The sequence below is a fragment of the Vibrio sp. Y20_XG_PY13 genome (assembly GCF_024181925.1).
In the GTDB taxonomy this organism is placed as follows: Bacteria; Pseudomonadota; Gammaproteobacteria; order Enterobacterales; family Vibrionaceae; genus Vibrio; species Vibrio parahaemolyticus.
In genome coordinates, this window is record NZ_JAMZAL010000007.1 from 1 (window position 1) to 56,914 (window position 56,914).

At 45.6% G+C, this 56,914-nt stretch carries 51 protein-coding genes and 23 tRNA genes (1 of these 74 cut by a window edge); 41 read left to right on the forward strand and 33 right to left on the reverse strand.

What is annotated here, in order from left to right; genetic code table 11:
• The 15 genes from NL646_RS16345 to NL646_RS16415 all read right to left on the reverse strand — a co-directional run.
• Positions 1 to 548, reverse strand: a 548-nt coding sequence (locus tag NL646_RS16345) for a hypothetical protein (RefSeq protein ID WP_029807284.1), incomplete at its 3' end; no start/stop codon positions are given.
• A gap of 671 nt (positions 549 to 1,219) precedes the next feature.
• A complete protein-coding gene (locus NL646_RS16350) occupies positions 1,220 to 2,374 on the reverse strand; it encodes a flagellin (protein ID WP_005462278.1) in 1,155 nt (384 codons plus the stop codon).
• A 445-nt stretch (positions 2,375 to 2,819) separates the two neighbouring features.
• Positions 2,820 to 4,013, reverse strand: a complete 1,194-nt coding sequence (gene flgL / locus NL646_RS16355; RefSeq protein ID WP_253664454.1) for a flagellar hook-associated protein FlgL — start codon at positions 4,011 to 4,013, stop codon at positions 2,820 to 2,822.
• 13 nt (positions 4,014 to 4,026) lie between these two features.
• The gene (flgK, locus tag NL646_RS16360) at positions 4,027 to 5,967 is read right to left on the reverse strand and encodes a flagellar hook-associated protein FlgK (RefSeq protein WP_005482264.1); all 1,941 of its coding nucleotides are present in this window, start codon (positions 5,965 to 5,967) and stop codon (positions 4,027 to 4,029) included.
• Positions 5,968 to 6,128: 161 nt separating this feature from the next.
• Positions 6,129 to 7,055: a flagellar assembly peptidoglycan hydrolase FlgJ gene (gene flgJ / locus NL646_RS16365; RefSeq protein WP_140222524.1), complete on the reverse strand. Its 927-nt coding sequence runs from the start codon at positions 7,053 to 7,055 to the stop codon at positions 6,129 to 6,131.
• 16 nt (positions 7,056 to 7,071) lie between these two features.
• Positions 7,072 to 8,163 (reverse strand): flagellar basal body P-ring protein FlgI, encoded by a 1,092-nt coding sequence (locus tag NL646_RS16370; RefSeq protein WP_253664455.1) that lies wholly within the window; start codon positions 8,161 to 8,163, stop codon positions 7,072 to 7,074.
• A 44-nt stretch (positions 8,164 to 8,207) separates the two neighbouring features.
• Positions 8,208 to 8,987, reverse strand: coding sequence for a flagellar basal body L-ring protein FlgH (gene flgH / locus NL646_RS16375; protein WP_005462288.1), 780 nt, complete (start codon positions 8,985 to 8,987; stop codon positions 8,208 to 8,210).
• Between the two features lie 30 nt (positions 8,988 to 9,017).
• Entirely contained in the window at positions 9,018 to 9,806 is a 789-nt protein-coding gene (flgG, locus tag NL646_RS16380; protein ID WP_005382032.1) for a flagellar basal-body rod protein FlgG, read from the reverse strand.
• An 18-nt stretch (positions 9,807 to 9,824) separates the two neighbouring features.
• Entirely contained in the window at positions 9,825 to 10,574 is a 750-nt protein-coding gene (locus tag NL646_RS16385; protein ID WP_005462290.1) for a flagellar basal body rod protein FlgF, read from the reverse strand.
• 293 nt (positions 10,575 to 10,867) lie between these two features.
• Positions 10,868 to 12,181 (reverse strand): flagellar hook protein FlgE, encoded by a 1,314-nt coding sequence (gene flgE, locus NL646_RS16390; protein ID WP_005462291.1) that lies wholly within the window; start codon positions 12,179 to 12,181, stop codon positions 10,868 to 10,870.
• Between the two features lie 31 nt (positions 12,182 to 12,212).
• The gene (gene flgD, locus NL646_RS16395; protein WP_005462292.1) at positions 12,213 to 12,920 is read right to left on the reverse strand and encodes a flagellar hook assembly protein FlgD; all 708 of its coding nucleotides are present in this window, start codon (positions 12,918 to 12,920) and stop codon (positions 12,213 to 12,215) included.
• A gap of 17 nt (positions 12,921 to 12,937) precedes the next feature.
• Positions 12,938 to 13,351: a flagellar basal body rod protein FlgC gene (gene flgC / locus NL646_RS16400; protein ID WP_005462293.1), complete on the reverse strand. Its 414-nt coding sequence runs from the start codon at positions 13,349 to 13,351 to the stop codon at positions 12,938 to 12,940.
• 5 nt (positions 13,352 to 13,356) lie between these two features.
• Positions 13,357 to 13,752 (reverse strand): flagellar basal body rod protein FlgB, encoded by a 396-nt coding sequence (flgB, locus tag NL646_RS16405; protein WP_005462294.1) that lies wholly within the window; start codon positions 13,750 to 13,752, stop codon positions 13,357 to 13,359.
• Positions 13,753 to 14,064: 312 nt separating this feature from the next.
• Entirely contained in the window at positions 14,065 to 14,892 is an 828-nt protein-coding gene (locus NL646_RS16410) for a protein-glutamate O-methyltransferase (RefSeq protein ID WP_005462295.1), read from the reverse strand.
• Between the two features lie 11 nt (positions 14,893 to 14,903).
• Entirely contained in the window at positions 14,904 to 15,830 is a 927-nt protein-coding gene (locus NL646_RS16415) for a chemotaxis protein CheV (RefSeq protein ID WP_005462297.1), read from the reverse strand.
• Positions 15,831 to 15,906: 76 nt separating this feature from the next.
• Between NL646_RS16415 and flgA the strand changes: the two genes are divergently transcribed.
• From flgA to NL646_RS16430, 3 genes are all read left to right on the forward strand, one after another.
• Positions 15,907 to 16,653, forward strand: coding sequence for a flagellar basal body P-ring formation chaperone FlgA (gene flgA, locus NL646_RS16420; RefSeq protein WP_005486752.1), 747 nt, complete (start codon positions 15,907 to 15,909; stop codon positions 16,651 to 16,653).
• A 127-nt stretch (positions 16,654 to 16,780) separates the two neighbouring features.
• On the forward strand, positions 16,781 to 17,098 hold the full coding sequence (gene flgM, locus NL646_RS16425) for a flagellar biosynthesis anti-sigma factor FlgM (RefSeq protein WP_005453996.1): 318 nt from the start codon (positions 16,781 to 16,783) through the stop codon (positions 17,096 to 17,098).
• 26 nt (positions 17,099 to 17,124) lie between these two features.
• Entirely contained in the window at positions 17,125 to 17,550 is a 426-nt protein-coding gene (locus NL646_RS16430) for a flagella synthesis protein FlgN (RefSeq protein ID WP_005454011.1), read from the forward strand.
• Positions 17,551 to 17,667: 117 nt separating this feature from the next.
• On the opposite strand, the gene flgP is transcribed toward NL646_RS16430, so the two are convergent.
• Both flgP and NL646_RS16440 read right to left on the reverse strand, forming a co-directional pair.
• A complete protein-coding gene (gene flgP / locus NL646_RS16435; protein WP_253664456.1) occupies positions 17,668 to 18,099 on the reverse strand; it encodes a flagellar assembly lipoprotein FlgP in 432 nt (143 codons plus the stop codon).
• A gap of 9 nt (positions 18,100 to 18,108) precedes the next feature.
• Complete coding sequence (locus NL646_RS16440; protein WP_005382013.1) at positions 18,109 to 18,747, reverse strand: FlgO family outer membrane protein; 639 nt, start codon at positions 18,745 to 18,747, stop codon at positions 18,109 to 18,111.
• A gap of 170 nt (positions 18,748 to 18,917) precedes the next feature.
• Between NL646_RS16440 and NL646_RS16445 the strand changes: the two genes are divergently transcribed.
• From NL646_RS16445 to NL646_RS16455, 3 genes are all read left to right on the forward strand, one after another.
• Positions 18,918 to 20,051, forward strand: a complete 1,134-nt coding sequence (locus NL646_RS16445) for a flagellar assembly protein FlgT (RefSeq protein WP_005496141.1) — start codon at positions 18,918 to 18,920, stop codon at positions 20,049 to 20,051.
• Between the two features lie 179 nt (positions 20,052 to 20,230).
• Positions 20,231 to 20,307, forward strand: a tRNA-Arg gene (locus NL646_RS16450).
• 269 nt (positions 20,308 to 20,576) lie between these two features.
• Positions 20,577 to 21,083, forward strand: coding sequence for a hypothetical protein (locus NL646_RS16455; protein ID WP_005482262.1), 507 nt, complete (start codon positions 20,577 to 20,579; stop codon positions 21,081 to 21,083).
• A gap of 244 nt (positions 21,084 to 21,327) precedes the next feature.
• On the opposite strand, the gene NL646_RS16460 is transcribed toward NL646_RS16455, so the two are convergent.
• The 4 genes from NL646_RS16460 to chiP all read right to left on the reverse strand — a co-directional run bounded on the left by NL646_RS16460 (position 21,328) and on the right by chiP (position 26,349).
• The gene (locus NL646_RS16460; RefSeq protein ID WP_253664457.1) at positions 21,328 to 22,269 is read right to left on the reverse strand and encodes an OmpA family protein; all 942 of its coding nucleotides are present in this window, start codon (positions 22,267 to 22,269) and stop codon (positions 21,328 to 21,330) included.
• A gap of 636 nt (positions 22,270 to 22,905) precedes the next feature.
• On the reverse strand, positions 22,906 to 24,330 hold the full coding sequence (gene gltX / locus NL646_RS16465; protein WP_005482241.1) for a glutamate--tRNA ligase: 1,425 nt from the start codon (positions 24,328 to 24,330) through the stop codon (positions 22,906 to 22,908).
• 178 nt (positions 24,331 to 24,508) lie between these two features.
• Positions 24,509 to 25,105 (reverse strand): DUF2057 domain-containing protein, encoded by a 597-nt coding sequence (locus tag NL646_RS16470; protein ID WP_005453993.1) that lies wholly within the window; start codon positions 25,103 to 25,105, stop codon positions 24,509 to 24,511.
• Positions 25,106 to 25,227: 122 nt separating this feature from the next.
• Positions 25,228 to 26,349, reverse strand: coding sequence for a chitoporin (gene chiP, locus NL646_RS16475; protein WP_005454008.1), 1,122 nt, complete (start codon positions 26,347 to 26,349; stop codon positions 25,228 to 25,230).
• Between the two features lie 475 nt (positions 26,350 to 26,824).
• On the opposite strand from chiP, the gene NL646_RS16480 reads away from it, so the two are divergent.
• On the forward strand, positions 26,825 to 29,560 hold the full coding sequence (locus NL646_RS16480) for a heavy metal translocating P-type ATPase (RefSeq protein WP_253664458.1): 2,736 nt from the start codon (positions 26,825 to 26,827) through the stop codon (positions 29,558 to 29,560).
• Positions 29,561 to 29,581: 21 nt separating this feature from the next.
• Positions 29,582 to 30,031, forward strand: coding sequence for a DUF411 domain-containing protein (locus NL646_RS16485; RefSeq protein WP_005454003.1), 450 nt, complete (start codon positions 29,582 to 29,584; stop codon positions 30,029 to 30,031).
• A gap of 64 nt (positions 30,032 to 30,095) precedes the next feature.
• On the opposite strand, the gene NL646_RS16490 is transcribed toward NL646_RS16485, so the two are convergent.
• On the reverse strand, positions 30,096 to 30,788 hold the full coding sequence (locus tag NL646_RS16490) for an oligogalacturonate-specific porin KdgM family protein (protein WP_005453980.1): 693 nt from the start codon (positions 30,786 to 30,788) through the stop codon (positions 30,096 to 30,098).
• Positions 30,789 to 31,224: 436 nt separating this feature from the next.
• Positions 31,225 to 33,876 (reverse strand): beta-N-acetylhexosaminidase, encoded by a 2,652-nt coding sequence (locus NL646_RS16495; RefSeq protein WP_253664459.1) that lies wholly within the window; start codon positions 33,874 to 33,876, stop codon positions 31,225 to 31,227.
• Between the two features lie 560 nt (positions 33,877 to 34,436).
• On the opposite strand from NL646_RS16495, the gene NL646_RS16500 reads away from it, so the two are divergent.
• On the forward strand, positions 34,437 to 35,309 hold the full coding sequence (locus NL646_RS16500) for a TraB/GumN family protein (protein WP_253664460.1): 873 nt from the start codon (positions 34,437 to 34,439) through the stop codon (positions 35,307 to 35,309).
• 305 nt (positions 35,310 to 35,614) lie between these two features.
• On the opposite strand, the gene NL646_RS16505 is transcribed toward NL646_RS16500, so the two are convergent.
• Positions 35,615 to 35,691 (reverse strand) — tRNA-Pro (locus NL646_RS16505).
• Between the two features lie 259 nt (positions 35,692 to 35,950).
• Here NL646_RS16505 and NL646_RS16510 point away from each other — a divergent pair.
• The 3 genes from NL646_RS16510 (at position 35,951) to rluF (ending at position 38,019) form a co-directional block, all read left to right on the forward strand.
• Entirely contained in the window at positions 35,951 to 36,091 is a 141-nt protein-coding gene (locus tag NL646_RS16510) for a DUF3149 domain-containing protein (protein ID WP_005489851.1), read from the forward strand.
• Positions 36,092 to 36,222: 131 nt separating this feature from the next.
• Entirely contained in the window at positions 36,223 to 36,804 is a 582-nt protein-coding gene (smrA, locus tag NL646_RS16515) for a DNA endonuclease SmrA (protein ID WP_253664461.1), read from the forward strand.
• 99 nt (positions 36,805 to 36,903) lie between these two features.
• The gene (gene rluF / locus NL646_RS16520; RefSeq protein WP_005496155.1) at positions 36,904 to 38,019 is read left to right on the forward strand and encodes a 23S rRNA pseudouridine(2604) synthase RluF; all 1,116 of its coding nucleotides are present in this window, start codon (positions 36,904 to 36,906) and stop codon (positions 38,017 to 38,019) included.
• Between the two features lie 56 nt (positions 38,020 to 38,075).
• On the opposite strand, the gene ybaK is transcribed toward rluF, so the two are convergent.
• The 8 genes from ybaK to hemA all read right to left on the reverse strand — a co-directional run bounded on the left by ybaK (position 38,076) and on the right by hemA (position 45,945).
• On the reverse strand, positions 38,076 to 38,549 hold the full coding sequence (gene ybaK, locus NL646_RS16525) for a Cys-tRNA(Pro) deacylase (protein WP_005481362.1): 474 nt from the start codon (positions 38,547 to 38,549) through the stop codon (positions 38,076 to 38,078).
• 108 nt (positions 38,550 to 38,657) lie between these two features.
• A complete protein-coding gene (gene ushA, locus NL646_RS16530) occupies positions 38,658 to 40,340 on the reverse strand; it encodes a bifunctional UDP-sugar hydrolase/5'-nucleotidase UshA (protein ID WP_253664462.1) in 1,683 nt (560 codons plus the stop codon).
• Positions 40,341 to 40,563: 223 nt separating this feature from the next.
• Positions 40,564 to 41,415, reverse strand: a complete 852-nt coding sequence (kdsA, locus tag NL646_RS16535) for a 3-deoxy-8-phosphooctulonate synthase (RefSeq protein WP_005457350.1) — start codon at positions 41,413 to 41,415, stop codon at positions 40,564 to 40,566.
• A 54-nt stretch (positions 41,416 to 41,469) separates the two neighbouring features.
• The gene (locus tag NL646_RS16540) at positions 41,470 to 42,279 is read right to left on the reverse strand and encodes a SirB1 family protein (RefSeq protein ID WP_005481357.1); all 810 of its coding nucleotides are present in this window, start codon (positions 42,277 to 42,279) and stop codon (positions 41,470 to 41,472) included.
• A 5-nt stretch (positions 42,280 to 42,284) separates the two neighbouring features.
• Complete coding sequence (locus NL646_RS16545; RefSeq protein ID WP_005468486.1) at positions 42,285 to 42,668, reverse strand: SirB2 family protein; 384 nt, start codon at positions 42,666 to 42,668, stop codon at positions 42,285 to 42,287.
• A 41-nt stretch (positions 42,669 to 42,709) separates the two neighbouring features.
• Positions 42,710 to 43,567, reverse strand: coding sequence for a peptide chain release factor N(5)-glutamine methyltransferase (prmC, locus tag NL646_RS16550; RefSeq protein WP_025795290.1), 858 nt, complete (start codon positions 43,565 to 43,567; stop codon positions 42,710 to 42,712).
• 3 nt (positions 43,568 to 43,570) lie between these two features.
• Positions 43,571 to 44,659 (reverse strand): peptide chain release factor 1, encoded by a 1,089-nt coding sequence (gene prfA / locus NL646_RS16555; protein ID WP_005456867.1) that lies wholly within the window; start codon positions 44,657 to 44,659, stop codon positions 43,571 to 43,573.
• Positions 44,660 to 44,688: 29 nt separating this feature from the next.
• Positions 44,689 to 45,945 (reverse strand): glutamyl-tRNA reductase, encoded by a 1,257-nt coding sequence (hemA, locus tag NL646_RS16560; protein WP_203533849.1) that lies wholly within the window; start codon positions 45,943 to 45,945, stop codon positions 44,689 to 44,691.
• A gap of 134 nt (positions 45,946 to 46,079) precedes the next feature.
• Here hemA and lolB point away from each other — a divergent pair, with 134 nt between their 5' ends.
• From lolB to NL646_RS16695, 27 genes are all read left to right on the forward strand, one after another.
• On the forward strand, positions 46,080 to 46,718 hold the full coding sequence (gene lolB / locus NL646_RS16565) for a lipoprotein insertase outer membrane protein LolB (RefSeq protein ID WP_015296355.1): 639 nt from the start codon (positions 46,080 to 46,082) through the stop codon (positions 46,716 to 46,718).
• Positions 46,715 to 47,587: a 4-(cytidine 5'-diphospho)-2-C-methyl-D-erythritol kinase gene (ispE, locus tag NL646_RS16570; protein ID WP_253664463.1), complete on the forward strand. Its 873-nt coding sequence runs from the start codon at positions 46,715 to 46,717 to the stop codon at positions 47,585 to 47,587. The genes lolB and ispE overlap by 4 nt, the downstream gene beginning before the upstream one ends.
• A gap of 28 nt (positions 47,588 to 47,615) precedes the next feature.
• Complete coding sequence (locus NL646_RS16575; RefSeq protein ID WP_005496171.1) at positions 47,616 to 48,560, forward strand: ribose-phosphate pyrophosphokinase; 945 nt, start codon at positions 47,616 to 47,618, stop codon at positions 48,558 to 48,560.
• A gap of 151 nt (positions 48,561 to 48,711) precedes the next feature.
• Complete coding sequence (gene pth / locus NL646_RS16580; RefSeq protein ID WP_005496173.1) at positions 48,712 to 49,302, forward strand: aminoacyl-tRNA hydrolase; 591 nt, start codon at positions 48,712 to 48,714, stop codon at positions 49,300 to 49,302.
• A gap of 10 nt (positions 49,303 to 49,312) precedes the next feature.
• Positions 49,313 to 50,404 carry a redox-regulated ATPase YchF gene (gene ychF / locus NL646_RS16585; protein ID WP_005496175.1) on the forward strand — a complete coding sequence of 364 codons (1,092 nt, stop codon included), beginning with the start codon at positions 49,313 to 49,315 and terminating at the stop codon, positions 50,402 to 50,404.
• A 4-nt stretch (positions 50,405 to 50,408) separates the two neighbouring features.
• Positions 50,409 to 50,669 carry a hypothetical protein gene (locus tag NL646_RS16590; protein ID WP_011105709.1) on the forward strand — a complete coding sequence of 87 codons (261 nt, stop codon included), beginning with the start codon at positions 50,409 to 50,411 and terminating at the stop codon, positions 50,667 to 50,669.
• Positions 50,670 to 50,688: 19 nt separating this feature from the next.
• Positions 50,689 to 50,765: transfer RNA gene (locus NL646_RS16595), tRNA-Met, on the forward strand.
• Positions 50,766 to 50,805: 40 nt separating this feature from the next.
• Positions 50,806 to 50,890, forward strand: a tRNA-Leu gene (locus NL646_RS16600).
• Between the two features lie 31 nt (positions 50,891 to 50,921).
• Positions 50,922 to 50,996 (forward strand) — tRNA-Gln (locus NL646_RS16605).
• Between the two features lie 77 nt (positions 50,997 to 51,073).
• A tRNA-Met gene (locus tag NL646_RS16610) sits at positions 51,074 to 51,150 on the forward strand.
• 77 nt (positions 51,151 to 51,227) lie between these two features.
• A tRNA-Leu gene (locus NL646_RS16615) sits at positions 51,228 to 51,312 on the forward strand.
• A gap of 30 nt (positions 51,313 to 51,342) precedes the next feature.
• Positions 51,343 to 51,427: transfer RNA gene (locus NL646_RS16620), tRNA-Leu, on the forward strand.
• A gap of 48 nt (positions 51,428 to 51,475) precedes the next feature.
• Positions 51,476 to 51,550, forward strand: a tRNA-Gln gene (locus tag NL646_RS16625).
• 35 nt (positions 51,551 to 51,585) lie between these two features.
• A tRNA-Leu gene (locus NL646_RS16630) sits at positions 51,586 to 51,670 on the forward strand.
• Positions 51,671 to 51,699: 29 nt separating this feature from the next.
• Positions 51,700 to 51,774 (forward strand) — tRNA-Gln (locus NL646_RS16635).
• 52 nt (positions 51,775 to 51,826) lie between these two features.
• A tRNA-Leu gene (locus tag NL646_RS16640) sits at positions 51,827 to 51,911 on the forward strand.
• A 29-nt stretch (positions 51,912 to 51,940) separates the two neighbouring features.
• A tRNA-Gln gene (locus tag NL646_RS16645) sits at positions 51,941 to 52,015 on the forward strand.
• A gap of 52 nt (positions 52,016 to 52,067) precedes the next feature.
• Positions 52,068 to 52,152: transfer RNA gene (locus NL646_RS16650), tRNA-Leu, on the forward strand.
• A gap of 24 nt (positions 52,153 to 52,176) precedes the next feature.
• A tRNA-Met gene (locus tag NL646_RS16655) sits at positions 52,177 to 52,253 on the forward strand.
• Between the two features lie 53 nt (positions 52,254 to 52,306).
• Positions 52,307 to 52,391: transfer RNA gene (locus NL646_RS16660), tRNA-Leu, on the forward strand.
• A 29-nt stretch (positions 52,392 to 52,420) separates the two neighbouring features.
• A tRNA-Gln gene (locus NL646_RS16665) sits at positions 52,421 to 52,495 on the forward strand.
• Positions 52,496 to 52,547: 52 nt separating this feature from the next.
• A tRNA-Leu gene (locus NL646_RS16670) sits at positions 52,548 to 52,632 on the forward strand.
• 24 nt (positions 52,633 to 52,656) lie between these two features.
• Positions 52,657 to 52,733, forward strand: a tRNA-Met gene (locus NL646_RS16675).
• Positions 52,734 to 52,780: 47 nt separating this feature from the next.
• Positions 52,781 to 52,865 (forward strand) — tRNA-Leu (locus tag NL646_RS16680).
• A gap of 29 nt (positions 52,866 to 52,894) precedes the next feature.
• Positions 52,895 to 52,979, forward strand: a tRNA-Leu gene (locus tag NL646_RS16685).
• A 47-nt stretch (positions 52,980 to 53,026) separates the two neighbouring features.
• Positions 53,027 to 53,101, forward strand: a tRNA-Gln gene (locus tag NL646_RS16690).
• Positions 53,102 to 53,155: 54 nt separating this feature from the next.
• Positions 53,156 to 53,240: transfer RNA gene (locus NL646_RS16695), tRNA-Leu, on the forward strand.
• Positions 53,241 to 53,379: 139 nt separating this feature from the next.
• Here NL646_RS16695 and NL646_RS16700 read toward each other — a convergent pair.
• The gene (locus NL646_RS16700; protein WP_140267831.1) at positions 53,380 to 54,555 is read right to left on the reverse strand and encodes a 2-octaprenyl-3-methyl-6-methoxy-1,4-benzoquinol hydroxylase; all 1,176 of its coding nucleotides are present in this window, start codon (positions 54,553 to 54,555) and stop codon (positions 53,380 to 53,382) included.
• 258 nt (positions 54,556 to 54,813) lie between these two features.
• Between NL646_RS16700 and miaB the strand changes: the two genes are divergently transcribed.
• Both miaB and NL646_RS16710 read left to right on the forward strand, forming a co-directional pair.
• Positions 54,814 to 56,238, forward strand: coding sequence for a tRNA (N6-isopentenyl adenosine(37)-C2)-methylthiotransferase MiaB (miaB, locus tag NL646_RS16705; protein ID WP_005496209.1), 1,425 nt, complete (start codon positions 54,814 to 54,816; stop codon positions 56,236 to 56,238).
• 73 nt (positions 56,239 to 56,311) lie between these two features.
• On the forward strand, positions 56,312 to 56,914 hold the 5' portion of the coding sequence (locus tag NL646_RS16710) for a PhoH family protein (protein ID WP_005483495.1). 495 nt of this gene lie beyond the right edge of the window; only the first 603 of its 1,098 coding nucleotides appear in the window; its start codon is at positions 56,312 to 56,314; its stop codon lies beyond the right edge, outside the window.

A 56,914-nucleotide genomic window follows, 5' to 3' on the forward strand; every position in this document is an offset into this window, starting at 1 on the left:
CCTTTACCGCTTTCAGCTTGGTAGCTCACACCGCCCATCATTTTGTTGTCTGAGCGCATGTCTTTAAGCTCAAGCATTACTGCTTCACCGTTATCAGCACCGATTTGGAACGATTTCGCACCATGTGTGCCGTTTAGTAGCTTGTTACCACCAAAAGAGGTGGTTTCTGCGATACGGTTTAGTTCGTCGTTTAGTGCTGTCACTTCTTCTTGAATCGCAACGCGCTCTGCTTTCGAGTTTGAGCCGTTTGCTGATTGTAGAGACAGGTCACGCATACGTTGTAGGATGTTGGTGGTCTCGTTCATTGCACCTTCAGCAGTTTGTGCAATAGAGATACCGTCGTTCGCGTTGCGAACAGCCACATCCAGGCCACGGCTTTGTACGTTCAAACGGTTCGAGATTTGTAGACCCGCAGCGTCATCTTTTGCGCTGTTGATTTTGAAACCCGAAGACAAACGCTCCATTGAGGTTTGTTGTGCTGAGTTTGCGTTGTTTAGGTAACGCTGAGCGGTCATCGCTGATACGTTAGTGTTTACATTCACTGCCATGGTGATTTCTCCAATTGATTTTCCGATGTAGCGGTTTCCGACGTCTCGGAAAACCAAGTAGTTCTCTCAAAGTTACTTCTATTAACGACACCAAATTCAGAAGCTTTAGAAAAAAAATTAAAAAAATAACATTGCGAGATTTGGCTAAAAAAATTGAAGAAAAGTCAGAAAAAGTGCTCAAGTTTCTACAAATTGAGCCGAGAGGGCCAAATTGTACAGAAAAGCATCAAAAATAAGAGATAAGGAAATGAATAGAGAACATAAAAGAAGGAAAATGCAGAAAAGAAAAAGCCCCTTTTCCTTTGAGAGAACTGGGGCTAGGTTGGTCGCCAGAGCCTATGTGGAGATCAAGAGAAATGAACACATTTCCGGCATACCGGGTGCAACTCTACATTGAAAATGATTGGCAGGTGAGAGATGAGAGAGCCATTCATTCTGTTATAAAGTTGCTTGCCAAAAGCCCGCATTCCCATCCACGTCTGAATGTATTGAATACAGGCTAGAGGATACCAATCGTAGTAAATAACTGCCCACCCTAGCTTGCTAAAATGCTCGATAACTACGTTAAAGTTTTTGACTGTAGAATGACTACTTATCGAAAAACTTTGCCTCGTTCTCAAGCATTGAATCTACGCCATTTATGAACTCTTATTCACTGTAATTGGTATAAACTACTGCAATAGTGACATTGCAGAGTTTGGCAACTGTTTCGCTTGAGCAAGAATCGAAGTACCTGCTTGTTGCAAAATTTGTGCTTTGGTCATTTGCGTTGTTTCTTTCGCAAAGTCCGTGTCTTTAATTCGGCTGTTCGACGCGTCAACGTTTTCTTGGATATTTGCCAAGTTGTTGATGCTGTGGCTCAGACGGTTTTGTTTCGCACCAAGATCCGCACGTTGTGAATCCACGTATTTCAGTGCAGAGTCCAGTACAGAAATCGCGTTCTGAGAGCCTTGAACCGTTGTCATATCAATATCTTGTACTGATGTTCTTACTGGCTCATCACTTAGGCCTAGCTCAGAAGCAAGACCACCAGAGATCGAGATGTCACCCTGAACGTTTGGATGAGCAACAAAAATTTGCAGCTTGCCATCTTCGCTTACAGACGCGTTGATCATGTCTGATTGACCATTGATGTACGTTGCTAGCTCTTCAATGTCATCACCCGCTTTCGCGTTGATGTTGATTTCTAGGTCATCAACATTACCATCTTCGTCTTCACCCATGCCAGGAAGCGTGATTTTTAGATCGGCTTTAGTTGGATCAACACCCCAATCTTTACCTTTTCCTACTTCAGAGAAGAATGTCACACCGCCCATACGAGTGTCATCTGCACGAATACTGGTTAGACCCATGATCATCGCTTCACCAGAGCTCGCACCGATTTGGAATGCCGCTTCACCGAATGAGCCGTTCAATAGACGACGGCCACCGAATGATGTGGTTTCTGCGATACGGTTCAGTTCGTCAACCAACGCCATTGATTCTTCGTTGATTGCCTGACGCTCAGCTGGAGAGTTAGTACCGTTTGATGACTGGATAGCCAAGTCACGCATACGCTGCATCACTGACGTTGCTTCGTTCATCGCACCTTCAGCCGTTTGAGCGATAGAGATACCATCGTTCGCGTTACGCATTGCCACATCAAGACCACGAGACTGTGCCGTTAGACGGTTGGAGATCTGTAGACCTGCTGCATCGTCTTTTGCACTGTTAATTTTGTGACCTGATGATAGACGCTCCATCGAGGTATTCAGCTCGTTGGTCGCTTTATTTAAGTAACGCTGCGCGGTCATCGCGGAGACGTTAGTACTAACTGTTACAGCCATTTTGCTCTCCTTTTGAGTTCGCAAGCTTTTGCGAAGCGGCCAGCTTTACTCTCATTTGGATAAGCACTGACCGTAAAAATTACTTGCTAAATCTGCCTTTAACGCAGGGTTTAGAATCTCGAAATCTGTTCTGACATTATTCAATACAATTTGTGTGCCAACTTATTTAAGATTTCGATTCCAAATTAAAATAGATAAATAAACAATAAGTTAGATAACACACTCGCTGTTTTCGACCTCTTTCTCTATGCGATGAAGATATTTTCACACCAAGAGAAGCTTGCCGCTCACATTGCCACTGGTGCCTTTGCCGCATTCGGTAAAAACATGCCGCTCACTCACCTCAGCTCAGCTAAACGACTTTTGATATTTCTCGCACTTAAGGCTTGGCACATAAGGCATCAAAATCTCTCGTTGTCGTTATTCGCCGCTGGCCGTCAAATCATTAAATGTAGTTAAACAATGTCAGGTCTTTTGTTTTGCCAAAAGCTTGTTGCGAGGCCTGCAATGCACGCGAGTTCTCACTGAACTCGATCACGGCTTTGGAGTAATCCAAATCCTCAAAATTGCTCTTTGCTTTTGCCAAAGACAAGTTAAAGTCTTCGTGGTTTTGCTCTTGAATATCAAGCGTGCTCAGCCTTGCACCCACGTCGGTTCGAGCTTTGTTCAAATGGATGAATGCGGCTTGAAATTCCTCAGTCATTTGGTGCAACTTCGCGGTCGCTGATGTATCGGAGACGGATTTATCCGACCAAGACATCGCTTCCTTAAAGGTATCGAAAATACTGAAGGACTCACGTTTTTCGATGCCGATGCTGTCTCCAGGGGTAATTTGCCCTTTCACATGCACTTTAAGTCCTTTGTACTCGATGCCTTTTTCTGGCGAAAATTCGTCAGCGTCCACCACTTTGCCGTTTCGCTCCAATTGGTAGCCAAACTTACCGTTATTCATATCGACAAACGTCACGCGATAAGAAGCGGTGTCCTTCGCATCCACATTGATTGCTTTGCTTAGCAGTAAGTCAGAGCCGCTTTGTAAATCGTAACTAGGCTGGTAATCACCAAACGGGTTTGGGATTTCCATGAACAGTTTGCTACCAGGATCGTTCATCGGCATATCCAGCATGCTGGACACTTTCATTTTGCGTTGGTAATCATCACCAGCGTATTGCACGCTGCCATCTTTATCACGATAAAATGGCTGGCTTTTCGGCTTTGTCCCCGCAAACACGTAGTTGCCCGATTCATCTTGCGCATTCACTAAGTTAAGGAAGTTATTTGCAATTTCTTCCAACTCGCGTTTTTTCGCTTGTCGGTCTTCGGCAGAGAACGCACCGTTGATCATTTCCATTGTGAGACGTTTCGATTCATCAGCGAAACTTTCTGCGTTCGCGATGTTCACTTCGTGGTTTTCTAAACGGTTACGCACCAACACAATCGAGCTTAAATATTGCTTTAACTGCTCTTGCTGCTGGCCAATATTCTGAATGTAATGCGCGGCCAGCGGATCATCACTTGGTTTAAGCAGCTTCTTACCTGAGGCAAGTTGCTCTTGGTTGTGATGGATCTTGTTCTCTTGGCGACGCAAGTCATTTTGTACGGACTGATAGTTATGGAAACTAGAAATTCGGGTTAACACTTATCTCTTCTCCTTACCTCAGTTGCAAAATGGTGTTGAAGGTGTCATTTGCCGCCTGCATCACGCGTGATGAAGCCATGTAAGCTTGTTGAAACTTCATCATGTTGGCGGCCTCTTCATCGAGGTTCACACCCGCAATCGATGCTACACGTTCTTGTGCGGCTTCATGCTCTAAACGCGCAACCGATGCTAAGCGGTTAGCCGTTGCCGATTTCAAACCCACTTCAGTATTAAGATTGTGGTAAACGTCAATCAAGGTGCTCGATTTACCATCCATCATTTTGTTGGTTTGTAATTGCTGCATCTTTCTCAAGTTGCCGTTACCACCTTCTGACGGCACCAAGTTGGCCGTAAATTTGTCGTTCAGCAGTGCGCCTTCTGTCAGTTCAAAGATGGTTGCATCGCCATTTTTGTATAGCGGATGACTTTTCGGCACTGAGATTTCAATCAGCGGATCATCTTTGTCTAACGGATAAGAGTATTTATCGGACAGTAAGTTACCTTTGTTATCGGTAATCTTTAGCCACGCTTTGTCGTGCTTTTCATCGGGCGGCTGAACCGTCACTTCAAACTCTTTTACATCACCCGCTTCACGAATATTGAATTTCGCACTGCCTTGAGCAAACGTCGTAGACGCTTCATAACTTTGTGCGGCAATGGATTTAGCATCATTGGTTTCCATCTTGATGATGGCAGCACCACTGCGAGTAGGACGCAGCAGCACTCGTTCGCCAGCGGCAAGGCCTTCGCCGATTTGCACTCTCATGCCATCCAATACGAAGGTAGAATCCGACTGGTCTATATCTATCTGAACTTGCTCGCCTTTCGGTGTTGTCACGCTGTAGCGATCACCGTCGAAGCGCAGCGCATATTCGCCACCTTTCAACGCCGAAATATCATCGACATAAACGGCAACATCCGCTTTCGAGTTTGGTGCGGTAAAGACTCGTGATTTAGCCACCAGCTCAGAATTCACATCGGTGAAAACGTCTTTACCGATTTTGCCGTTGAGATCCAAACCTTGCGATTGCAGTTGGTTGACCTTGTAAGAGAATCCGGTAGCTAAGCGCCCCATTTCATCCAGCAGCTGCGGAATGTGTTTGTCACGCATGTCGAGTAGCGCGCCGATTTTGCCGTCCATGTCGTCGGCCTTAATCGCTTTAATACCATCGCCTTCGACCATCGCTAGACGTCGTTGGTGCACGTCTGGGTAGCCATCAATCATTTTTAATTGGCTTGCCTCTGTGCCCGACACCAGGGTATGACCATTGCCGATGTGCACGTTGAAACCTTCAGCGTTTTTACGTGGGGTCACGGTGACCTTAGTGTATTCCGACAGCTCGGTAATCAGCTTTTCATGCTGATCCATCAAATCGTTATGTGGACCAGGAGTGCGCATCATCAAGCGGTGAATGTCACGAATTTCTAGCGCCAGTTGGTTAATGCGCTCAATGCCCATGTCCAATTTTTTATTGGTTACGTCTGACTGCAGTCGCACCGTTTCGTGAAAGTCGTTTAATGTGTCTGAAAAGATTTTTGCCTTTTCCAACACAACTTTACGCGCACCTAAATCGTTTGGTGTGTCTGCCATGGTTTTCACAGCATCAAACCACTCGTTGAGGTTTTCTGGGATCTTCTTCGATGCAACAGAGCTCAACATGCTAGAAAGCATGTCTAAGTTATCTTGGGTATCCGTTTTATTCGCATTGCTTGTAGAGGACAGGTTGAGTTCATTAACGGCAAATTGGTCCCACGAGCGGCGAACATTTTCCACATGCACGCCCATGCCGTAGGTCGAACCACCAAACATGCGTGGATCGTTGGTACCCTGAATCACTGACTGACGGCTGTAACCTTCTGTATTAACATTAGAAATGTTATGACCAGTAGTATTTAACTGCCTCTGAGCAGTAAGCACACTTTGAGTACCTACATTCAGAAGATCTGACGCCATACCTGCCCCCAAAAACGAAATAAGATCGGTAAATACCGATCACCTAGACAAGTAAAAGCAAAAGATGTGCCAAGTGGAATTTGGAGTAGTAAATTCAGGTAAAATAAAGGCTTGCACGATGGCAAGCCTCAATGAATCGCGTACGCGGCAACCCCAAAAGGTTACATACTTTCGATTTTCTGCTTCACTTGCAGAACTTTGTCGGCGTAGGTTGGATCCGTCGCATAACCTGCTCGATGAATACCGCGAATAAAGGATTCAGAATCTCCACGTTGCTGCAATGCCGTCTCGTAACGTGGGTTGTCATTCAAGAAACGGACGTAGTCGTTGAAACTATCTTGATAGTTCGAGTAAGAACGAAACGCTGCCGTCTCTTTCACTGGCGTATTGTCATGAAATTCCAATGTTTGCGTGGTGACTTTGTCACCTTGCCAGCTTCTGTCTGCTTTGATGTTGAACAAGTTGTTACTGCTACCACGAGCATTTTGCACCACTTTTTGTCCCCAGCCAGTTTCCAGAGCTGCTTGAGCAAGAAGCAATGATGGTTCTACACCCAACGCTTTCGCCGCCTTTTCAGCGTACGGCTTCATGGAGTTCACAAAAGATTCTGGCGAATCAAACTTAGCGGGAGTATGGCTGGTACGGGAAAGTTCGCCGGACTCAATCAAACGCTTTTCAATTTCACGCGCTTTTTTAGGGTCCACGCGACGATATTCTACCGCGCTGTTTGCCGCATTGCGCATTGCCGTTTCGCTCTTATCATTGCCTTGGCCAGCCGTCAGCTGTGCCACAATCATATCTGCCAAGCCCATAGAGCCATTTGCGCTCAATTCACTCGCCATCTGCTCATCAAGCATCTGGCGGTAAAATTTCTCATTTTGGCTATTCATGATGTTCGACTCGAAGCCTTCGTTCGCTTCGCGCATCGACTTCAGCATCATGGATGTAAAGATAGACTCAAACTGACGAGCAGCCGCATGCAGTGCTTCTTGCTCGCCATCTTTGCCCTCTTTCACCGCTTTCTGACGCAGGCTATCGAGTGAGCTAATGTCGTGAATAAAACCGATATCGTTAGGATTCTTCATCATCGCAACCTCCTAACCATTAAATGATGATCAACTGGCCTTCGATGGCACCAGCTTGTTTCAATGCTTGTAAGATAGCCATCAAATCAGAAGGTGCTGCGCCCACTTCATTCACCGCACGTACGAGGTCATCCAGCGTCAAACCCGGCTCGAATTTGAACATCTTGCCTTTTTCTTCCGTCACTTCGATATCTGAATCGGGCACCACGACCGTTTGGCCGCCAGAGAAGCTGTTTGGTTGGCTAACGTTTAGATTTTCTTTGATGGCGACAGTCATGCCACCATGCGTCACTGCCGCAGGCTTAAGACGCACGTGTTTGCCAACGACAATAGTGCCAGTACGGGAGTTAACAATGATCTTCGCCGCGCCATCAGCTGGGTCAAACTCTAGGTTTTCAATCGCGGACAAAAACGCCACACGCTGGCTGACATCACGCGGGGCAGGCACGCGTACCGACGTCGCATCGACTGCACTAGCCATTTGTGGGCCAAGGAAGTTGTTTACCGCATCCGCCATGCGTTGTGCGGTCGTGAAATCAGATTCAAGCAAGTTGAAAGTAATGTAATCACCACGACCGAATGGGTTTGGAATTTCGCGCTCTACCGTCGCACCACTAGAGATAAGACCAACAGTTGGGTTGTTACCAACAATTTTTGAACCGTCAGCGCCTTCAGCACTGAAACCGCTCACCACTAAGTTACCTTGTGCAACCGCATAAACTTGACCGTCTAGACCTTTAAGGAACGTTTGTAGAAGCGTACCACCACGTAGGCTTTTCGCACTGCCGATTGACGATACAGTCACGTCCACTTGTTGACCCGGCTTAGAAAATGGCGGCAACTCTGCCGTGACCATAACCGCGGCAACGTTCTTGATTTTTGGCTTAGTACCCGGCGGCAGCTGAATGCCGAAATTTTGCAGCATGGCCGCAAAACTTTGCTCAGTAAATGGGTTCGCTTCGCCCGTGCCTGGTAAGCCTGAAACCAAACCATAACCCACGAGTTGGTTGCTTCGCACGCCTGCCACTTGCGCGACGTCTTTGATTCGTGCGGCTTGGGCGGCGGTAGAAAACAGAGCAACGCTCATCAGTAATAAAACGATTCTTTTCATGCTTACTTAATCTCTTGCAGTCAATTTGCCGTCAGTGCGGCGTCTTATAGCGCTACATTAAAGAATCGTGCCAAGAAACCAGGCTCTTGCATATCTTGCGACAGACCAGTTCCTGAGTATTGAATTCTTGCGTTAGACACGCGATTTGACGCAATTGTGTTGTCGAAGTTGATGTCATCAGGACGAATTGTGCCGCTTAAGCGAATGTACTCGTCACCCGTATTTAGCGTCATCCACTTCTCACCACGGATCACGAGGTTGCCGTTTGCCAGCACTTCGATCACTTCGACCGTAATGTAACCACTGATGCTGTTACTCTGCTTCGCAGAAGAGTCACCAGCAAAGGTGTTGGTGTTGTTTAAGTCATACGAGAAGTTGTACTTGCCGCCTACTTTCAGCTCTTCACCGCCCACTTGTAACGGATCCATTTGCGCTTCGTTGGTTTTCGACAAATCCGCGTTAGCGCTCTTCGTCGCACTGGTGGTTTCATCTAACGTGACTGTGATGATGTCGCCAATGCCGCGAGGTTTAGAGTCGTCATACAAATCGGTAATGTGCTCTGGGCTAAACAGAGAACCCGTCGCCGCAGCATAATGCTCAGGCTTTTGTTTTGGATGGATTGGAGCCCACGCTGGATCACCAGCAACCGGATCATTTCTGCCACGCAGTGTATCAACGATGCCGCTACTCTCGTCTTTCGACTTATCGCCTTCAACCGCATCCACAACGGTAGTCGCTTGCGTCACTTCATCCGTTTCGATGGGTTCTAACATCGCACAGCCAGACATGGTTGTGATCAGCGCAAGTAAACAGATTCGTTTCATTATGAGCTCCTTAATGGCTAACTTTCGCCGTTACAACTGCTGGTTAACGAAGCTCATCATCTTATCGACAGATGAGATCACTTTAGAGTTCATTTCATACACGCGCTGAGCTTCGATCATGTTGACCAATTCTTCTGTCACGTTTACGTTGGAGGCTTCTAGCATGGATTGGCGAATTTCACCTAAACCGTCCAAACCCGGAACACCTTCTTGCGGGTCGCCACTTGCGCCTGTTGGCAAGTAAAGGTTCTGACCGATTGGCTCTAGGCCACCTGGGTTAACAAAGTCTGTAATAGTCAACTGTCCAACGACTTGGTTGTCTTGCTGACCACGTACGCGCACAGATACTTCACCGTCCGTACCGACAGTGATAGAAATCGCATCTTCAGGAATCACAATTTCAGGTTCTACTGGATAACCAGAACCAGATGTCACCAGCGTGCCTTCACCATTTAGCGTGAACTGGCCGTTACGGGTGTAACCGATGTTGCCGTCAGGCAGAGTCACTTGGAAGAAACCATCGCCTTCCACCATCATGTCCAATGCGTTGGTGGTGGTTTGCGCATTACCGTGCGTGTGCACTTTTTGCGTTGCAACCACTTTAGAACCAGCACCAAGCATCAAGCCACTTGGCAGCTCGGTGTTTTGAGAAGACTGACCGCCCGGCTGGTTGATGTTTTGATAGAACAAATCTTCAAAGACCGCACGGCTTTTTTTGTAGCCCACGGTCGAGGCGTTCGCCAAGTTGTTCGAAATCGTAGCGATGTTGGTTTGTTGGGCGTCTAGACCTGTTTTACTTACCCATAGTGCTGGATGCATAGTGAACCTCTAACTCTGTTAACTCATACGAAGCAATGAATCTGAAGATTTGTCCATCTCTTCAGCGGTGCTCATCATTTTGACCTGCATTTCGAATTGACGTTGAAGGTCAATCAGCGCGGTCATTTCACCTACGGCATTCACGTTACTACCTTCAATCGCACCAGTTTGGATGCTGATAGTGCCGTCTGCTTCGTAAGGCTGGTTTGGAGTTTTATGGCGAAATAAGCCATTGGTGTCTTTAAATAAGCTTTGATCGTCAGTTTTCACAAGCTTGATACGATCAACGATTTGTAATTCTTCAGCCGGCGCACCTTGTGGAAGTACAGAGATGGTGCCATCACGACCGATTTCGATTTTGGAGAGTGGGATTGGCAGAGTGATTGGCGCATCGTTCTCACCCAAAACGGCATGACCGCTTGCGTTGGTTAGCATGCCATTTTGGTCAATTTTGAGGTTACCGTTACGGGTCAAACCTTCTTTTCCGGTATGATCCAATACAGAAATCCAACCGCTGCCTTCGACGGTAATGTCCAAATCGCGACCAGTCGTGATCACGCTGCCTTGAGCAAAATTATGTCCCGGACGCTCTGTCATGCTAAACACGCGTGACGGTAAACCATCGCCATACGCTTGCATTGAGCGAGCCTGTGCTAAATCCGCACGAAAACCCGTCGTGCTGACGTTAGCCAAGTTGTTAGCGCGCAATTGCAAAGCCTGCATATTTTGCTTGGCGCCACTCATTGCGAGAAACAGTGCGCGATCCATAATCTACTCCAAAAAAGTCTCTGTACTTCGGAGTAAAAGCAATAGTTATGCCAAGATAAAAATAGGCTTATTTATCAAAAACTTGAATGAAATTAAAGGCAATCAAGAAGGATGTTCAATTAAGGAAAACTGCAAAGGGAGGCAAGATTTTGATCCATATGGCGGCAACAGCGGCAAACCAGAGATCAAAGCATGCTTAGCCTGAACTGAGGTGTTTTCAGGCTAAGCATCAGATGAATGTCATGATGTTATCAAGCCAAGCGGCGAAAGCACGCCTAACTTGATAATGCAGATTATCGAATCTGCAGGATATTTTGTTGTAGCTGGTTATGTACTTCTAGCGAACGTGAGTTTGCTTGGAAGTTACGCTGAGCAGAGATCAGATCCACCAGCTCCTGAGTCATATCAATGTTTGACTGTTCCAGCATACCGTTGTTGATAGTACCGAAAGAGCCTTTGTTTGATTCACCCCAAATCTTGTCACCAGAGAACTGAGTTGAATCCCATTGCGTACCGCCCTTCTTATCCAGACCTTGCTCGTTAGGAACACGAACTAGCGCCACACGACCCAATGTTACGTTTTCACCGTTTGAGTAAGTACCCAATACGCTGCCGTTTTCATCAAAGTCAACTTTGGTTAGGAAACCCGTTGTCGCACCATCTTCATCAAACTTAGTCAGCTCAAATGGGGCGGCAAATTGTGTCGCAGCACCCAGACCAAAGTTAAGCGTCTGAGCAGGATCTGCACCATTCATATCAAGCGGAGTGGTGTTTGTTGCAGGATCACCCAATGCAACAGAAGTAATCGGGTTACCGCTGTTTAGGCTTGCCAACGTACCATCGTTGTTGAACTTCATGGTGTGGCCAATATGACCTGTTGGTGTTTGCGCATCACCACCAGCAACGTTTAACGGCTTCTCACCACTCTTGTCTGTTACTGTGTAGTAAGTGTTCCACGTGTTTGGCTGAGTCTGATCTTTCAAGTAGTACGTTGTTAACTTGTAAGATTGACCCATCGAGTCATAAATGGTCGAAGAGGTTGAACGGTTGTATGTATCTGGGTCTGAAAAATCAAACTGAGTTGGATCTTTCAAATCACCGTTAGCAGGTAAGTTCACGCCCACTTCAATGTTCGCTGTTTGTTTTGGCTTACCAAATTCCGCAGGAATATTGATTGGTTGTGGCTCGTAAGATGAAACCTCACCAGACTCTGGGTTTACTTGATAACCAAGTAGGAACTCATCGTTCGCGGTTACCATGTAGTTTTCTTTGTTCAAATGGAATGCACCGTTACGTGTCATTTCATTTTGTTGTGGGATAAGACGATCTTTCGCTACTGCGAAGAAGCCAGTACCCGATACACGCAAATCCATTGGGTTGTTGGTGTAAATGCTTGAGCCTTCGTGGAACTGTTGTGCCACTTGGCTTGCTTGTGCACCGCCACCCGGAGTGGTTTTAGCGTTAGTAAACAAAGAGTTTGAGTAAACATCAGCAAATTCCGCACGAGACTCTTTAAAGCCGTACGTGTTGGCGTTCGCAATGTTGTTACTGGTTGTATTTAAATCCAGTTGAGCCGCGGACAAACCGCTTAAAGATACATATGACATTCCAAAATCTCCTAATCTAGCGTGTTATGGATTACGCTTTGCCGACTTCCAGTACTTCTGCAAGTCGAACTGGTGATTCAAAACCAGCCAGATTGAGTAATACGTTTCCGTCACCTTTACCCAGCAATACGCTGTTTACGTTGGCATAAGTAGACACTGGGAACTCTTGTGACTCCCCATCCACTAAGCCAGACGCTTTCACTTTGTATTTGCCAGCAGGCAATGGATTACCGCTTTCATCATTACCATCCCAAAGTACGCGTGTGTCGCCGGCTGGTTTCGCACCTACCTCAAAAGTACGAACCAATTGGCCGGCTTCGTCTTCTACACGAACAAACAAATTGTCGAGAGATTTCGAAAGCTTAACCATTGCCGCCATAGGCGCATCGTCTTGCTTCACACCCGCCGCACCTGGGACCAATACGTCGCGCCCTACCAAAGAGGAAGCTTGCAACGCTTGGTTCGATGTCATTGACGAGTTCAAACTCTCAAACTGAGTGTTCATCTTGCCAATGCCATCTACGGTCGCAAATGACGCCATTTGCGCAATCATCTGGTCATTACTTACCGGCTTAAAAGGGTCCTGTTGAGACAATTGCTTCGTGAGCAACGATAAGAAGTCTTCCTGTTTTAGGTCCTGCTTACCTGTGCTCCCTTCCGCTTTTTTGTTCTCTTGAAGACTTTTAAGCTGGTCGATATAGGACAAGCCGCTTTGACCAACGTTGTTAATTCCGGCCATACGCTACCTCCTTATCCTTATTGACCCATCTGCAGCGTACGCAGCAGCATTTGTTTACTAGAATCAGCAACCTGCACATTCGTTTGGTATGCGCGAGAAGCCGAAATCATGTTTGCCATTTCTTCCATTACATTGACGTTTGGCTTGTAGATGTAGCCTTCGTCGTTTGCAAGAGGATGATCAGGGTTGTACTCCGCACTAAGCGGCTTATCACTTTCTACAATTCCCAGAACTTTCACTGGCACAGTATCACCGCCACGCATGGCGTTACTTAACTCAGCACCAAATACAGCATGACGCGCTTTGTAGGTGTCTTTCGCAGAGCTGCTGACACTGTCGGCATTCGCCAAGTTGCTCGAGGTAGTATTCAGACGAACAGACTCAGCGCTCATTGCGGAACCTGTCACATTGAAAACGTTAAATAAGCTCATCTAAATTAATCCCCTTTGATTGCCTTGGTTAAGTTCTTGAATTTACCGCCTAGAAAGTCGAGTGATGCTTGGTGTCTGATTTGGTTTTGCATAAACAAGTTACGCTCTAAATCCAAATCAACGGTGTTGCCATCCCCCGTGTCTGGTTGCGTAGGAAGACGATACAGTTTGTCCCCCATCAACGTTGTAGTGGCAGGAATATGCCGACCATCTGTTCGGCTAAGACCAATGCTTGCCCCAGATGTTGCCGCTTGTAACTCCTTGGCAAAGTCTAGACCTCTTGCTTTGTAACCAGGCGTGTTTGCTTGCGCGATGTTGGTGGAAATCACCTCTGCATTGCGCTCACGTACGCCCACCGTGTGCTGGTGGATGCCTAGTGCCTTGTCAAAAGATATAGCCATGTTTGCCTCTACAATTAAGAACTGACCGTTATTAATAACTAAATAGCAATTAGCGTGCCAAAAACCGGAAACGCTAAAGCACCTATCAGCTATTGACGTTTTAGATTGCAATAAGCAAGCCAAAGTAACTGGAATGTCGTATCACTTCGCTTACTTGAATAAAGATACACCCTGCAGAGGGAACAGGGCAAAGTCCGACAACAGATTAGCGAGGGGAAACTCGAAAGCTCATCTCATGTAGACAAAAGAAAGAATGCAGAAAAAAAAAAGCCTGACACGAGGTCAGGCTTTGTTTTCAAATAAGAGATACCGCTATTTAAGCTTGTAAATGATACCTGGATTACAGCGCACCATTTCAAATTTATCAGTCAGACCGGTTAACGACTCTGACGCACCCAGTAATAGGTAACCACCAGGGTTTAAACTACTCGCCATTTGGTTAAGCACTTTAGATTTCATCTCTGGAGAGAAGTAAATCAGCACGTTACGACAGAAAATGATGTCGAATTTACCCATCAGTGCGTAGCTATCCATCAAGTTTTGAGGACGGAAGTTCACCAAACGTTTAACGTTGTCTTTCACTTTCATACGGCCATCGCCTGCATCTTCAAAGAAAGTGCGGCGACGCTCAGGCGAAAGGCCACGACCTAAAGCAAGGTTGTCATACACACCTGCACGACACATTTCGAGCATGCTTGCAGAAATGTCCGTCGCCGTGATGGAAACACTTGGCAGCAAACCTGGCTTACGCTGTTGCGTTTCCAGAATTGTCATCGCGATTGAATAAGGTTCTTGACCAGATGAACTGGCCGCAGACCAAATTTTAATTGGACGTTTATTTGCCGCAACTTCTGGCAATAGTTTGTCAGCTAAAACCGTGAACGGATAAGTATCTCGAAACCACAATGTTTCGTTAGTCGTCATCGCATCCACAGCAGCAATACGCAGTTCACGATTGCGGCCAGCAACAACATCGCGTAGCAAATCAGACAACGACGCAAGCTTGAACTTAGTCACTAGAGGACTCAGTCGGCTGCGCACGAGGTATTGTTTGCTATCGCCTAATACGATGCCACATTGCGATTCTAGAAAACGGCTAAAGTCACGATACTCTTGATCACTGATTGTAATAGCAGTCATTAATGTCTCTTTTATTGTGTTAATGCAGATTTAACCGCGTTACCCAATTCGTCTGGGTTAAATTTCGCAATGAAGGTGTTTGCACCTACGCGCTCAACCATGGCTTGGTTGAAAACGCCACTTAATGAGGAATGAAGGATAACATAAAGATCTTTCAAATCTGCATTTCTGCGGATTTCAGCCGTTAATGTGTAGCCATCCATTTCGGGCATTTCGATATCAGAAATCACCAAAGAAATCTGATCGTAAATGCTGCCTTCTTGAGCCATTTCAAGCAACTTATTGTACGCTTCTTTGCCATCTTTGACAGATACGACCTCGAAACCAATCGAAGTAATCGCGCGCTCAACTTGCTTACGTGCAACCGTTGAGTCATCAGCAATCAGAATACGACGTACGATAGGCTTTTCTTGCTCCGCTTGTGCGATTTCTTCACCGATGGTTGAATCCATGGTTTCATCAACTGGCGCGATTTCAGCCAGGATTTTTTCCACGTCTAGGATTTCAACAAGTTCGTTATCGATATTCGTCACAGCAGTTAGGTAGTGCGCTTTACCTGCGCCATCTGGCGGCGGCAAAATCGCTTCCCAGTGCATGTTGATAATACGCTCAACCGATGATACCAAAAATGCTTGGATCGTACGGTTAAATTCAGCGATAACAACAAAACATTTATCAATATCGGTGGTTGGGCGGCCACCAATTGCCAGGCTCAAATCAATTACTGACACGGTATGGCCACGGATATGAGCAATACCTTTTACCAGAGGGTGTAGATTTGGCATAGAAGTCAGCTTAGGGCACTGAAGTACTTCTTTTACTTTGAATACGTTGATGCCGTAACGCTGTCGCCCCATCAGTCGAAAGGTCAATAATTCCAATCGGTTCTGACCGACGAGTTGCGTACGCTGATTCACCGAGTCAAGAATCCCCGTCATATGCTCATCTCCATCTCAAACTTTTTGTTTTTAAATGATACTCTACCACTGGCAAGCATGATACCAGGGAGACAGTATGGCGTATTTCACTATAACTTCGACAACATTGACTATGACAATATGTAGAGCGCTATTTACAAAGTACGCTAAGTCTATCGGCATTTTGCTCAGTATGTTTAGTTTTTTTGTTCATTCGGCAACAGATAATCAGATAGAACAAATAAAATTGGCAGCAGAACAACATATTCTTGCCACGGTAGAGCAGCCAGCCGGAGGTGAATTGACTGTGAATGCGGCAGACATTGACTCTCGAATCAAGGCAACAGACTGCCCTGAACCACTCGACACTTCGGCCTCTTCCACCAGCAGCACCCGCAGCAATATCAATGTGTTGGTAGAATGCCCTGCCGATGACTGGAAAGTGTATGTCCCTGTTCGTGTCTCCTCTTCAGTACCAATGATCGTCGCAACTCGACAACTTGGCCGAGGTGAGATCATCAGCGCATCCGATGTCACGACATCCATGATTGAGCTTCAACGCTTTCGCAAAGATGGCTTTTCTAGCTTCGAACAAGTGGTCGGTGCAAAGTTAAAACGTAGCGTTCGCCTTGGTGATGTGGTTGAGCGCAATGATGTTTGCGTGGTTTGCCGTAATGAAAAAGTGACAATAAAGGCCGTAAAATCAGGCATGACGATCACAACACAAGGCACAGCATTGCAAGATGGAGCCACGGGCGATCAAGTAAGAGTGAAAAATGACAAGTCACAACGTATAATAGAGGGCATAGTGACTGACATTGCGGAAATTACCGTCACCTTTTAACCTTTATTTAGGTAGCACAACCGCATTGTGAAAATTGATCAATAAAAATGCAAAAAATGATTAAAGTTATCGTTTGGTTGGTCGATAGTCTGGATACCAGTATTACGATACAAGGCAAAGGTTAAACATGGCAGGTATAGATAATATACGTTCAGGGCAAATGATGTCGACGACCAGTCGCGCGCCTGCACGTAACGATTCAAGTGCGACATCAAGCGCAACTGAATCGAAAAAAGCGCCAGCTCAACAAGACGCTGTATCGCTAAGCCAACAAAGTAAAGCCGTCAGCAAACTCCAAAAGGATATGGCAGCTTCTCCGGCTTACGACAGTGCGAAAGTAGCGGCAATCAAAGAAGCAATCGCAAACGGTTCATACCGCGTTGACCCAGAAAAACTGGCCGACAATATGATCAAGTTTGAAAACGAATTGCAAGGCAAAAGCTAACTGACTTAGGCCCAAGGTAAGTATTTATGGCAGCATTAGTCGATCTCGTAAACTTTCAACTAGAAAATGCTAAGGCACTTTCTACTGTTTTACGTCAGGAAACACAGGCGATTACTGCGCGTGTCTCTTCTGAAATCGAAAGCATCGCCAAACAAAAAATGACACTCATTGATCAGCTAAGAACCACTGATCAGCGAATTGCCTCTCACCCGCATGTCAATCAACTTACCGAAGATGAGCACCTAAGTCAGGTTGTAGCCCAAATCCAATCCATCGTGCTGGACTGTCAACAGGTCAATCGCGTGAATGGAGAATCCCTCAGCCGTGCTCAATTGAGTTTTAACAAGCTCAATAACATGCTTCAACACACTCACGGCAAGATCGGTATGACCTACAATGCCGGCGGCAAAACCCACACCATTTCAACGCTAGGCACCAATATTAAAGCCTAACGCTCTAGCCTCTCCTTCCTCATTAGGCAAAACCATCAAATCGAACCCATAAAAAAGCGACCAATTGTTGCCAATCAGCCGCTCGAAAAGATTATCTGTTTATTTAGTGAAGTGGTTTTAGAACAAGGTTTGCTGACGCTTCTCAGGCACTTGTTGAACTTCACCGTAATCGCGTAGCTTATCCATCTTACCGATATCCAAACGTAACTCTGTTACGTAACTGTCTTCAACTAAGTAACTGCGCACGACCTCTGCACCGCGAATCACGCCATCGACCGCGCCACTCGTGCTTTCAATGCCAAGACGCTGATCTTCAAGTTCGGCACGACCGCTTACTCGCATGCCGTAAACTTGCTCTGCTAACTCACGATACGCATCAATTTTTGATGCTCGCATCGCGCGCACACGTTTTTCTTCTACCGTGCGGCCAGTTTGTTCGCTTACGCTTGCATAACCTACCGCCACTAAAATTTCATCTTGGCGCATCTGTTGTAATGGCTGACATCCCACAAGCACCAAGGTGGCAATAATAAATAATAACTTCTTCATGGTTCTATCCTATGGGCGGAGAATCACAGTGTATGGCTGGCGAATAGTTGGGTCTGAACGAATCAACACGCCATCTTGGGTACGGATGCTATTTAGCGTATCCAAATCACGGCCGATTCGGTCTGCAGGCAAGAACCCTTGCGCTGTGGCAACCACAACACGGCTTTGCATACCAACAACGCGAGCATTAACCAATACGCCACCTTCTTGACGAAGCATGGTTCCCGTTAACACATACTGAATTTGCTGCTCTTGCGCCAAATCTTGCCAATCGCGGCTTAAGGCAAAGTCTCCTTGCTGCGTCACTTGGATAGATCCTGTCGTTTTAAAATCGACGACTTTAAAACCGCGACGTTGGAACTGATGGATAAACCCTTCAGATACAGAGTTGCCCAACCAGTTGGTCGCATCCATGTTTTGCAGGTCAACAAACGATGTGATAGCAATTGGTGTACGTGCAGAAACGGCAACGTTAGATACCATCAAATCTTCTGTCATGCTTTCAATAAAGAAGTCCATCGTATGACGCGGACTGTCCATCAACATGAACTGGCTGCCTGAATACGGTTCTTTACCATTATAAATCGGTGAGTACGCGCACGATGTCAAAAGCGTCATCATCGATGCGGCGACAAGCCACTTTTTCATGGTTTGATTCTCCAGATAATCTTGGGTGGCACTGTTCTTTCACAATTCCTTACTGAGTAAAGGTAATATTGGAACAGTCTTTGCTTTTCTTTGTTTGTCTAACTAAGAAAACGCCACCAAACTTCACTGAAATTGATATAGCAATATTTATACCCGAACGGTCATACCCAATGAAAAAAATATTATTTAGCCTACTTTCAATCACTTTCGTTATGCTTCTGCCATTTCGTGCAGTGGCGTCTTGGTACGAAGTGACAGGCGTTGCCACGATCGTTTCTTCTGAAGATGCGGCAAGGCTCCATGCGTTGGAAGACGCTCTATTCAAAGCCGTCAACTTTTCGGGCGCAGACATTGGCAGCATCAGTAATTTGATGCCGCTATTGGAAGAAAACCGCAAAGAATATCAGTTTACTAACCATGAGGTGCGCTACATTCTCGTGGAATCTGAGCGCAAACGCGGTGGTAAAATGGAAATGAAGATCCGAGTGGACATTTATCCATCGGCAACGGGTTGCCACACGGATCAATACAAAAAGACTATTTTGGTCGGTAACATTGACGTTGCCTCTCCCCAACAAGCAGTCATGGGGCAAATCTACCAAGTGGGTGACGATTTCAGCAAAGTCGTTAATCGCCAATTGGATCAAACCTCACGCAGCTTCGTTTCTGTTGGCACGACAGACTACTCAATCAGCAGCAATTATCCAGCTCGCACTCAAATGATTGCGCAGGACAACGGCGCACAATACATTATTGGCGGCGTGATTACTGACTTAACGGCAACGATTGAATCTCAACTCTTAAAAGACGACATCATTAACCGTCAGTTTGCTTTAGAGATGAAAGTCTTCGATGGCAAGACGGGCCATGAAGTCTTCAACAAAGCCTACCGCGAAGTCGCGCGTTGGCCATTCGCCAAAACCAGCCAAGTGGACACTCGCAGCGCACGTTTCTGGGCATCGACCTATGGCGAAATGATGCTACGCGTCAGCCGCAACATCATGTTAGACCTCGAGTCCGAACTGTCTTGCAAGATTACCCTACCGGAAGTGGTGGCCGTTTTTGGCAACACCGTCACGATGGATCTGGGCCGCATGCACGGCGTAAAAGAAGGTGACAAACTGCAACTGTGGCACACGGCATCATTCATCGATCAAAAGGGTTTACCACGTAATAAAGTGTCGCAAAGCGAGATCACTTTGACGGTCTCCCGCATCTATGAGCAAGAAGCAGAATTGACGATTGATCAGCCGAATTTGGCGTCCAGCGTTCAAATTGGCGATGTAATGAACAAGATCTTATAAAAGGTCACATTAAGCCTTGAGATATGCTTACTTTTGAATATCATAGACAACGCATCTTATTTGATTATGCCTGTCTAAGTAGCTAACAAGTTAGCACTAGGGTTAAAGAAATCAGCAGCATGGCTGTGAATTTGTTTAACCTGTAGCAATAACCCAATAGTTACTGTGATTGGTATTACGCCCTCATGGCACAGCTGGATAGCGCAGTCCCCTCCTAAGGGACAGGTCGTAGGTTCGAATCCTACTGGGGGCGCCATATCATAGCCTTAGCTCACCGTTGAGCTAAGGCTTTTTTATACGCGTTTATCGGGCTCATTTCCCGCATACAACGTTCTCTTCCCGATAATCCAAACGCCCACCTGCAGCATATTGCCGCTTCTGGTCAAACCTCATGCGGGTTGAAAACACTCGCCGTCGCCCTTAATTACTTCACAGTTACTATTTACAGTTTTGTATTTTATTACTTTAATTATTTATGAGTTTTGCTTACCCTCTCGACTATTAATAAAAATATTAGTTAGCACTATGTCTAAGAGCAATTTAATTACTAACACTGGACACCGCTTTATTTCGAAAGGCAAGACTGCCTTTAAGATCCACATTCATACTCCTGACGATACTGTTTTGCATCGCTCAGTGGGTTTTGTTCGTATTGGAGAGAAAAAGGGCTTGAAGAAAGCCATCAAACTAAGAAATGAGTTGGGTAGAGAAATGTGGGGCAAGTTTTGGCGACGTCTATTAAAAGACCCGTATTTAATGACGCGTCTGCCGCACAGCGTTGAGCCTAAAATCGTTCATAAGCCTAACCCTACCCTAGAGAACCCAGACAACCGAGACACTTGTTACATTGCGAAATGGCGCGAGTTTAACGATAAGGGTGAATACAAATACAAGACGGTAGTACGTTCGATTAACAAATACGGCAAACTTGCCGCTTACATGCAAACGAAAAAGGCACTACTAGAAGCCCACAAAGAGAACTTAGAAATCCTCACTTTTATGGGCCGACTCAACAGCATCGATCTGAAGTAATCCACTCTCGTACTTACACAACTTAAAAGCGCTTCAGACAAATTTCGCTTCACTGCTAAAAATGATTTCGAGAGTTGAACCTCTATCGAACGCAAAAAGAGAACCCGTCATCAACCGGTTCTCTTTTTTTGTGTCCACCATTCACAAATTAAGCGATACAAAATGAACAGATAAAAAAAGCCCCGAAGAGCGAACTCTTCGGGGCATTCAGCTTTAGGCTGCTATTCTACGGTCGGATAGGAGCTTATTGCTGAACTTGGTATTCGAACTCAGGTACAACGATTTCTACACGACGGTTTTGTTGACGACCTTCACGAGTATCGTTTGATGCGATTGGGTTGTTTTCACCTTCACCGCGAGCTTGGATGCGTGATGCATCGATGCCTTTTTCAACTAGCGCGTTTGCTACAGACTCAGCACGTTTCTCAGAAACTTTTTGGTTGTATGCTGCAGCGCCTGAAGTATCTGTGTAACCAACTACTTCAACCTTCGCTTGTGGGTGCTCGTTTAGGAAAGCAACTAGGTTGTCTAGTTTAGAAGCGCTTTCTGGTTTAAGTGTTGTGCTGTTTAGGTCAAAGCTACCAGTACCGATAGTTTGAGTTTCGAAAGTTTTAGTAACCACTACTGGCTCAACAACTTCTTCTACAACTACTTCTTCAACTACTACTGGCTCATCGTTGCCGCCGAATTTGAAAGAAACACCTAGAGTTGCAGAGTTACCAGCTGCTTTGCTTACGTTGTTGCTAATGTCAGTAATTGTTTGGTATTCCGCACGTGCTGTAACGTTTTGGCTTAGGTTGAATTCAACACCAGCTGCGCCTAGGTAAGAGTAATCATCTTTACCGTCGAACATTACGTAAGCACCACCAACTTTACCGTAAAGTGCGATGTCTTGAGTGATTGGTAGGCTGAATTTAGGAGCAAGAGTGATTGCTTCTACGTGGCCACCGAAAGAAGTTTGATCGAAATCACCAACGTTGTCGAAACCAGCTTCTAGTGCAATGTAGTCATTGAATTCGTAACCAACGAAAGCACCAAGAGTTGAGCCATCTTTGTCACAAGATTGACCTGCTACACAAGCATCTTCCAACCAAGATTTACCCATTTTACCGCCCACGTATACTTCTGCTTGAGCTGCTGAAGCCATAAGTAAAGACGCTGAAATTACCGCTGCTAGTTTTTTCATTATTGATTCCTCTAAAGAAGTACTTTTTTTAATTCGATGACGAAATGCGCCGCCTAATAACACTGACGTTGTATTTCAATTCTTTTTATTCATTCCTTGAGTGGATACCGAAGCAACTTCCGCTTTATGCACATGCAAAAAATTTATGGAAAGTCACTTGGGTATATTTCCAGTGCAGTGATGCATATCGTTATCGAGTTCTCACTGACGGGTTGAACTATAACGCTAAGAAATCACGAGACAAATCCCAAAACTGTCAATTTCGTGTCATCAAAAAGTTCTACATTATGTGATCTTTAGCACTCAAAGACCCACCCCACCAACTACGCAAACGTTTGCGTCACTTTTTAAAACCAGATAGCTAAAGCAAGTTTATTTCTCAACATTGAGACAATAATTAGGGAGCTTTAGGATTTATAAATATAAATCAGAGAGATATTTTGAATGCGAACGGTTAATTTTTATTCATATTAGGCATGTATGGATTACAAAAACTTATCCATTTTTGAACAACTAAAAAGCAAAACGAGCAGTTTATATCCTTAGCAAAATTAAGCTTTATAGTGCTGTGAACCTTCAGATACAAAAAAGCCGCGACAAATATCGCGGCTTAGAATGACTATTTATTCAGTCTAATTATGCGTTTGCTTCACGCTCAGCAATGAACTCTAGCGCCATTTTGATGCGAGCAACACAACGTTCTTTACCGATCAACGCCATTACAGCATCAACAGAAGGTGATTGACCGCCGCCTGTCACTGCAACACGAAGTGGCATACCGATTTTACCCATGCCAATTTCAAGCTCTGCACATACGTCAGCGATCATTTGGTGTAGGTTTTCTGTCGTCCACTCTGTGATCGCTTCCACTTTCGCAAGTGCTACTTCTAGAGGTTCTTTCGCTACGCCACGTAGGTGCTTCTTCGCTGCGCCCGCTTCAAACTCAGAGAAATCTTCGTAGAAGTAACGAATTTGCTCAGCAAGCTCAACAAGAGTATGACAACGCTCACCGACTAGCTTGATCACGTCAGTGATCGCAGGGCCGTTTGTTACGTCCAGTTTTTGCTGATCTAGATGCCATTGTAGATGCTCTGCAACGTACGCAGGATCTGAGTTCTTGATGTAGTGGTTGTTCAACCATTGCAGTTTATCCGTGTTGAAAGCAGACGCTGACTTAGATACTGCGTTTAGGCTGAACAAGTTGATCATCTCTTCTTGAGAGAAGATTTCTTGGTCGCCATGAGACCAACCTAGACGCACTAAGTAGTTGTTTAGTGCCGCAGGCAGGTAACCCATATCACGGTATTGCATTACTGATACTGCACCATGACGCTTAGACAGTTTCGCACCGTCATCACCTAAGATCATTGCACAGTGTGCAAACGTTGGTACTGGCGCACCCAATGCTTCGTAGATGTTGATTTGACGAGGCGTGTTGTTGATGTGGTCTTCGCCACGAACGACGTGAGTGATACCCATGTCCCAGTCATCCACTACTACACAGAAGTTGTAAGTAGGTGAACCGTCAGTACGACGAATGATTAGGTCATCCATTTGATCGTTGCGGATTTCGATACGGCCACGAATTTGGTCTTCGAATACTACGCTACCCTCTTTTGGGTTACGGAAACGGATAACACATGGGTCACCGTCTTTTGCCGCTTCGTTTGCCGCTTTGATTTTTGGATGGTTTGCATCGTAACGAGGCATTTCTTTGTTTGCTTCTTGCTCTGCACGGATTTCATCTAGCAGCTCTTTAGACGCGTAACACTTGTACGCTTTGTCTTCAGCAAGAAGCTTATCAACCATTTCGTTGTAACGATCAAAACGTTGAGTTTGGTAGTAAGGACCTTCATCCCACTCCAAGCCTAGCCATTCCATGCCTTCTAGAATCGCATCAACGGCTTCCTGAGAGTTACGTTCAAGGTCTGTATCTTCGATACGTAGAACGAATTCGCCACCTTGGTTTTTAGCGTATAGCCAAGAGTAAAGTGCAGTACGCGCACCACCAACGTGTAGATAGCCAGTTGGGCTAGGAGCAAAACGAGTTTTAACCGTCATTTGAGTTCCTTAGGGGTAATGAGCAACGAGAGGGCTCTCGTTGTGATGTCAAGGATAAAAGTGGCGACATTTTACCACCGTAAGTCAATTCTACAATCGGTTTGACACCAGAAATACAAACAGGGCAGCACCAATATAGGTACTGCCCTCTTATTTATTGTTTAAGCGCGAGACGAAGTTACTTCAGGTTACGCATCGCCCATTGCATGAACTCTTGTTGCTCTTCACGGCTGAGTTCATTGAACGACTCTTTCAATGTTTTCGTCACCGCCGGAGATTGCGCGATGCTGCTCTTAGTCGCTTGTTTGTTCATTGCGTTGTTGTAGTCGGCCACTTCTCGCTCGTAATCACGAAAACCTTGCAAACCACCTTTACGGAGCTGAACCATAGAGAAATCCACTTCTTTTCCGTTTTTATCCTTTAGTACCACTTTCGGATCGAGTTCGAAGGCTTTCGCTTCTTCAATGGTTCGGAAGGTTTTGTAAGTCAGAGAAAGTTCAGCATCTTTTTCTGCATCAAACTCTAATAAAAGAGGCTGCGAATCAAACTTACGGCGCTTTCCATCTTCAAACACAATTTGACCAACAGTCACCGCTAACTGGTTTTCACCGTCTTTTAGCTCGATACTGTTGTTGTCAGAGATCCACTCAGGGTAAACGAACTCACCATTAATAACGCGAGGCACTAATTCCTTTTGCAGAGTCAACTGAGCAGCGAAGGCAGGCGCAGAAAGGATTGCGCAAATTCCAAGAAGTGTCGTTGTTTTTTTCATCATGGTTTCTCACTTTATACCAATTTAGATAAGCCACTGAAACTTACAGGCCAGTCATTTCAATGGCTTATATGAATAAGTATCAAGACAAAAAGGGCGTTTCCGCCCTTTAAGCTGCTTCTTTATTAGAAGTAGTATTCAACACCTACAGAGAACTCATCGTAGTCAGCTGACTTCCAACGCGCTTCTGCTGGTTTATCTAGTTGAGACGCACCGTCACCGAAGTCTAGAGTACGAGCACGTACGTAAAGCACTGCAGATGGGTCTACGAAGTACATAACTTGTGCAGATAGTACATCGTCTGCTGTATCGTTAATTGTCTTACCGTCACGTTCTAGGTCGAAGTTCGCTGCGTAACCTAGCTTGTACTGCCAGTCACCTGTTGTGTACATCAGACCTGCAGACATTGCATCTTGCTTCTCGTTCACGCCGTTGCTTGCGTCCGCTTCCATGTATTTGTATTGAGCGAAGAACGAAATACCGTTATCAAACCAACCTTGAACACCAACTAGGTACGTGTTGTTTTCCCAAGTTTGACCTTCAGATTCAATGTTACGGTTACCTTCGTAAGCAGCATCCAATTGTAGTGGACCTAACTTGTAGTGAGCCGCGATGCCGCCCCAGTAATCATCACCAGCACCTAGACCCGCTTTATCACCAGCGCCCGCTGCGATATCTAGAGAGAACTTGTCTGCGTACATTGGAGAGTCCCAACGAATGGTGTTTGATTGACGGTCTTGGTACTTAGCACCACCGATTGCACCACCCCAGTCGTAAACATCGCCTAGACCTGGGTTAGATGCTGGCCAGTCAACCAACTCGTACATAGGTGTCAAAACACGACCTAGACGAACTTGACCCCAAGAAGCACTTTCAAAACCGACGAATGTGTCACGCTCACCAAGACCAGCACCCTCGCCACCAAAGCTAGGGTCTACGTAACCACCTTCGATTTGCCAAATAAAGGTAGGACCGAAGTTAGCAAATTGTTTTTTACCACGGAAACCGATACGAGATTCGTTGTTTAGCTGCATGCCGCCTAGGTCGTCATCCGTTGCTTTGCTGCCAGAATCGTAATCGCGGTACGCGGCCTGCATCGCGATGATCCCGTAAACTTCATAAGAGAAAGAATCTTTTGTTAGGTACTCTTTCGCAGCATCGCTGTTTGCGCCATCAGCAAGAGCTGCACCACTGAACATCATGCCTGTGATTGCCGTAGCAAGTAGGCTTTTCTTTAGGTAAGACATTTTTAACCCCTATATTTTTAGTTTTTTCCATTTTCAAATTCGCTAACTAGGACATTGCAGGAACTTGAAACAATGTTTGGACGGGGCAAATATGACAAACTTTTTTCGCAGTAAAAAACTTTCCCAGCAGCAATCTGAGCAAGTTCAAAATGAGAAGATCAAAAACAATATCAATCCTTATTTTTCAATTGCTTATATAGATAAATAAAAACATAAAAACGTCAAAAATGAGTTTTTACGCTGTTCTGACATAAGAAAAGCTTCAAATTCGTGAGCGACTTCATTCATGTTTTAGGAGTTTTAACGGAACTTTATATTCAGAGAGAAAAAACCTTGAGATCACTCGCAACACAACAGAGGAAGAAACGGAGCTTTACTGACAGTTTTGACGAAATTGTTTCGCCAATGAAATGCTTGACCTTCCCCTTGATGTAAGGTTTAAGCTCTCTACATCGCTATTGTTCAGGACAAGTTTATGAACAAGTTCGTTGTACCGTTAACGGGGCTCAACTGCATGGGTTGTGCAAGGAAAGTAGAGAAAGCGTTACACGCTAATCACGATGTTGAAATCATCAATTTGTCTCCGACCTCTGTAGAATTAAAGACGGATGCGTCTTTATCTGACGTAGTCGCCTCAATTGAATCCCTTGGTTACCAGGCTGGCACCCATTATGAGCTCCAACTATCGGGGCTAAGCTGCGGTGGCTGCGTGAAAAAACTCTCTTCTTTATTAGAGTCCAATCAAGATGTTGTCTCTTTCGAAGCTTCGACAACGCACTTACGCATTCATACTCTGCTGACACAAAAGCAAGTCATCGATTTGGTGGCAAGCTTAGGCTATAGCGCAAGTTCCGAAGTGATCACAGAAGCAAATACAGAAACAAATGTATCAGCTCCGCAAAAGGCAGAAACGCTAGCTCAAGTTGAGCAGCAACATCACGGTGAGCCTGAAGTTAAAATTGAAGAGCTACCACCAGCAGGCGCGACACAATTACAAATGCTGATTCAAGGGATGACGTGTGCCAGCTGTGTTGCCTCTGTTGAAAAAGCGCTGACTCAAGTCCAAGGCGTTGAAAAAGCGCAAGTCAACCTGGCTGAGCAAAGTGCGTTGGTCTTTGTCGATAACGATTCTGACGACTTGCACGCCGATATTTTAGAATCGGTTAAACAAGCCGGGTATCAGGGTGAAATTCTACAAGACGCCGCAACCCAGCAAGAAAAACAAGCGCAGCAACAACGTCAGCAGCAAAAACGCTTCAAACTGGATGCTATTGCTGGCCTTGTCGTCGGTGCCCCTTTAATGATTTGGGGCGTTGCTGGCGGCAATATGATGATTCGCAACACCAACGACCAATTGGCTTGGGGCGCGATCGGTATCGTATGTTTGCTCCTTCTTGCCACGGCGGGTAAACACTTCTTCAGTAACGCTTGGTTAGCAGCCACTCACAAACGCGCCACAATGGATACCTTGGTTGCACTCGGTACGGGTGCGGCATGGTTTTACTCTATGTTGGTAGTGATTTTTCCTGACTGGTTCCCAATGGCTTCTCGTCATGTCTATTTTGAAGCCAGCGCGATGATCATTGGTTTGATTTCACTTGGTCACTATATAGAAGCTAAAGCTAAGGCGAACACAACGCGTTCCTTACAAGCGTTGATTAACTTACAACCTCAGCAAGCTACGGTAATCACGGAACAAGGCGACCAACAAATAACGGTTGAGCAAATCACGTTAGGCATGAAACTGCGTATCAAACCAGGCGAGAAAGTGCCTGTTGATGGCGTTGTGATTCAAGGTGAATCGTACATTGATGAATCTATGCTCACTGGTGAACCTGTTCCTGTATTAAAAGCGCAAGAGGCTCAAGTCTCCGCAGGTACTTTGAACACAGATGGAGCCTTAATCATTGAGGCAACGGGCATTGGCGCAAATACCATGCTGGCTCGTATCATCCGCATGGTGCGCACAGCGCAAAGCAGTAAGCCTGCCATCGCGAAATTGGCAGACCAGATTTCATCGGTGTTTGTCCCTGTCGTTGTTGGTATAGCAATACTGGCCGCGATCGTTTGGTTTGCCGTTGGCCCAGAGCCAAAAGCGAGTTATATGCTTGTGGTCACCACAACGGTACTGATCATCGCCTGCCCTTGCGCTCTAGGCTTAGCAACCCCACTTTCTGTCACGGTGGGAGTGGGTAAAGCCGCAGAACTCGGCATTTTGATCAAAGACGCCGATGCCCTGCAATTGGCAAGCAAAGTCGACACGGTTGTATTCGACAAAACGGGCACACTTACCCAAGGAAAACCGAGCGTTCAGCAAGTGTTTACTCACACCACCAGCCAAGAAGAACTATTGGCTTTAGCGTATGCGGCAGAGCGTCAGTCTGAGCACCCACTGGCAAAAGCGGTGTGTGATTATGCCAAACAACACAACGCAAAAGACGTCTTATTAGACAAGTTTGAGAACGTTCGCGGACGCGGCATTTTGGCGACGTATCAAGATAAACCGCTGCTTATTGGTTCGCTACAGTTCATGCAAACAGAAAACGTTGAGACCAGCGCATTAAAACCTGCCATCGATGAATGCGCAAAAAATGCGTGGACTCCGGTAGCTGTGGCATTGAACGGCGAACTGATCGGTCTGATTGCCATTGCCGACCCAATCAAATCAGATGCGAAACAAGCGCTCTCTGCATTAAAATCGCAAGGCATCAAAACGGTAATGCTGACGGGTGATAACCAACACGTTGCCAATGCTATCGGCCAAGAACTTGGTATTGATGAAGTGATCGCCCAAGTAATGCCAGATGAAAAAGCTCAGCACATTGAGCAACTTCAATCTCAAGGACATGTCGTGGCAATGGTGGGGGATGGCATTAACGACGCCCCTGCTCTCGCGTTAGCCAACCTTGGTATTGCCATGGGTAGCGGCAGTGATGTCGCCATTGAAAGTTCGCAAATGACCATCCTGAACACGTCACCAATGGCGGTAGTACATGCGATTGAACTGTCTCGCGCTACACTTAAAAATATGAAGCAAAACCTATTTGGTGCCTTTGTTTACAACTCGTTGGGTATTCCAGTTGCCGCTGGCGTGCTTTACCCAGCGTTTGGATTTTTGCTCAGTCCTGTTGTCGCAGGAGCGGCAATGGCACTGTCTTCAATTACTGTCGTTAGTAATGCAAATCGACTACGACTGTTTTCAGTAAAATAACCACTTCTTTTTGAGGGTATTATGAAGTTGAAACTATTGACCTTTGCAATGCTTGCGACCGTGTCCGCCAACGTATTGGCAGCCGATGTCATTAACCACAAATCGCCATACTGTGGCTGTTGTGGAGAATGGACAAAACACATGGAAGAGAACGGCTTTACGGTCGAAGAAAAATTGCACGATGACATGAACGCCATCAAACGCGATCTAGGCATCAAGAACGAACAGCTTTACTCTTGCCACACGGCAGAGATCAACGGCTATGTATTCGAAGGTCACATTCCAGCCGAAGACATTAAAGCATTCTTAGAAAATCCACCACGTAACGCGAAAGGTTTAACTGTACCAGGTATGCCAATGGGCTCTCCGGGTATGGAATATGGCGACAAAAAAGACAGCTACACGGTCTACGCCTTTAACGAAAAAGGCCAAGTTTTCGAATACCGCCGCCACGAAGGTAACGACAAGTAATAAGAAAGCCCAGCAAACCAATTGCTGGGCTTTTTCTTAATGGACAGTTAAGACAAATATAAAATTAGAAGCCGTAAGAAGCACCAAATACAAAAGCGTTATTCACTAGGCTGTCACCACTCGCGTTTTCTGCGCCATGAGCTTGAGAGCGTAATTCAAAGTAAGGCTGAACACCTTTACGCGTCCATGTCGCACGGAACTCGTGATCCATAGTTTCTGCTTCAATCATGTAAACGTTGTTGTAGCTCAGCGTCACATCTTCATTCATCACGTAACCGATGCGGTTATCCATGCGGTAATCTGTATCCGCATCTGCGTCTGTAGCGTCGATGTGAGCACGAGTACGGTTACTTAATGAGATGCCGTTATCGAAGTTGTAGCCGATCTTAACCAGTGGACGATATTGCACGTTCTCACCGGCAGAAAACAGGTGTTGGTAACCCGCCGCAACCCATAGATGATCGGTAATGTTGAATGACTGCTCACCACCCACGGTAATTGCAGGAGTCGTATTGCCTGCACCGCCATTTTCAGTTTCCAACTTACCCAGTTGAATACCATCAAACTCAGTGTAAACCGTAAAGCCACCAAATTGGTTATCAAAAGTATGACCAGCTTCAAGGGTAGACGTCACGTCAGAGCCATGAATTCGACCATCATCGTGGAATTGAACGTTACCCGTTACGTAAGAAGAACCAGCAAAAGCGCTAGAAGCGAAAGCGAGTGAAAGAGCACTCAGTGCAAAGATGTTTTTCATAATTACTGCCTTTAATTATTCACGTTATGCGATGGTTCCATGGGCTTCTTTTCCCGATCATCGCAAGCCTTGGAATGTGCCTCCGTGGCGGTGGCCATACTGAAATAATTAATTCGCAATGGAAAATAAATCCGTTTAAAAAGTGATCTCGTTCAAACCCGACTCTATATCCACAATAAAAACACTGGTAATTACAGACACTTGCGTTGATTTATAAAAATTCGTCAAAAAAATAAAATGTGATCATCAACAACTAACGATTTAATAAATGGCGAAATAACCTGACTCAGTTCACATTTAATTTCTATCTTTAACACCAAAACTTATTTATCAATGCAAAACATTAAGACTTCGATCACACTTAATTTCCCTTAAAAATAAAGAAAGCCTCAACATGCGTTGAGGCTTTGCCAAAAATTAACTTACAAGAATCGTATTATTTTACGCTAGTCACACGACTTGTTTTCTCACCTGTTGCCGATACAGATCGGATGAACACTTCACCTTTCACATTTGGACGAGCATTGTCTGCGTAATTCAGCCAGTTTTTGCCGTCTAGAGAGTATTGAAGCTTCACGCCAGGAAACTGAACGTTCATTGCTAGCTTGCCATCTTCTACTTTCGCACCTGGTACTGGTAGGCGGTAGTCGATACCAGATTTCTCTAACTTAGCTAACTCACGTTGACCAAGTACGTTCGCAAAGCGGTTGTAGTCTTGATTTAGCGCGGCTTTGTTTACTAGGTTCGAGTTTTGCGAGTATTCAACACCCACTTTGTAGTCGTTTTCCCACTCAGCACGGTGCCATGCACGCTCTGCTGCAGCAAGTACGCGTGGGAATACCATGTACTCGAACTGTTCATCGTTACGTACGGTTTCAGACCAAAGCTGTGCAGATAGACCGTAGAAAGGTTTCGCTGCGATTTCACCTTTACCAGTAAAGCCATTGCCATCGCGGTCAACTGAGGTTTCCGCGTTCTGAGGCATGTTCTCTGGCGCAAAACCGAACATCTTACGAGTATCTGTTGCTCGTGTTGCCCAGTAGTAGCCACGCTCTTTCGGGTCTACTTCGTATGGCATATCCATGTACACGTAATCAGGGTTAGAAACGATCACGTCGTAACCTTTCTTAGACCACTCGTACACTGATGAAGTACCGCCCCAGTACAGAACGTCCCAGAAGTTAACGCGTGTGTTTTCGGTTGCAAATGCCTTCTCACCTTCGCTGTACTTAAGGCCATCTTGCCAAGCTTGGAAGTTTGGAATGCCTTTCTCAGCCACAATCTTCGACACTTCTTCTGCGAAGTGGCTTGGTAGATGAGCAAAGTCGCTTACCGTACCGTCTGCAATTAGCGTCTGACATTGTGGAGACTGTGCGAATGGCTTGTCTTGTTTAGACAGGTCAATCGTACCTTTCCAGCTTACTTTGTCTTCAGCGTTCACATCTTGGAAACCAGCGCCTAGCTTAATGTTCTTCGCTTCGTCACCACCAAAGTGCCATGTTGTTAGCGGTGCGCCCGCTTCTTGGTGCATTGCTGCGACTTCTGAAATCACTTTATCTACGAAGCGAGTGGAAGATTCCATACATGGGTTGATAAAGCTCTGCTTGTTGTAGAACTGAACCGTTGTTACGTTCGATGTATCTTGAGGATCCATCAGACGGTACTCGTTCGCTTCCGCTTCTTTACCTTCTTCGATTAGGCGGTTGTAACGTGCTTCCATTGAGATAACTGCTGCTCGAGCATGTGCTGGCATATCAATTTCAGGAATTACTTCGATGTTACGTGCTTTCGCATACTTCAAGATTTCCACGTAATCTGCTTTGCTGAAGTAACCTGAACCGAAGTTGTCAGAAGTTGAGCCAGAACCTAGTTGTGGCAACAAGCAACTTTTTTCTTCAAGGTCAAAACAGCGGTTAGAACCTACTTCAGTCAGCTCTGGCAGACCCGGAATTTCAAGACGCCAACCCTCATCATCCGTTAGGTGAAGGTGCAGTTTGTTCATCTTGTACGCCGCCATTTGGTCTAGCGTTGCAAGGATGGCATCTTTAGAGTGGAAGTTACGAGCCACATCCACCATCACGCCACGGTAGTCAAAACGTGGTGCGTCTTGGATGGACAGTTGTGGTAGAGAATCAGCATTTTGGCTATCTACCAGGCCAAAGATAGATTGTACCGCGTAGAAAGCACCCACTTTATCAAATGCTTTAATCGCGATACCGTCGCCGTTGATGCTCATTTCGTAAGCACCCGATTTTGCTAATTCACCGGTGAAGTCTGCAGGAACAACAGTGATGCTTACAGGAAGATCACCACGAACATCCACACCTACCACTTCTGCACGATCTTGAATCGCTGCGAACTGAGCCGCATCAAATACGTCTTTAGGCAGCGCAATACCTTCTGTAATATCGACTTTGCCTTTGCCCGCCTCAACGTGCATTGGCGTTGGTAACAACGTCGTGGAGACGTCTTGTTTCACTAAGTCGTCGTTCTTCTCGAAACGCGATACCGCACTGGCAAAGATGTTGTTGTCATCTGGTGTACGTTTTAGGTTATTACCCTCAAGACCAGTGACAAAAGAAGCCACATCTTCAGTATTGAGAGAAGCAATCATTTTAGGTTCAGCGTTTGGCGCTGCAACAAATGCACCCGGCATAAAGTCTGTTTCAAAAAGCTGCCAGTATTCACCGATCAGAGGCAGGACAACCTCTTCACCCGCTGCAAAACCATCAAACTTATCAGTTGGTTCAAGTTTGTGTAGATCACCCGTTACGCGAGAGATTTTAAACTGTTCATTGTCGACATCTAGGATCAAACGAATGCTGTGAAAGTAGATCGCCCAATCTTTTGAGTTAACTGCTTCGCCTTGGTTTACTAGCGTCATGTTGACCTTGTTACAAGATGCCCACTCAGCGCCCAAATCCTGACATGCCAGCCCCTCATTAGCACCATGGTTAGTGAGCACTTGATACTGGATATCAAGGTTATCAGCCAGTGAATTTACAACTTGTTGCTCAGAGCTTTGCAGAGCAGAACAACCTGCTAGTGTTGTGATAACAGAAGCAGCAATCAAACTAGGTTTCAACATCTTACTTTCCCCAAAAAGTCAGTGGTTCAAAACGACAATTACGCAATTTAAAAGCACCCAAATCTGAGGTGCTCAACAATGTCATTCAACATACAAGCAGTTATTTCTAAGCGTAAAATAAATAAAAGTAAGAAGTGATCCAGCTCAAACTCCACTCACCAAGAAAAAATATAAACACATTTATTTCATGCACTTACAACCAACGTCAAAATCGAACAACTTATTTTGACGAGTTTGTTGCGATCTAAATCACCGATTCCGATTGATTTGGTATGACTTTGTAGGATTCGGATCACATCTGATTATTTTGTGAACCATTAATAACAAACTCACCAATTTAGCTTTCGTGAAGTCAATCTCATTTTTAGCGTGTCAAAACTCGTCAATATTGTTTGAAATGACGTTTTTGTCGATTGGTTGGTCTATCCAATCGTTGCAAAAAAGAGTTTTAAAGTAAGCTCTGGTGTCTAAGCTTTATTTGGGTATAAAGTAATATCCCCTGTGAGTTGTAGATGCTGAAATCAGAGTCTCACCATAAGATTCAGCCGAGGATAAAAACTATGTTTCGCCTAATGATACTGATGTCATCTCTTATTGTTATCTTTACCTCCTTTTCGTCCTACGCTGAGCCTCAACACTGGCGAGCTAAAAAAGGCGACACGGAATACATGATTATCGGCTCCGTACATGTCGGTGATAAAAGCATGTATCCACTTCCGAAAAACATCACTAAGTTTTTGGAACAAAGCTCGGGCTTAGTTATTGAGGCCGATGTAAGAAGCTCTGAAGGTGTGGTGTACCCAGTGAGTTCGATTCTCTCTAAAGACGTACTCGACAAAACTCAACGCCAACTGTTAGTGAACATCGCCAAAGATCTAGGCATGGCAGAAGCGCAACTTCTCAATGCGCCACCTTGGACCGCAGCTCTGACCATCCAACTCGCGCTAGTCAATAAGCTTGGCTACGTATCAGACAAAGGTGTAGACATGCATCTAATTGGTTTAGCAGAGAAAAAGCACCTCCCTGTCCTCTCGTTAGAATCGGTGCAGTTTCAAATCGATCTTATTGCTGGTCAGCCAAATGGTGGGCAAGAAATGCTGCTGTCCTCGATAGACGAATACGAAGGTGGTGACAAGCTTGTACAGTGTTTGATAGAAAGCTGGAAAAGTGGTGATGGCAGTATGCTGGAAGAGGCATCTTTAACAGACAAAGCGACGGCAGATTTTAACGAAGCGTTCTTATATTCTCGCAACCGTGATTGGGCGAAAAAACTCGATACTGGCAGTGTGCTGCCTAAAAAGTCAGGTCGCTACACCGTTGTGGTTGGAAGTCTGCATCTGGTGGGGAAAGACAACCTTATCGATTTGCTCGCACAACGGGGATTTGAAATTACCTCGCTTGGTAAAACACGCAAAGCAAAGTGCAATATTTAAAACCCAGCCAAAACCATCATTACACATGCGAAAAAGGCTCTACATTTCTGTAGAGCCTTTTTCTTAATATGGTCGATGAAGAGCCATGTTCTAACTTCAGGCAAACCCTATTTAGCTCTATACCATTGACCTCTCAAATTGCTAGCGCTAGAACGACGAAAGCCTGCTCATTGAGCAGGCTTTCTAAAAATGGTCGGTGAAGAGAGATTCGACGCGGCTGGGCTCCCAGACCCCGACCCGATGTTCGAATGCAAATGCATAGAATGCAAAAAGCCGCAGCATTTCTGCTGCGGCTTCTTTGAAAATGGTCGGTGAAGAGGGATTCGAACCCCCGACCCTCTGGTCCCAAACCAGATGCGCTACCAAGCTGCGCTATTCACCGAGATCTTTAACTGGGGTCTTGTCCCCGTCAACGATGCGTATATTACGGATTCTGATCGGAGACGCAAGTGCTTTTTGCAAAAAAACGTAATGTCTTAATTCGTTTGATGAATAACTGAACACTAGCACGTAAAATGTGATTGATAACCCACAATAAAACACAGTTTATTAACCTTAGCAACATAATTGATCCAGATCAGTGTGCAAAAAAACACCGCCATTTAGTTTTATGCCTGTCGGGAATATCTTGGAGGAAACATATGGACTTTTGGCTTGATCTCCTATTTGGTAATGCAGTGGGTCTATCGTCAATGATAGTAATCTTTGGGGCATTTGGTCTGATGCTGTTTTACGGCGGTTTCTTCATCTATAAGATCATGAACGACAAATCTCCTCACTAGATCTCGCTTAGCTCTAGAAACGCTTTGCACCGGAGCCGGTTACTTGCCTGCTCCGGTTTTTTATTTGATCTTCTGCCACATCTCGTTGATATAATCCTACCTACCTATCCTGTTCTTATGAGATTGCCACTATGTCTCACAATGACGATTTTGAACTGTTTCAACAGATGATGGGCGATGTTAAGCCAATCAACCAAGACACTGCTGAACACAAAAAAGTCCACCAAGTGACTGATGCACATATTGCCAAACGCGAAGCAGCGATTTGGCTCACCGAAGATGACCCAGAATACCTTTCTCTCGATCATGCGGAAATGCTCAAACCCGATGACTTCGTCGAGTTCAAACGAGATGGTGTTCAAGATGGTGTATTTCGCAAACTTCGCCTTGGCAATTACCCTATCCAAGCCCGTTTAGACTTGCATCGTAAAACGCTGAAAGAAGCACGTGATGAAGTAGTGAAGTTCTTAAAGCAATGTATCTCAATGGATATTCGTACTGTTGTGATTGTGCACGGCCGCGGCGAACGTTCGAATCCACCAGCACTAATGAAAAGCTTCGTCAGCAGTTGGTTACAACAAATAAAAGAAGTGCAATGCGTGCACAGTGCACAACGCTTTCACGGTGGCAGTGGTGCTGTTTATGTATTGCTAAGAAAAAGCGCAGACAAGAAACTAGAAAACCGCGAACGTCATCAAAAACGGTTAGGTTAAGTTTCTCCTCGGTGCTAGAATGCCCGACCTTATTTCCCCTTCCCACTCGCGGGAAGGGTCATCAAATTCACCGCCGTTGTGAAACGTTAGGAGACCGATATGTCACAAGACAACGCGAAACGCTTAAATAAATTCATCAGCGAAACGGGCTTTTGCTCGCGTCGCGCTGCCGATAAACTGATCGAAGAAGGTCGAGTGACCATTAACGGCAAACAGCCAGAAATGGGCACCAAAGTACTACCTGGTGACGACGTTTGTGTTGATGGCAAGCCTGTCGCTTCAAAAGAAAAGCCGATTTACATCGCCCTCAACAAGCCAACAGGCATCACCTGTACGACTGAGCGTGATATCCCCGGCAATATCGTCGATTTCATCGGTCACAAAAAGCGTATTTTCCCAATTGGTCGACTCGATAAACCTTCGGATGGTTTGATCTTCTTGACTAACGATGGCGACATCGTAAATAAGATTCTGCGCGCTGGTAACAACCACGAAAAAGAATACGTGGTGCGTGTCGACAAGCCGATTACGGACGAATTCCTAAAACAGATGTCGAGCGGTGTTCGAATCCTCGATACCGTAACGCTCCCTTGTAAAGTTACGAAAGAAACCAAGTTCTCTTTCCGTATTGTTTTGACGCAAGGCCTAAACCGTCAGATCCGCCGTATGTGTGAAGCACTCGGCTACGAAGTATTTAAACTTCGCCGCGTACGCATCATGAACATCTCTCTAGATGGTATTCCAAATGGTAAATGGCGTTACCTAACCGATGACGAAGTCGCAGAAATTTTAGCAATGTGCGATGGCTCAGTTGGTACCGAGGAAGCGTCAAAGACAGATTCTCGAGGTCGTAATATTCGTAAAGCGACTGATGCGAAACTGTTTGATAGCCGTGAAGAGAACCAAGGTTCGACTGCTCGTCGCAATCAAAAAACGCGCACCTTCCGTGGTAATAATGCTGACGAGTTCCGTCATGCACCTAACTCTAAAAAAGGCCAGCAAAAGCGCCGTCAACGTGATGATGAAAACTCACGCCCTGCGAAAGAGCATTACAAAGCGAAACCTCAAGGTGAACGTGCGAAGCCACAAGGTGAGCATGGCAGACCGCAAAACAAGCCTCAAACACCGAGCAAACCGAAGCAGCATTACGTCAATCCGAATACGACAAGTAAACCGGCAAAACGCACTAGTGGCACATTAAGCCTCAAAAAATAACAATAAAGGACGCTTTCGCGTCCTTTTTCTTTGTTGGTCATTCAACCCAAACTGGCTTACAAGCATAATGGGGCAAACTGCCCTCTGGTCAAAGCAACAAGATCTTGCGGAGCAAGCTCAATTTCTAAGCCTCGTTTACCCGCGCTCACACAAATCGTCTCTTGTTCTTTTGCACTTTCATGTAGAAAGGTTGGCAACGCTTTCTTTTGTCCAAGTGGACTAATGCCGCCAACTACATAACCCGTTGTCTTTTGAGCGATGTCTGGGTCTGCCATGTCGGCTTTTTTACCCTTTGCTGCTTTGGCTGCCAATTTTAGATTCAGTTTTTGATCCACAGGAATGATGGCTACTGCCAAGTTTTTTGGCTCGCCATTAAGGCAAAACAACAGGGTTTTGAATACTTTTTTAGGATCTTGCCCCAACACTTCAGCCGCTTCTAACCCATAGCTGTCTGCTCTCGGGTCATGTTCATACTGGTGAATGGTGTGAGGAACTTTTTTCTTTTTCGCAAGATTAATGGCCGGAGTCATCAAGATTCTCCTTATAAAAATAAAAAACGCAGCCACCATCAATGGGAGCTGCGCTTTTAGTTAATGATATCAGCGAGTTTGAGTCAAACGCTTTTTCGCAATCTAACTCTATTGATTGACAACATTGTTTGTTTGGAACATCACCTCACCAGAAGGTGCGTATTCGTTAACGTCAATTGGGCTATGGCTTTCTAGATAGTCTTTCAAGACTTCTGCATCGGTAAAACCTGTGTTGACGTAGCCAGGGTGCGTATCAATTTTAGGGTAACCATCGCCACCAGAAGCGTTGTAACTTGGTACTGTGAAGCGGTAGCGACCATCTAAACGCAGTTGCTTGTTACCGATAAATACATTGGTGACTTTGTCATTTTCAATACGCATAGAGATACCCGCAAACTGCGCGTAAGCACCTGAATCAACTGGCTTGGTTGCAACAATATTTAGGTAATCCAAGACTTCTTGACCAGACATATCGACGTAAGAAACCATGTTGCCAAATGGCTGCACGGTCAGCACATCTTTGTATGTGATTTCACCAGCTTCAATAGAATCACGCACACCACCTGAGTTCATCACTGCGAAATCAGCTTTTGCACGTTCCATATGAGCCGTTGCAATTAAACGACCTAGATTCGTCTGTTGGAATCGCACGACATCACGGTCACCCTCTAGCTTACCGTTTGATTCCGCAATTTTCACATTCAGCTGGCTTTGGCCTTTTTCTTGGAAAGGACGAAGGAAGTCCAACATCGCTTTGTCTTGAGTAATTTCATCTTGAACAAACACACGTTGTGATTGACCATCCACATTGATTTTTTTCTTCAAGTTTACAGGAATAAGATCGTAGCTCACCATTGATAGTTCGCCGTTACGGAATTCGTAATCGGCACGGCCAACATATTTACCCCACTCATGCGCCTGAACAATGTAAGTACCGTTTTGTTGGTCTGGCTGACACTCATCACCCGGTTTAAAGTTCTTTTTGATAACGTTAGGACCTTCCATACAAACGGGCTCTTGTGAGTGACCACCCACAATCATGTCCAAATCGCCTTCATTGAGGTAACGCGCCAAAGCTACATCACCCGGCGCATTGATGCCACGGTTGCCATTTTCGTAGTGACCCATGTGCGTGACAGCGAAAATCAGATCCGGATTTTCTGTTTTTTTCAGTTCTGCAATCAGCTCTTTCGCTTCCGCTTTCGGGTCGCGGAAGTCTACTTGACCGATAAACTCAGGGTTCCCCAACTTCGCGGTATCTTCTGTTGTCAGACCAATAACCGCAATTTTAATGCCTTGCTTATTGAACATCGCGTAAGGTTGGAATAAGCGCTTACCCGTTTTTTTGTCGTAAATGTTGGCTGACAGCATTGGGAAGTTAGCCCAATCTTGCTGTTTGAATAGCACGTCTAGCGGATTATCAAATTCGTGATTGCCTAACGCCATCGCGTCGTAGCCAATCTTACTCATGCCTTTGAAATCTGGCTCAGCGTCTTGTAAATCGGATTCAGGAACGCCGGTATTAATATCACCACCAGACAGTAACAGCACGCTGCCTCCTTCTGCTTGAATTTCATCACGCAGATCATCGATCAACGTCTTGCGCGCGGCCATGCCGTACTCACCGTGTTTATTCTGCCAAAAACGACCGTGGTGATCGTTGGTGTGTAAGACAGTCAATTTATAAGTGGTATCTGCATTCCATTCATGAGCAGGTTGCGAAGCACATCCAGCCAGCGAGGCCAAAATAGCGGCACTCAAAGCGGTTTTGATAATCAGACGCTGATTCATTTTTTTTCCTTTTTCTTATCGGGATTACTGATGCACATTTTCAAACATTAGAGCTATTTGAAAACCACGCGCACCCTAACACATTGATTTCATAATTATGATGCATTGTTTAGCAATAACAAATTCATCAGTAACAAGTTTGAGAATTTACGGATTATCAGATAAAAAAATAGCCAACTCTAGGTTGGCTATTTTATTTTTCATCATGAACAGTAACGATTCATTACTTGATATCGATGTTTTCAAAGCTCTTAATCAAGTCATCTAGTGACTTCATTTGCGCCAAGAATGGCTCTAGTTTGTCTAGAGGCAGTGCAGATGGACCATCACAACGTGCTTGATCTGGGTTCGGGTGCGCTTCGATAAATAGACCCGCAATGCCTGTCGCTAGACCCGCTTTTGCAAGCTCAACTGTCTGCTCACGACGGCCGCCAGATGCTGCGCCTGATGGGTCACGCATTTGTAGTGAGTGTGTTACGTCAAAGATGATTGGGCTACCTTTCGACGCGTTCTTCATTACACCAAAGCCAAGCATGTCTACAACTAGGTTATCGTAACCGTGGCAAGAACCGCGCTCACATAGGATGATCTTGTCGTTACCACATTCCGCGAATTTCTCAACGATGTTACCCACTTGACCAGGGCTCATAAATTGAGGTTTCTTCACGTTGATCACTGCGCCTGTTTTCGCCATTGCTTCAACTAGGTCCGTTTGACGAGCTAGAAATGCAGGAAGCTGAATAACGTCTACCACGTCAGCGACAGGTTGAGCTTGTGCTTCTGTGTGAACGTCAGTGATGATCTTAACGCCAAAAGTGTCTTTTAGCTCTTGGAAGATTTTCATACCTTCTTCAAGGCCTGGGCCACGGTATGAATGAACAGAACTGCGGTTTGCTTTGTCGAACGACGCCTTGAATACGTAAGGAATGCCCAGTTTGTCTGTTACTTTTACGTAATGCTCACAGATCTGCATAGCAAGATCACGAGACTCAAGAACGTTCATACCTGCAAATAGGGTGAATGGCTTGTCGTTAGCAACCTGAATGTCGCCGATATTAACGATTTTCTGTTCCATTATGATTCTCTTTTTTCTGTCCACGGTATGCCACGCTTGGGCACTCCGATAAAATTAGTGAAGCGTGACGTGTTTTTCACTCATCGCATTAACTTGTGATTTTAGTAGCTCAGACGCAGGATCGTCGGGACATTGGTCAATAAAGTACTGAAAGTCAGATACCGCGACCTGATGACACTCAAGCTGTTGGAAGATAAAACCGCGATCACGAATCTCGTATGGGTCATCTGGCACAAAGGTCAACGCCAGATTAGTACAGCGCAGCGCCAGTGTGTAACGCTCTTCTCTCAGCATCGCGCTTTTAATCAACGCCAACCAGCGACCAATCACTGTCGGATTATCCGCTTCGTCAAAATGTTCTGGTTTAAGTTGCGCTAACGGTCCTTCTTGACCGATTAACCAAGCTTGAAGGATTTTCTCACCAACATACTCCCCGTTGAACGGGTTAATGTAGTCTGGTGTTTTGTGCATCCAATCCACTTTAATTAGGAACTGAGTTGGGAATGTCACACCTTTCATAGGGAAGCCAAGGCGATTGCCTAAGTACAATAAAATTGCACCTAAGCTGACCGGTATACCTTTTTTACGCTCTAGCACTTTATCGATAAAGCTGTTGTCAGAGATAAAGTACTCTTGGTCGTCACCTTTGAAGCCCCACTCATGGAAAAACAGACGTAGGAAAGAGTCGAAACGCTGCTCTTCATCTGTTTCATGGATAAGCGTTGCTTCTGCTTCTTGGTACAGACGCTCTAGCTCTTGCTTAGCCCAATGGACGTTGGTTTCTGGATTAACGGATTTATTGAGCTCTAACGCTCCTTCCACCAGCGCCATGTTGTCAAAATCTTCGTCAAAAAACTCAAGCATGACGATTACCCAAATAAAGTTGGACTCTTAGACACGGCGATGTTAGCCGCCATGACCAACCAACCGAGTGCGCCAAAGAAACCGAAAATTTGCAGCAATTTATTTTTAGCTAATTTCAGAGCGAAGAAGCCCAGAGCAATGTACGCCAACACACACGTGATCTTGTTGGTTAGCCAAGGTGCTGAGTCTGTAAATGGAATGAAGCCAGTAACAAAGATCAAAGCAACACCTGACAACAACAGCGCGGTATCAACAATGTGTGGAAAAACTTTCAGAAAACGATGGTTGCGCTTTGGAGAGTTCATCATCATTAACGCGAATCGAATCGACAACAATGTGGCACTCAGTGCGATGGTGACAAGGTGAATATGTTTTAGAGCTACGTACATTTTTCTTCTCTTTTAATAAATTACTGCTGACTTGCTCGTTCTTATGAAGGCTGGTAGCAACCGAGGGTCACTCGATCATTCCCACCATAATCTTTTTCGGTGACAACTTGCTGATAACCAAAGCCACTCATGATCTCACGAACCGCCTCGCCTTGGTCGTAACCGTGTTCGAAGGCAAGCCAACCGCCCTCTTCAAGATACTGACGAGCCAAATCGGAGATATGGCGAATATCCGCTAAGCCATTTTCATCAGCGACCAGCGCGGATTTTGGCTCAAAACGAACGTCACCTTGGGATAAATGCGGATCTTTCTCGTCAATATACGGCGGATTGGAAACAATTAAAGCAAACTTTGTTCCCTCTGCAATAGGCTCGAACCAGCTACCTTGGTCAAACGTCACATTTTTGATGTTTAGCTGCGCGGCATTGTACTCAGCAAGCTCTTTGGCCTCTTGTTTGAGGTCAACTCCCATTACCTGACGATTCGGTAGCTCAGACGCTAATGCCAACGCAATTGCTCCTGTCCCCGTGCCTAGATCTAGAATCGATCCGGTCTGCCCATAGGTTTTATCCAAAGCAACTTCCACCAAACGCTCGGTGTCTGGTCTTGGGATCAAGGTAGTAGGAGAAACTTTGAGAGGTAGAGACCAAAACTCGCGCTCACCAATAATGTAAGCAACGGGTTCGCCTGTTAAGCGCCTTGCGAGTAAAGCATCAAACTGCGCTTGTTGCTCTGGTTCTAATGCTTTTTCTGGCCACGTTAGCAAATAGGTTCGCGGTTTGCCAAGAACATGGCAAAGAAGGACAGCTGCATCGAGAGAAGGCGACTCTTTGCCGCCTTCTGTCAGTTTTGCCGTCGCACTTTTCAGTGCTTGCTCAATGGATTGAACTTGGCTCATCGATTAAGCGTTCTCAGCTAGCGCCGCTAGTTGGTCTGCTTGGTGTTCTTGAACCACTGGGTCAATCAAGCTTTGTAGGTCGCCTTCCATCACTTCGTTCAAACGGTAGATGGTTAGGTTGATTCGGTGGTCAGAAACACGGCCTTGCGGGTAGTTGTAAGTACGGATACGGTCACTGCGGTCACCAGAACCTAGTAGGTTACGACGCGTGTCAGACACTTCTGCCGCACGACGCTCTTGTTCCGCTTGAACGATACGAGCAGCCAGTACTGCCATCGCTTTCGCTTTGTTCTTATGCTGTGAACGCTCGTCTTGACACTCTACCACTGTACCCGTTGGTAAGTGAGTAATACGGATTGCAGAATCCGTGGTGTTAACGTGCTGACCACCCGCGCCAGATGCACGGAACGTATCGATTTTTAGGTCTGCCGCTTTGATTTCTGGCAGATCCGCCTCTGGGATTTCCGCCATGACCGCTACTGTACACGCAGAAGTATGCACACGACCTTGAGATTCTGTCGCTGGTACACGTTGTACACGGTGACCGCCAGATTCAAACTTCAGCACGCCGTAGGCACCGTCGCCGCTCACTTTCGCGATCATCTCTTTGTAACCACCGTGCTCCGCTTCGTTTGAAGACATCACTTCAATGCGCCAGCCACGCTTTTCTGCGTATTTGCTGTACATACGGAATAGGTCGCCAGCGAAGATACCTGCTTCATCACCGCCAGCACCAGCGCGGATTTCAAGGAAACAGTTACGATCATCATTTGGATCTTTTGGAAGAAGAAGAATTTGCAACTCATCAGCAAGACGTTCAATCGCTTCTTTCGCGTCTTTTATCTCTTCTTGAGCCATTTCACGCATTTCTTCGTCGTCTTCTTTTGCCATCTCTTCAGCGGCAGCAAGATCGTCTTGAGCTTGTTGGTAAGCTTGGAAGCACTTAGTTACTTCTTCTAGCTGAGAGTACTCTTTTGATAGAGCACGGAATTTGTCCTGATCTCCAATTACATCAGGATCACCAAGAAGATGTTGAACTTCTTCGTAACGTTCTACTAGCGTTTCTAGCTTAGTCAGAATAGAGGCTTTCATAGTGTCGTTTTCTTAATAAAAAGCGTGAGTTACAGATCATCTAAGCCAAGCGTTTGGCGGATAATCGTTAATTTTGCTGGTTCGCCTTGTTCCGCCGCACTTTGTAGTGCGCGTGTTGGGGCGTGAATCAGTTTGTTGGTGAGTTTATTACTAAGTTCGCGCAGTACTTTCTCCGGATCTGCGCCAGCTGCCAATGATTGCAGGCTTTTACTCAGTAACTCTTCACGTATTTCGTTCGCCGACTTACGATAATCGCGAATACTATCAACCGCTTGCAGTGAGCGTAGCCACGTCATAAACGACGCACTTTCTTCACTAACAATGGCTTCGGCCTGAATCGCTTCAACTTTACGTTGCTCAATATTGCTATCGATGATCGACTGTAAGTCGTCCACCGAATACAGATAAGCATCGTTCAATTCGCCAACTTGCGCTTCCACATCACGTGGTACAGCAATATCGACTAACAGAATAGGTTGATGACGACGTTGTTTCAGCGCCGTTTCGACCATGCCTTTACCAATAATAGGTAACGGACTCGCTGTTGAGCTAATCACGATGTCCGCTCTTGCGAGGTGGTCTGGGATTTCGTTCAGGCTGATTACTTCTGCACCAAACTGCTCAGCTAACCCTTGAGCACGCTCTTTGGTGCGGTTTGCGACTATCATTTTTGTGCAGCCGTTCGACGCTAAGTGCTTCGCGACCAGTTCGATGGTTTCACCTGCCCCGACGAGTAAGACTGTCGAGTCAGATAACGATTCGAAAATGTGTTTTGCTAATGTACATGCGGCGTAAGCCACCGACACAGCATTGCCACCGATATCAGTTTCCGTACGCACTCGTTTTGCAACAGAAAACGTTTTTTGGAACAGCTTATCAATCGACGAGTCTACAGCTTGATGATCACGTGAATCAGAAAATGCCTGTTTCACTTGACCTAAGATCTGCGGCTCACCAAGTACCAGTGAATCAAGGCCACACGAGACGCGCATCAAGTGTTTAATTGCCGCTTGTTCTTCGTGTACATACAAACTTGACATCAAGTCTTCACGGCTCACTTGGTGAAATTGAGCGAGCCAATCGATCAGCTTGTTTCGCGCTCCTTGCTTAACGTCGCAGTACAACTCAGTACGGTTACAGGTTGAAACAATCACACTGCCGTTAACCGCTTCGTGCTCTCTGAGTTGCTCAAGTGCAGGGCCAAGCTTATCAGGCCCGAACGCCACTTTCTCTCGCAAGTCAACAGACGCTGTATTGTGATTAATTCCAATAGCAAGCAAGGACATCTAACGTGGTATCTCTGAGATCGGTTATAAAATAGGTTCAGAATTTTACTGTAAGCACGCATTTATTGAAAGGGTAAGCCGGATTTGTTTTCCTAAGTCCGTCTTTTCAATGCTATAGTTGTGAGCGATTCCCGATGAAACTGATTAATAAGCCATCAAACATGACCTTACGTTCCTTTCTCATCTTTCTCTTGTCGAGCCTTATTCTCGCTGGGTGTAGTTCCGTTCCTGAAAGCGTCACCAGCGTCGAATGGCAAGCTCATGAACAACGTCTTGAAACCATCCATGATTTTCAAGCGACCGGGAAATTAGGCTACATCGGCCCCGACCAAAGACAAAGTCTGAACTTTTTTTGGAAGCACTCCACCGCTTTAAGCCAACTTCGATTAACCACTGTCTTGGGACAAACCGCATTAAAACTGACGATTACCCCACAAGGGGCAACGGTTGAAACGTATGATGACCAAGTCCTTTCAGCACGCAACGCTAATCAACTGATTTATCGCCTCACAGGCTTGATGATGCCAGTTGACCACATGCCCGACTGGTTACTCGGTTTACCTACAGATGCAGATACATTCCAGCTTTCTCCAGCCAACACACTGCAAACCTTAGACAAACAGATAGGTCTCAACGACTGGAAAATCGCTTACGAACGTTATGGCGACGTAGAATGGCACGAACAGACGCTTCCATTACCGAATAAACTAAAGCTGACGACATCAGACGTAAAAATCAATCTAGTGATCACAAAATGGAACATCACCCAATGATCGAAACTTCAACCCGCTGGCCGTCTCCGGCGAAATTGAATCTCTTTCTATACATCAATGGCCGCGCAGAAAACGGCTATCACGAGTTACAAACCTTATTCCAATTCGTCGATCACGGAGATGAGCTCACCATTCAAGCAAACCATTCTGGTGATATTACGATTTCTCCAGAGATAGAAGGTGTGCCTCTTCAAGACAATTTAATTTGGAAAGCTGCAACTGCGCTGCAAAATTACGCTCACTGCTCTTTTGGTGCGCATATCAAACTGCACAAAATTTTACCAATGGGTGGTGGAATTGGCGGCGGTTCTTCAAATGCCGCTACGACACTTGTGGCACTCAACTACTTGTGGCAGCTCAATTTAACTGATGATGAACTGGCCGAGATTGGCCTAAAACAGGGCGCTGATGTGCCTGTTTTTGTGCGCGGTTTTTCCGCTTTTGCTGAAGGTGTGGGTGAGAAGCTTTCTCCAGCCACCCCTGAAGAAAAGTGGTATCTCGTCGTGAGACCAAATGTTTCTATTGCGACAGCGGATATATTCCGTCATCCAGATCTGACACGAAACACACCAAAACGAGATCTAGAAACACTTTTGAACGCGCCGAGCGTAAACGATTGCGAAAAAATTGTACGAATGCTCTACCCAGAGGTTGATAAGCAACTTTCATGGCTGCTACAATACGCGCCGTCAAGATTGACGGGGACAGGATCTTGCGTTTTTGCTGAATTTTCGAGCAAATCGGAAGCAGAAACTATCCTTGCACAACTCTCTGATAAAGTCTCGGCATTTGTCGCTCAAGGGCGCAATATTTCGCCACTAAAAGAGACTTTGGCTGAATACCAATCAGCCTCACACCGACCTATTTAAAACTGGACGCAAACCCGAGGTTTCCACCGTGCCTGATATGAAGCTATTTGCTGGTAACGCAACACCTGAACTAGCCCAACGTATTGCTGATCGTCTTTACATCTCTCTTGGTGATGCATCTGTTTCTCGCTTTTCTGATGGCGAAGTTGCAGTTCAAATCAATGAGAATGTTCGTGGTAGCGATGTTTTCATCATTCAATCCACTTGTGCACCGACTAACGACAACCTAATGGAATTGGTTGTTATGATTGATGCAATGCGCCGTGCTTCAGCAGGCCGTATCACTGCAGTTATCCCTTACTTTGGTTACGCCCGTCAAGATCGTCGTGTACGTTCTGCTCGTGTGCCAATTACTGCAAAAGTTGTTGCTGATTTCCTATCTAACGTTGGTGTTGACCGCGTTCTTACTATCGACCTACACGCAGAGCAAATCCAAGGCTTCTTCGATGTTCCTGTAGATAACATCTTCGGTACTCCTGTACTACTTGAAGACATGCAATCTCGCGGTCTAGATAACCCAGTAGTGGTTTCTCCTGACCTAGGTGGTGTGGTTCGAGCTCGTGCAACGGCGAAAGCGCTAGGCGACATCGATATTGCTATCGTTGATAAGCGTCGTCCACGTGCAAACGTTTCTGAAGTGATGAACCTAATCGGTGATGTTGAAGGTCGCGACTGTGTGATCGTTGATGACATGATCGATACAGGTGGCACTCTATGTAAAGCAGCTGAAGCGCTAAAAGAGCGCGGTGCTAAGCGTGTATTCGCTTACGCAACTCACGCTGTATTCTCTGGTAACGCTGCAGACAACATTAAGAACTCTGTTCTTGACCAAGTTATCGTAACTGACTCTATCTCTCTTTCTAAAGAGATGGCGGCGACAGGCAAAGTAACCACATTAAGCCTATCTCGTATGCTAGCTGAAGCAATCCGCCGCATCAGCAACGAAGAGTCAATCTCTGCGATGTTCAACTAATCCGAACATTTCAGTTAGACTGATTTCAAAAGCACCCCTCTATGGGGTGTTTTTTTATTTGTATCGATAGGCAGAAAATCCCTTGGTCGCCCACTGTGAGAATTCTGTGTTATTATACTGCGCTTTTTGAGATTCCAGAGAGATCCTAACCTTGACTCAACCAATCAAACTTCTTGTTGGTCTTGCTAATCCGGGACCAGAATATGCCAAAACTCGCCATAATGCGGGCGCTTGGGTTGTAGAAGAATTAGCACGCGTTCATAACGTTACCCTGAAGAACGAACCAAAGTTCTTTGGCCTAACCGGACGCATCATGGTCAACGGCCAGGATCTCCGTTTGCTTATCCCTACCACTTTCATGAACCTCTCTGGAAAAGCGATCGCTGCTTTGGCGAAGTTTTACCAAATTAAGCCAGAAGAGATCATGGTTGCTCACGACGAGCTAGACTTACCGCCAGGTGTCGCTAAGTTTAAGAAAGGTGGTGGCCACGGGGGCCACAACGGACTGCGTGACACAATAAGCAAACTGGGCAATAACAAAGATTTTTATCGTCTTCGTATCGGCATTGGCCATCCGGGACACAAAGATAAAGTGGCAGGTTTTGTATTAGGTAAAGCTCCAGCGAAAGAGCAAGAGCTACTAGATGCCGCAGCAGATGAAGCTGTTCGTTGTCTAGACATCCTGATTAAGGATGGCCTATCCAAAGCACAAAACCGCCTCCACACGTTCAAAGCTGAATAAGGTTACTATCATGGGTTTTAAATGTGGCATCGTTGGTCTACCTAACGTTGGTAAATCAACTCTGTTTAACGCACTAACTAAAGCGGGTATTGAAGCAGCAAACTTCCCGTTCTGTACCATCGAACCAAACACTGGTGTGGTTCCTGTGCCAGATCTACGTCTAGACGCACTAGCAAAGATCGTTAACCCACAGAAAGTTCTACCTACTACAATGGAATTCGTAGACATCGCTGGTTTGGTTGCGGGCGCATCTCGTGGTGAAGGCCTAGGTAACAAATTCCTAGCGAACATCCGTGAAACAGACGCTATCGGTCACGTTGTACGCTGTTTCGAAAACGAAAACATCGTTCACGTTGCAGGTAAAGTATCTCCAATCGAAGATATTGAAGTAATCAACCTTGAACTAGCTATGGCTGACCTTGATTCTTGTGAGCGCGCGATTCAGCGTAACGCGAAGAAAGCAAAAGGCGGCGACAAAGACGCGAAGTTCGAGCTGACAGTTCTAGAAAAGCTGCTTCCTGTACTAACAGAAGGTGGTTCAGCGCGTACCGTTGAGCTTTCTAAAGAAGAACTAGCAGCTGTAGGTTACCTAAACTTCCTAACGCTAAAACCAACCATGTACATTGCAAACGTAAATGAAGATGGTTTTGAAGACAACCCGTACCTAGACGCAGTACGTGAGTTCGCAGCAAAAGAAAACAACGTGGTTGTTCCTGTATGTGCAGCGATCGAATCAGAAATGGCTGAACTAGAAGACGACGAACGCGAAGAGTTTCTAGCGGATCTAGGCATCGAAGAACCTGGTCTAAACCGCGTAATTCGTGCTGGTTACGAACTGCTAAGTCTACAGACGTACTTCACAGCTGGCGTTAAAGAAGTTCGTGCATGGACAATTCCTGTTGGCGCAACAGCACCAAAGGCAGCAGCGAAGATCCACACTGACTTTGAAAAAGGCTTCATCCGTGCAGAAGTCGTTGGTTACGAAGACTTCATCCAATACAACGGTGAAAACGGAGCAAAAGACGCAGGTAAATGGCGTCTAGAAGGTAAAGACTACATCGTAAAAGATGGCGACGTTGTACACTTCCGCTTCAACGTATAATTAAGTGAATGAAATTCAAACACTTCATTTACATAAAAAGCCAGCAGTAATGCTGGCTTTTTTTATGTCTGCAATAAACGCCACAAAGTTAAGTTCCTTGCTTCAAGCTAATTTATTTCCAGTTTTAGATCATAAACACGCCTCTTTGTTTAAAAAGAAAGCGAACGATGTTTTTTGGGGGATTTATTTAAAAAAACTGTTGACGGATCTCACTCAACTTCGCATAATGCGCGCCGTTCCCAACGACAAGGCAACAAAGCGTTGAGAGCAAAAAATATGGTTTTGGCTACGTAGCTCAGCTGGTTAGAGCACATCACTCATAATGATGGGGTCACAGGTTCGAATCCCGTCGTAGCCACCATTCCTAAACGTTCTTTAATTAAGAGCACTTAGGAATAGATGCGGAAGTGGCGGAATTGGTAGACGCACCAGATTTAGGTTCTGGCGCCGCAAGGTGTGAGAGTTCAAGTCTCTCCTTCCGCACCATATTTTAAGTAGTTGAAAAACTACTGCCTGCAGGTCTATCGCCAAGCGGTAAGGCAGCGGCTTTTGATGCCGCCATTCCCTGGTTCGAATCCAGGTAGACCTGCCATTATTCAAAGTGAGATTCCTTGATAAAAGGGTTGTCACTGAGAGCGCGAAGGTTTATATTGTCTCGCTCCAAAAGATGGCTACGTAGCTCAGCTGGTTAGAGCACATCACTCATAATGATGGGGTCACAGGTTCGAATCCCGTCGTAGCCACCATTCTTTCTTAATGAAAGAAACAAGAAATATAACTGTTAGTTTTTACCAATTAACTGATGGTTTATAGAGTTCAAGACGCGGAAGTGGCGGAATTGGTAGACGCACCAGATTTAGGTTCTGGCGCCGCAAGGTGTGAGAGTTCAAGTCTCTCCTTCCGCACCATCTTGATTCAACTCTATATAAAGAACATATGCGGAAATGGCGGAATTGGTAGACGCACCAGATTTAGGTTCTGGCGCCGCAAGGTGTGAGAGTTCAAGTCTCTCTTTCCGCACCATTCTTTCTCTAGAAATAGAGATGATATAGTCTCATGACTATTGTCTGCAGGTCTATCGCCAAGCGGTAAGGCAGCGGCTTTTGATGCCGCCATTCCCTGGTTCGAATCCAGGTAGACCTGCCATTATTTAACGTTATTGAGTTTTACTCAGTAACTATGCGGAAGTGGCGGAATTGGTAGACGCACCAGATTTAGGTTCTGGCGCCGTAAGGTGTGAGAGTTCAAGTCTCTCCTTCCGCACCATATTTCAAGTAGTGAAAACTACTGCCTGTAGGGCTATCGCCAAGCGGTAAGGCAGCGGCTTTTGATGCCGCCATTCCCTGGTTCGAATCCAGGTAGCCCTGCCATATACAATGTTATTGAGGATCACCAATTTCCTTGATAACTACAAATTAAGTTGCGGAAGTGGCGGAATTGGTAGACGCACCAGATTTAGGTTCTGGCGCCGCAAGGTGTGAGAGTTCAAGTCTCTCCTTCCGCACCATATTTTAAGTAGTGAAAACTACTGACTGTAGGGCTATCGCCAAGCGGTAAGGCAGCGGCTTTTGATGCCGCCATTCCCTGGTTCGAATCCAGGTAGCCCTGCCATATACAATGTTATTAAGGATCACCAATTTCCTTGATAACTACAAATCAAGATGCGGAAGTGGCGGAATTGGTAGACGCACCAGATTTAGGTTCTGGCGCCGCAAGGTGTGAGAGTTCAAGTCTCTCCTTCCGCACCATTCTTGATTTAAACAATTTGAGATGGCTACGTAGCTCAGCTGGTTAGAGCACATCACTCATAATGATGGGGTCACAGGTTCGAATCCCGTCGTAGCCACCATTTATAACGTTATTTAGGTTTTACCAATTACCTTTATAACTACAGAATAAGTTGCGGAAGTGGCGGAATTGGTAGACGCACCAGATTTAGGTTCTGGCGCCGCAAGGTGTGAGAGTTCAAGTCTCTCCTTCCGCACCATATTTTAAGTAGTGAAAACTACTGACTGTAGGGCTATCGCCAAGCGGTAAGGCAGCGGCTTTTGATGCCGCCATTCCCTGGTTCGAATCCAGGTAGCCCTGCCATATACAATGTTATTAAGGATCACCAATTTCCTTGATAACTATAAATCAAGATGCGGAAGTGGCGGAATTGGTAGACGCACCAGATTTAGGTTCTGGCGCCGCAAGGTGTGAGAGTTCAAGTCTCTCCTTCCGCACCATTCTTGATTTGAACAATTTGAGATGGCTACGTAGCTCAGCTGGTTAGAGCACATCACTCATAATGATGGGGTCACAGGTTCGAATCCCGTCGTAGCCACCATTGATTAGATTGTTAGCTTAAGCTATCGGTCATGTAGAATTTAAGATGCGGAAGTGGCGGAATTGGTAGACGCACCAGATTTAGGTTCTGGCGCCGTAAGGTGTGAGAGTTCAAGTCTCTCCTTCCGCACCATCTTAATAATCATCTACAATATCAAATATGCGGAAATGGCGGAATTGGTAGACGCACCAGATTTAGGTTCTGGCGCCGCAAGGTGTGAGAGTTCAAGTCTCTCTTTCCGCACCATACTTTCCTTGTTTAGGAAAGCGCTTAGTTGAAAGGCTAAGACCTGTAGGGCTATCGCCAAGCGGTAAGGCAGCGGCTTTTGATGCCGCCATTCCCTGGTTCGAATCCAGGTAGCCCTGCCATTACAAAACGTTGTTGAGGTTTTACCAATTACCTTGATGACTACAAGATAAGTTGCGGAAGTGGCGGAATTGGTAGACGCACCAGATTTAGGTTCTGGCGCCGCAAGGTGTGAGAGTTCAAGTCTCTCCTTCCGCACCATCATTGAAAACCCAGCATTAATTTGCTGGGTTTTTTCTTTTTTCCGATTCTGGACTCGGTAGATCTTTGATTTACCGAATTAAAAAAGCGAGCTCATGGCTCGCTTTTTTTCTATCTGGTTTGCTACCTAATAATTAGGCTACATACCTAACGCGTACTTCAATACTTGTGCTTTGATCGGCCCTGAATTTTCAGCCAGCTTTAATGCTGCATTGCGTGCAAACTTCAAAGGCCCCAAATCATTGCTAAAGCCTTTATAGAAAAAATCCATACCGGTCTGCATTAGAAGATTATCCGGGCGACGAGTACGCTCATATTTTGCTAATAGAGCATCCGTTAACTCATCTTGCCCTTGTGTCACTGATAGCAATACCTCAACGTCTTTAAAGCCTAAATTCACGCCCTGCCCCGCTAATGGATTGATTGTATGCGCTGAATCACCAACTAGCACACAACCTCTATGCGAATAGGACTGCGCGTGTCGACGCGTCAAAGGGAAAGAACCAAACTGCAGAACTTCGATATCTCCAAGCTCTTTAGGAAAGTGACGCACGATCTCTTCTCTTAATTGAGGTTTGGTCATCGCGCAAAGCTGTTTGATTCGTTTTGGGGAATCATACCAAACTAAAGATCCTTGCCCGACTTCTTGTCCATCTTCTGTCAATGAACACAAAGGTAGGAAAGAGCGAGGCCCACTAGGGGTGAACTGTTGCCAAGTAATGTCTTGTTGTGGCAACTCAGTCTTAACATTGATGAGCATACAATGTTGACGGTAATCCCAAGCAGTCACGCCAATACCCGCTAGCTGACGTACTTTAGAATTGGCACCATCAGCGCCAATGATCCAGTTCGCATCAAACTGTTCGCCGCTTTCTAGCGTGATACGGTTTCCATCATTGAAGTCGATGTCTTTTAATCGCTCAGGACACTTCACCGTTAAGTTGTCGAATTGCGCGAAAGCTTGCCAAAGGCCAAGTTGGATTAGGCGGTTTTCAACGATGTAGCCAAGTTGATCCAATGAAAGCTCATCAGAATGAAAACGAGTACGACACTCAGGATGCTCCCAAGTTTCCAGACGACGATAGGGACAGACACGCATTGCTTCGATCGCCGACCAAGCATCTAATGATTCAAGCAATTTCACCGATTGATGTGAAATAGCAGAAACTCGCACGTCCAGAGTTTGAGCAGCATCAAATGCTTTAGGCTCCGCTCCTTCAACTACCACTACGCTTCTACCTTGCTTGGCAAATCCAACTGCGACAGCTGCCCCGACCATGCCGCCACCGATTACGGCGATGTCATACTTGTTCATTTTTTGCTCTTCATCATGCTAATTATTTGGCGTTTTTCAATTGTACGTTCCGAGGCTATTTTTACAAAATTGTTTAACAAAAAACCTTGCTGTATATAGGGCAAAAAACTAGATTTCATCAGGGTCTGCAGAGAATTCGTCAGATCACTAGTCAGGTGCTTTTTAAAGCAGTACAATACGCCGCTTACCGCCGTGATGGCGGCTATAATTTGAGCAACAGCTCTCCAATTTAAGTACAACTGAACGAGCGAAAGTGAGATGAGTAAGAAACTGCTAATTAAAACCTGGGGCTGCCAGATGAACGAATACGATTCATCAAAAATGGCCGACCTGCTTAATGCTGCAAACGGCTATGAGCTGACGGAAGAGCCAGAGGAAGCAGACGTACTTCTACTTAACACCTGTTCGATCCGTGAAAAAGCGCAAGAAAAAGTTTTCCACCAGCTAGGCCGTTGGAAAACACTAAAAGATAAAAAACCTGGCGTAGTTATCGGTGTAGGTGGTTGTGTAGCAACACAAGAAGGTGACCACATCCGTGAGCGTGCACCATACGTTGACGTAATCTTTGGCCCTCAAACTCTGCACCGCCTACCTGAGATGATCAAACAATCTCAAACTGACGATGCACCGGTAATGGACATTTCGTTCCCAGAGATTGAAAAGTTCGACCGCCTACCTGAGCCACGTGCAGAAGGTGCGACGGCGTTTGTTTCTATCATGGAAGGCTGTTCAAAATACTGTACTTACTGCGTTGTACCATACACTCGTGGTGAAGAAGTTAGTCGTCCAATGGATGACGTGTTATTCGAGATTGCACAGCTAGCGGAACAAGGTGTACGTGAAGTTAACCTACTAGGTCAAAACGTAAACGCATACCGTGGCCCTATGCACGACGGCGAGATCTGCTCTTTTGCTGAACTGCTTCGTCTCGTTGCATCTATTGATGGTATCGACCGTATTCGTTTCACGACTAGCCACCCGCTAGAGTTTACAGACGACATCATTGCTGTTTATGAAGATACACCAGAGCTAGTAAGCTTCCTGCACTTGCCAGTACAAAGTGGTAGTGACCGTATTCTAACGATGATGAAGCGTCCTCACACAGCTATCGAGTACAAGTCAATCATCCGTAAACTACGTAAAGCGCGTCCTGATATCCAAATCAGTTCTGACTTTATTGTTGGTTTCCCTGGTGAAACAGACAAAGACTTCCAAGACACAATGAAGCTAATCAAAGACGTAGACTTTGACATGAGCTTCAGCTTTATCTTCTCACCTCGTCCAGGTACACCAGCGGCAGATTACCCTTGTGATATACCAGAACAAGTGAAGAAAGAGCGTCTATACGAGCTGCAACAAACCATCAATGCACAAGCAATGCGTTACTCACGCCTAATGCTTGGTACTGAGCAGCGTGTACTGGTTGAAGGCCCTTCTAAGAAAAACCTAATGGAACTGCGCGCTCGTACAGAAAACAACCGTGTAGTAAACTTTGAAGGTAGCGCAGACCTAATTGGTCAGTTCGTTGACGTGAAGATTACGGACGTATTTGCAAACTCGCTACGTGGTGAGCTAGTACGTACAGAAAAAGACATGGACCTTCGTAGTGTGATTTCTCCAACACAAATGATGGCGAAAACACGTCGCGAAGATGAGCTAGGTGTAGCTACTTTTACGCCATAAGCTCGTATAAATCGCCATGGAGAGCCTGGTCGTCATCAGGCTCTCATTGAGTGGCATAAAATGAGAGGCAACATTGAGCAATAAAATCGTAACTCTAGAAATTAACCTAGAACCTTCAGATAACCGCCGACTTGCTAGCCTGTGCGGTCCATTCGACGACAACATCAAGCATTTAGAACGCCGTCTAGGCGTTGAAATCAACCATCGTAGTGACCATTTTACCATTGTTGGTAAGCCTCACACCTCAGCGGCTGCGCTGGACATTCTAAAAACGCTTTATGTAGATACTGCGCCTGTGCGTGGCGAGATCCCAGATATCGAACCAGAACAAATTCATCTGGCGATCAAAGAATCAGGCGTATTAGAACAAAATACCGAGTCAAGTATTGCGCACGGTAAAGAAGTGTTCGTAAAAACCAAAAAAGGCGTCATTAAACCGCGCACACCAAACCAAGCTCAATACTTGGTCAATATGGTTACGCACGACATCTCTTTTGGTATTGGTCCTGCAGGTACAGGTAAGACTTACCTTGCCGTTGCAGCAGCAGTTGATGCACTAGAACGCCAAGAAATTCGTCGCATTCTTTTGACACGTCCGGCGGTAGAAGCGGGTGAAAAACTGGGTTTCTTACCTGGTGACTTAAGCCAAAAGGTTGACCCATACCTTCGTCCACTG

Excerpts from the sequence above, each read along its gene's own strand:
- NL646_RS16350 (WP_005462278.1), bottom strand. The coding sequence starts at position 2,374 with ATGGCTGTAACAGTTAGTACTAACGTCTCCGCGATGACCGCGCAGCGT.
- flgK (WP_005482264.1), bottom strand. The coding sequence starts at position 5,967 with ATGGCGTCAGATCTTCTGAATGTAGGTACTCAAAGTGTGCTTACTGCT.
- flgJ (WP_140222524.1), bottom strand. The coding sequence starts at position 7,055 with ATGATGAAGAATCCTAACGATATCGGTTTTATTCACGACATTAGCTCA.
- NL646_RS16370 (WP_253664455.1), bottom strand. The coding sequence starts at position 8,163 with ATGAAAAGAATCGTTTTATTACTGATGAGCGTTGCTCTGTTTTCTACC.
- flgH (WP_005462288.1), bottom strand. The coding sequence starts at position 8,987 with ATGAAACGAATCTGTTTACTTGCGCTGATCACAACCATGTCTGGCTGT.
- flgG (WP_005382032.1), bottom strand. The coding sequence starts at position 9,806 with ATGCATCCAGCACTATGGGTAAGTAAAACAGGTCTAGACGCCCAACAA.
- NL646_RS16385 (WP_005462290.1), bottom strand. The coding sequence starts at position 10,574 with ATGGATCGCGCACTGTTTCTCGCAATGAGTGGCGCCAAGCAAAATATG.
- flgE (WP_005462291.1), bottom strand. The coding sequence starts at position 12,181 with ATGTCATATGTATCTTTAAGCGGTTTGTCCGCGGCTCAACTGGATTTA.
- flgD (WP_005462292.1), bottom strand. The coding sequence starts at position 12,920 with ATGGCCGGAATTAACAACGTTGGTCAAAGCGGCTTGTCCTATATCGAC.
- flgC (WP_005462293.1), bottom strand. The coding sequence starts at position 13,351 with ATGAGCTTATTTAACGTTTTCAATGTGACAGGTTCCGCAATGAGCGCT.
- flgB (WP_005462294.1), bottom strand. The coding sequence starts at position 13,752 with ATGGCTATATCTTTTGACAAGGCACTAGGCATCCACCAGCACACGGTG.
- NL646_RS16410 (WP_005462295.1), bottom strand. The coding sequence starts at position 14,892 with ATGACTGCTATTACAATCAGTGATCAAGAGTATCGTGACTTTAGCCGT.
- NL646_RS16415 (WP_005462297.1), bottom strand. The coding sequence starts at position 15,830 with ATGACGGGGATTCTTGACTCGGTGAATCAGCGTACGCAACTCGTCGGT.
- flgA (WP_005486752.1), top strand. The coding sequence starts at position 15,907 with ATGGCGTATTTCACTATAACTTCGACAACATTGACTATGACAATATGT.
- flgM (WP_005453996.1), top strand. The coding sequence starts at position 16,781 with ATGGCAGGTATAGATAATATACGTTCAGGGCAAATGATGTCGACGACC.
- NL646_RS16430 (WP_005454011.1), top strand. The coding sequence starts at position 17,125 with ATGGCAGCATTAGTCGATCTCGTAAACTTTCAACTAGAAAATGCTAAG.
- flgP (WP_253664456.1), bottom strand. The coding sequence starts at position 18,099 with ATGAAGAAGTTATTATTTATTATTGCCACCTTGGTGCTTGTGGGATGT.
- NL646_RS16440 (WP_005382013.1), bottom strand. The coding sequence starts at position 18,747 with ATGAAAAAGTGGCTTGTCGCCGCATCGATGATGACGCTTTTGACATCG.
- NL646_RS16445 (WP_005496141.1), top strand. The coding sequence starts at position 18,918 with ATGAAAAAAATATTATTTAGCCTACTTTCAATCACTTTCGTTATGCTT.
- NL646_RS16455 (WP_005482262.1), top strand. The coding sequence starts at position 20,577 with ATGTCTAAGAGCAATTTAATTACTAACACTGGACACCGCTTTATTTCG.
- NL646_RS16460 (WP_253664457.1), bottom strand. The coding sequence starts at position 22,269 with ATGAAAAAACTAGCAGCGGTAATTTCAGCGTCTTTACTTATGGCTTCA.
- gltX (WP_005482241.1), bottom strand. The coding sequence starts at position 24,330 with ATGACGGTTAAAACTCGTTTTGCTCCTAGCCCAACTGGCTATCTACAC.
- NL646_RS16470 (WP_005453993.1), bottom strand. The coding sequence starts at position 25,105 with ATGATGAAAAAAACAACGACACTTCTTGGAATTTGCGCAATCCTTTCT.
- chiP (WP_005454008.1), bottom strand. The coding sequence starts at position 26,349 with ATGTCTTACCTAAAGAAAAGCCTACTTGCTACGGCAATCACAGGCATG.
- NL646_RS16480 (WP_253664458.1), top strand. The coding sequence starts at position 26,825 with ATGAACAAGTTCGTTGTACCGTTAACGGGGCTCAACTGCATGGGTTGT.
- NL646_RS16485 (WP_005454003.1), top strand. The coding sequence starts at position 29,582 with ATGAAGTTGAAACTATTGACCTTTGCAATGCTTGCGACCGTGTCCGCC.
- NL646_RS16490 (WP_005453980.1), bottom strand. The coding sequence starts at position 30,788 with ATGAAAAACATCTTTGCACTGAGTGCTCTTTCACTCGCTTTCGCTTCT.
- NL646_RS16495 (WP_253664459.1), bottom strand. The coding sequence starts at position 33,876 with ATGTTGAAACCTAGTTTGATTGCTGCTTCTGTTATCACAACACTAGCA.
- NL646_RS16500 (WP_253664460.1), top strand. The coding sequence starts at position 34,437 with ATGTTTCGCCTAATGATACTGATGTCATCTCTTATTGTTATCTTTACC.
- NL646_RS16510 (WP_005489851.1), top strand. The coding sequence starts at position 35,951 with ATGGACTTTTGGCTTGATCTCCTATTTGGTAATGCAGTGGGTCTATCG.
- smrA (WP_253664461.1), top strand. The coding sequence starts at position 36,223 with ATGTCTCACAATGACGATTTTGAACTGTTTCAACAGATGATGGGCGAT.
- rluF (WP_005496155.1), top strand. The coding sequence starts at position 36,904 with ATGTCACAAGACAACGCGAAACGCTTAAATAAATTCATCAGCGAAACG.
- ybaK (WP_005481362.1), bottom strand. The coding sequence starts at position 38,549 with ATGACTCCGGCCATTAATCTTGCGAAAAAGAAAAAAGTTCCTCACACC.
- ushA (WP_253664462.1), bottom strand. The coding sequence starts at position 40,340 with ATGAATCAGCGTCTGATTATCAAAACCGCTTTGAGTGCCGCTATTTTG.
- kdsA (WP_005457350.1), bottom strand. The coding sequence starts at position 41,415 with ATGGAACAGAAAATCGTTAATATCGGCGACATTCAGGTTGCTAACGAC.
- NL646_RS16540 (WP_005481357.1), bottom strand. The coding sequence starts at position 42,279 with ATGCTTGAGTTTTTTGACGAAGATTTTGACAACATGGCGCTGGTGGAA.
- NL646_RS16545 (WP_005468486.1), bottom strand. The coding sequence starts at position 42,668 with ATGTACGTAGCTCTAAAACATATTCACCTTGTCACCATCGCACTGAGT.
- prmC (WP_025795290.1), bottom strand. The coding sequence starts at position 43,567 with ATGAGCCAAGTTCAATCCATTGAGCAAGCACTGAAAAGTGCGACGGCA.
- prfA (WP_005456867.1), bottom strand. The coding sequence starts at position 44,659 with ATGAAAGCCTCTATTCTGACTAAGCTAGAAACGCTAGTAGAACGTTAC.
- hemA (WP_203533849.1), bottom strand. The coding sequence starts at position 45,945 with ATGTCCTTGCTTGCTATTGGAATTAATCACAATACAGCGTCTGTTGAC.
- lolB (WP_015296355.1), top strand. The coding sequence starts at position 46,080 with ATGAAACTGATTAATAAGCCATCAAACATGACCTTACGTTCCTTTCTC.
- ispE (WP_253664463.1), top strand. The coding sequence starts at position 46,715 with ATGATCGAAACTTCAACCCGCTGGCCGTCTCCGGCGAAATTGAATCTC.
- ychF (WP_005496175.1), top strand. The coding sequence starts at position 49,313 with ATGGGTTTTAAATGTGGCATCGTTGGTCTACCTAACGTTGGTAAATCA.
- NL646_RS16700 (WP_140267831.1), bottom strand. The coding sequence starts at position 54,555 with ATGAACAAGTATGACATCGCCGTAATCGGTGGCGGCATGGTCGGGGCA.
- miaB (WP_005496209.1), top strand. The coding sequence starts at position 54,814 with ATGAGTAAGAAACTGCTAATTAAAACCTGGGGCTGCCAGATGAACGAA.